Raw genomic sequence first — 57671 nt, forward strand, 5'->3', positions numbered from 1 at the left:
AACCAGGAGCAAGCACCCTTGGTTACTTGGGGTGCTTTTCCAAGTAACTCGCCGAAGGCGAAACAGTCTGCCCCCAGGCAGACGCTCTTGATCTTAAGGATCTTGATCTTGATGTTGATCTCGATCAAAACACCGTTTGGCCTGTAAACTCCCGCCCATTGCTGCCTGGAGTAACCTATGCGCGAAGAGTTGAATCAGGGCCTTATCGATTTCCTGAAGGCCTCCCCCACCCCCTTTCATGCCACCGCAAGCCTCGTCCAACGCCTCGAAGGCGCCGGCTACCAGCGCCTCGACGAACGCGAGCCCTGGTACACCGAAGCGGGCGGCCGCTACTACGTCACCCGCAACGACTCCTCCATCGTCGCCTTCAAACTCGGTCGCCTGTCGCCCCTCACCGGCGGCATTCGCCTCGTCGGCGCGCACACCGACAGCCCGTGCCTGCGCGTCAAACCGCAACCCGAACTGCAGCGCCAGGGCTTCTGGCAACTGGGCGTCGAAGTCTACGGCGGCGCCCTGCTTGCCCCGTGGTTTGACCGCGACCTCTCCCTCGCCGGCCGCGTCACTTTTCGCCGGGACGGCAAAGTCGAAAGCCAGCTGATCGACTTCAAGCTGCCGATCGCGATCATCCCCAACCTCGCGATCCACCTCAATCGCACCGCCAACGAAGGCTGGGCGATCAACCCGCAGACCGAACTGCCGCCGATACTGGCCCAGGTCGCCGGTGACGAACGTCCCGACTTCCGTGCCCTGCTGACTGACCAACTGGCCCGCGAACACGGTCTGAACGCCGACGTCGTCCTCGATTACGAACTCAGCTTCTACGACACCCAAAGCGCCGCCGTCATCGGCCTCAACGGTGACTTCATCGCTGGCGCCCGGCTCGACAACCTGCTGTCCTGCTTCGCCGGGTTGCAAGCGTTGCTCAATGCCGACGGCGACGAAACCTGCCTGCTGATCTGCACCGACCACGAAGAAGTCGGCTCCACGTCCGCCTGCGGTGCAGACGGGCCGATGCTGGAGCAAGTGCTGCAACGTCTACTGCCGGAAGGTGACGATTACGTCCGCACCATTCAGAAATCCCTGCTGATCTCCGCTGACAATTCCCACGGCATACACCCCAACTACGCTGAAAAGCACGACGCCAACCACGGCCCGAAACTCAATGCCGGCCCGGTGATCAAGGTCAACAGCAACCAGCGCTACGCCACCAACAGCGAAACGGCCGGCTTCTTCCGTCATTTGTGCATGGCCGAAGAAGTGCCGGTGCAAAGCTTCGTCGTGCGCAGCGACATGGCCTGCGGCTCGACCATCGGCCCGATCACGGCGGGCCACCTCGGCGTGCGGACCGTCGATATCGGCCTGCCGACCTTCGCCATGCACTCGATCCGCGAACTGGCGGGCAGTCAGGATCTGGCGCATTTGGTGAAGGTGCTGTCGGCGTTCTATGCGAGTGCCGAGTTGCCTTGATCTCAAACAACTCTTGAAAGCAGGCCGATCCATGTCCTTCACGGGTCATGGAAACGGCCTGCACCTCGCGCTGTCCCGGACTTCACAATTCCCCCTCGCCACACCCCCTCTCCCCTCGTAAACTCATCCGCCTCTGCTTGCCCCGGCACGGCTCCCACACCGCGCCACCCCAAGCGTCTGTCTATTCGAGGTTTGTTTCCAGGTGATCGCTCCCACCCGCCTTTCCGTTCTCCCCAGCCTGTTTTTCCTCTGCCTGCTGGCGCTGTTCCCGTTTGCATTGACCCACGCCGCGGGCCTGCCAAGCCTGCTCAGTGGCGGTGACAAAACGCAGCCTCAGGCTCAGGAGCCACTGGGGCAGTCCCTGGATGAGGTGATCACGTCGCTGGAAAACGATCAGCAGCGCAGCAAGTTGCTCGATGACTTGAAGAAACTGCGGGACGCCACCAGGAAAGCGCAGCCGACCGTTGAGCAAGGCGTGCTGGGCCTGATCGGCAGCTCGCTTGCCGAGCTGGAAAAACAATTCACCGGCACCGACAGCCCGCTCAGCCGCTGGGCGGACGAGGCGGGGCTGGCGGAGGACGAGTTGATGGCGCTGATGCTGCCGGCCAACCAGTGGTGGCCGATCATCTGGGGCTTTGCCGTAGTGCTGGCGATCTGGGGGTTGCTGGCGGCGGCGTTGATCTGGCTGAGCCACAAGGTGCGCTTGCGTTTCGGCCTTTCCGCCGAACTTCCGCAGCACCCGCGCCTGTCGGACATGCTGCGCTTCGCGCTGCGCAAGCTGGGGCCGTGGCTGGTGGCGCTGGTCATCACGATCTACCTGAGTTACTCGCTGCCGCCATCGCTCGGCCGGGATCTGGCGATGGTGCTTGCTTACGCGCTGGTGGTCGGCACGCTGTTCTCGGCGGTCTGTGTCATTGCGTTTTCACTGCTGGACGGGCCGCACCGGCATCGGGCGCTGTACATCCTGCGGCATCAGGCGTTTCGGCCGCTGTGGTGGATCGGCAGCTTTGCCGCGTTCGGCGAGGCGTTGAGCGACCCGCGCCTGGTCGCCAGCCTTGGCGTACACCTGGCGCACACCGCCGCAACCCTGGCCAATGTCATGGCCGCGCTGTCCACCGGCCTGTTCATCATTCGCTTCCGGCGCCCGATCGCGCACCTGATCCGCAACCAGGCCCTGGAGCGTCGCCTCAAACGCCGCGCCCTGAGCGACAGCATCGAGGTCCTCGGCACGTTCTGGTACCTGCCAGCGCTGGTGCTGGTGGGCGTTTCCCTGTTCGCCACGTTCTTTTCGGCGGGCGACACCAGTACCGCATTACGTCAGGCCCTGATCTGTACCGTGCTGCTGGTGATGTGCATGGTCATCAACGGCCTGGTGCGGCGTCATTCACTCAAGCCAAGCCACGCTCACAAGCGTCATGCGCTGTATTCGGACCGCCTGAAAAACTTCTTTTATACCGTCGCGCACTTGCTCATCTGGCTGGTGTTCATAGAACTCGGCCTGCGGGTCTGGGGGCTGTCGTTGATTGGTTTCGCCGAAGGTGACGGCCGCGACATCAGTCTCCGATTGATCGGGCTGGCGGCGACGCTGATGTTTGCCTGGCTGATCTGGATTCTCGCGGACACGGCGATTCACCACGCCCTCACCCGCTCGCGCAAAGGCCTGGCCAATACCCGCGCGCAGACCATGATGCCGCTGATTCGCAACGTGCTGTTCGTGACCATTTTCATCATCGCGCTGATCGTCGCCCTGGCGAACATGGGCATGAACGTGACGCCGCTGCTGGCGGGTGCGGGTGTGATCGGTCTGGCCATCGGCTTTGGCGCGCAGTCACTGGTGGCGGACCTGATCACCGGGCTGTTCATCATCATCGAAGACTCGCTGGCCATCGACGATTACGTGGACGTCGGCGGCCACCTGGGCACCGTGGAAGGCCTGACCATCCGCACCGTGCGCCTGCGCGACATCGACGGCATCGTACACACCATTCCGTTCAGCGAGATCAAGAGCATCCAGAACTACTCCCGGGAGTTCGGTTACGCGATTTTCCGCATCGCAATTCCAGCGAACATGAACATCGACGACGCGCTGAAGATGGTCCGTGACGTCGGCCAGAAGATGCGCACCGACCCACTGCAACGGCGCAACATCTGGTCGCCGCTGGAGATTCAGGGGGTGGAGAGTTTCGACTCGGGTAACGCCATTCTGCGCGCGCGCTTCAAGACCGCGCCGATCAAGCAATGGGAAGTGTCCCGGGCGTTCAATCTGTCGCTCAAAAGGTATCTGGACGAGTCCGGCATGGACCTGGCGACCCCGCGTCTGAACGTGCAGGTCAGCACTACTGGCGGGCGTGTGAACAAAGTGCGCGAGAAGAAGGACGATGCTTCGGTATAAGTCGGCCTAGATATCCGCGACCACCGCGCTCACGTGAATTGCGTCATGGCGCCAGTATTCCAGGTCACAATCGATCAGCCGTCCGCGCTGGTCGTGGTTGACCCGGGCAATGCGCAGGCCCGGGCTGCCGATGGAGACTTTCAGCGCACCCGCCGCTTCCACGGGTAACGCCGTGGGCACCATCTCGAAACGCACCTGGCCGTAGCGAATGTCGTAATGGCGGGCGTAGAGCTCGGTCAGCGACTGGTTCAGGTCCAGCTCGAGGATCTGCGGGAAGTACTCAGGGTTGAGGTAATGCTCGACGTACAGCACCAGTCGCTCATCAATGCGGCGGGCGCGGCAGATCTGGATCACGCTCGACAGCGCCGGCAATTGCAGCAAACCGCAAATCACGGCGGAGGCCGGTTGCAGCCGCGCGGAAATCACTTGGGTCGCAGGCACTCGGCCCTGGGCCTGAACCATTGCGTGAAAGTGGCTGCGCCGCATCAGGTCATAGGCCAGTCGCGGAGGTGAAATGAACCAGCCGCGCCGCTCCTCACGGTAGATCAAGCCCCTAGCCTCCAATTGCACCAGCGCCTCGCGCAAGGTGATGCGTGTGGTATCGAAGACCTCGCTCAGCTTGCGCTCAGCCGGCAACTTGCTGCCCGGCGGCAATAGACCGTGTTCAATCTGCTCTTGCAGCGCATTGCAGATGGTCGTCACCGCTCGGGGCATTTCTTCGCGCATTGCGTTACCTATCTGGACTAGACCAGCGCTATTTAAGGGCAGCGTCGCTCGCTGCCTGGCCCGTTTCGGTGCTCCAGAGCCTAGGCAGCGTAGATGACCGTTGCGTGACATTCCAGCAAGCCGCGGCGGCAACATCGGCGCCCAGGAAATCATCAGGGCCTTTCAGATCAGGCGCTTGAGCATGGTCTACGCTCATTTCACAGCGATCGCCGGGGCTCGGACTTGCTTCAGCAAGAGTCGGTCCAGACACGAAAGCGTCATGTTACTGGCCTAACTTGGCTCAGGTATTGCTGACCTAGACCAACCATCCGCAACGACCACTTCTATGAGTCCGTCGAGAAGTGCACAAAGGAGCTTCGAATGAAACACCTTTTGCTGGCATCACTCCTGGGTTCGGCCATCGCGCTGAGCACTTCGGCCATGGCCGCCGACACCGATCTCAAAACCCTCGAAGCCGCCGCCAAGGCCGAAGGCGCGATCAACAGCGTGGGCATGCCCGATGACTGGGCGAACTGGAAAGGCACCTGGACCGACCTGACCGCCAAGTACGGTCTGGTGCACATGGACACCGACATGAGCTCGGCCCAGGAAGTGGCCAAGTTCGATGCGGAAAAAGACAACGCCAGCGCCGACATCGGCGACGTAGGTGCAGCGTTCGGCCCGATCGCTGTCGCGAAGGGCGTCACCCAGCCCTACAAGCCGAGCACCTGGGCGCAAGTGCCAGATTGGGCCAAGGATAAAGACGGTCACTGGGCGCTGGCCTACACCGGCACCATCGCTTTCATCGTCAACAAAAAGCTGCTGCATGGCTCGGACGTACCGACCAAATGGGCTGACCTGAAGAATGGTAAGTACAAGGTCACCATCGGTGATGTCAGCACCGCAGCCCAGGCTGCCAACGGTGTGCTGGCCGCTGCAATCTCCATGAAAGGCGATGAAACCAACCTCGCGCCGGGCCTGCAACTGTTCACCGAACTGGCCAAGCAGAAGCGTCTGGGCATTAACAATCCGTCGATTCAGTCGATGGAAAAAGGCGAAGTGGAAGTGGGCGTGGTCTGGGACTTCAACGGCCTGAGCTACAAGGCCAAGATGACCAATCCTGACGACTACGTCGTGCTGATCCCGTCCGACGGTTCGGTGATCTCGGGTTACACCACGATCATCAACAAATACGCCAAGCACCCGAACGCCGCCAAGCTGGCCCGTGAATACATCTTCAGCGACGCCGGCCAGATCAACCTGGCAAAAGGCAACGCGCGCCCGATCCGCGCCGAACACCTGACGCTGCCGCCAGAGGTGCAAGCCAAGCTGCTGCCTAACGAGCAGTACAAGAACGTGACACCGATCAAAGACGCTGCAGCGTGGGAAAAAACCTCGAAGGCCCTGCCACAACAGTGGAACGAGCAAGTCATCGTCGAGATGCAGTAATAGGCGAACGGCGCTTCAGAAATTGGGCGCCGTTTTCACAGTCACCCCCAGCCTTGCAGGAGTGAGCTTGCTCGCGATTTCGGTGTGTCAGTCAACCTGTCTGTCGCAGGCATACCGCAATCGCGAGCAAGCTCACTCCCACAGTAATGTTTGGCGATCCACCCTCCGGAGAGGCCATGAAACACAACGTCATCCTCATCCTGCTGGACGGCCTGAGTTACAGCGTGGCGCACCATGCGATGGGGCATTTGCTGGCCTACCGAAATGCAGGCCGCGCGGCGTTGTACAAACTCGAATGCGAACTGCCGTCGCTGTCCCGCCCGCTGTATGAATGCATTCTGACCGGCGTTGCGCCCATCGACAGCGGCATCGTGCACAACCAGGTTTCCCGGCTTTCCAACCAGCGCAGCGTGTTCCATTACGCCACCGACGCCGGACTGACCACCGCCGCCGCGGCGTATCACTGGGTCAGCGAGCTGTACAACCGCAGCCCGTTCATTGCCGCACGCGACCGCCACACCGACGACGCCGACTTGCCGATCCAGCACGGCCACTTCTACTACGTCGATCACTACCCCGATTCCCACCTGTTCGACGACGCCGAGCATCTTCGAACGGCCCACGCGCCTAATTTCCTCTTCGTCCACCCGATGAACATCGATGACGCCGGCCACAAGCACGGCCTCGACACCCCGCAGTACCGCAACAGCGCACGCTCCGCCGACATCATCCTGGCCGAGTACCTGCAGCGCTGGCTGGATGCGGGCTACCAAGTGCTGGTGACCGCCGACCACGGCATGAACAACGACCGCTCCCACAATGGCGTGCTGCCGGAAGAACACGAAGTCCCTCTGTTCGTGATCGGTGACGCCTTCAGCCTCGACGCCGATGCGCGACCGAAACAAACCGAGATCTGCGGCACTGTCTGCGAACTGCTCGGTGTGCCCCACGACAAACCTGTGTGCAAAGAGGTGCTCAAGTGAACTCACAAAGCCGCGGCAAATGGCTGGCGCTGTTGTGCCTCGTGCCTTTTGCGGTGTTCTTCATCGCGTTCCAGATCGCGCCGCTGGCCTGGGTGGCGATCAACAGCCTGCAATCGGACGCCGGCTGGGGCATCGACAACTTCATCAAGGCGTTCAACTCGCGGTTCTACCGTCAGGCCATGCAGTACAGCCTGGAGATCAGTTTCTGGTCGAGCCTGATCGGCATCGTCATCGCGATCCTCGGCAGTTATTCCCTGCGTAAAGTGCCGTCGCGCCTGCGGGATTTCGTCAGTGCGTTCGCCAACATGACCAGTAACTTTTCCGGGGTGCCGCTGGCGTTTGCCTTCATCATCCTGCTCGGTTTCAACGGCGCGCTGACGCTGATTCTGAAACAGGCCGGGATCATCGATGACTTCAACCTGTACTCGAAAACCGGCCTGATCATTCTGTACACCTACTTCCAGATCCCCCTGGGCGTGCTGCTGCTCTACCCGGCCTTCGACGCGCTGCGGGAAGACTGGCGCGAGTCGGCGTCACTGCTGGGCGCCAGCGGCTGGGACTTCTGGCGACACATCGGCATTCCGGTGCTGACGCCCGCGCTGCTCGGCACCTTCGTGATCCTGCTGGCCAACGCGCTGGGGGCCTACGCTACGGTGTATGCGCTGACCACCGGCAATTTCAACGTCCTGCCGATCCGCATTGCGGCGATGGTGGCGGGTGACATCACCCTGGACCCGAACATGGCCAGTGCCCTGGCGATGATTCTGGTGGGGATGATGACGCTGGTGACCGTCGTGCATCAGTGGCTGTTGAAGAGGAGCTACCATGTCTCGCGCTGAACGCCGCCCGCCGGGGCTTTACCACCGCGTCGTGGTGTACCTGCTGTTTCTGATTCTGCTGGCGCCGTTGCTGGGCACCTTTGTGTATTCGATCGCCACCAGTTGGTCGGCGACGATTCTGCCCGATGGCCTGACCTACAAATGGTACGTCGCGCTGTGGAGCGATCCGCGTTTTCTGCGCGCGTTCGGTCAGTCGTTACTGGTATGCGTCGGCGCCCTGGCGCTGTCGGTGGTGCTGATTCTGCCGCTGCTGTTTGTCGTGCATTACCACTTTCCCAAGCTCGACGCGCTGATGAACATCCTCATCCTGCTGCCCTTCGCGGTGCCGCCGGTGGTGTCGTCGGTGGGCCTGTTGCAGCTTTACGGCTCGGGGCCGCTGGCGATGGTCGGCACGCCGTGGATTCTGATCGGCTGCTACTTCACTGTGGCACTGCCGTTCATGTACCGGGCGATCACCAACAACCTGCAGGCGATCAATCTGGTCGACCTGATGGACGCAGCGCAGTTGCTCGGCGCCAACACCTTTCAGGCCGCGTTTCTGGTGGTGCTGCCGAACCTGCGCAAGGGCCTGATGATCGCCCTGCTGCTGTCGTTCTCGTTCCTGTTCGGCGAATTCGTGTTCGCCAATCTGCTGGTCGGCACCCGCTACGAGACCCTGCAGGTGTACCTCAACAACATGCGCAACAGCAGCGGTCACTTCAACAGCGCGCTGGTGATTTCCTACTTCTTTTTCGTACTGCTGCTGACGTGGGCGGCCAACCGACTGAACAAGGACAAAGACTGATATGAGCTTCGTCAGTGTCGAAAACCTGCAGAAGAACTACGGCAGCACAGCGGTCTTCAGCGACATCAATTGCGAAATCCACAAGGGCGAATTCGTCACACTGCTCGGCCCGTCCGGCTGCGGCAAGTCCACCCTGCTGCGCTGCATCGCCGGGCTGACGTCGGTAACCAGCGGCAGGATCTTCCTTGATGGCAAAGACCTGGTGCCGGTGTCGCCGCAAAAGCGCGGCATCGGCATGGTGTTCCAGAGCTATGCGCTGTTTCCCAACATGAACGTGGAGCAGAACGTCGCGTTCGGCCTGCGCATGCAGAAAGTCAGTACCGACGAAATGAAGCAGCGGGTGGCCGAGGTGCTCAAGCTGGTGGAGCTGAACGAGTTTGCCTCGCGCTACCCGCATCAGCTCTCGGGCGGGCAATGTCAGCGTGTGGCATTGGCGCGTTCACTGGTGACCCGTCCTCGCCTGCTGCTGCTCGATGAGCCGCTGTCGGCCCTCGATGCGCGCATCCGCAAGCACCTGCGCGAGCAGATCCGCGCCATCCAACAGGAACTGGGCCTGACGACGATTTTCGTGACCCACGATCAGGAAGAAGCGCTGACCATGTCCGACCGGATCTTCCTCATGAATCAGGGCCGGATCGTGCAGAGTGGCGACGCCGAAACCCTGTACACCGCGCCGGTCGACGCCTTCGCCGCCGGCTTCATCGGCAACTACAACCTGCTGGAAGCCGACGCCGCCAGCCGCTTGATGCAACGTCCGATCAACAGCCGCGTGGCGATTCGCCCGGAAGCCATTCAATTGAGCCTGACCGGTTCGCTGGAAGGCGAAGTGCGCAGCCACAGCCTGCTGGGCAACGTGATCCGCTATCGCGTCGAGGCTCGGGGCGTGGAACTGGTGGTCGACGTGCTTAACCGCTCGGCCAGCGACTTGCACCCGAACGGCCAGCGCGTCACCCTGCACATCGAAGCGTCGGCGTTGTGTGAAGTCGCATGAATTCAACGCCAACCCTGTAGGAGCGTGGCTTGTCCCGCGATCGGCGGGGAACCCGTCGTGAAACCTGCGACGAAGGTCAGAATGACACACCGCATTGGCCTGGGTTGCTGCCGGTTCCCGGCAGATCGCGGGACAAGCCACGCTCCTACAGTTGATCTGCGTGTGAATGATTTAAGAGGACAGTTTTAATGGCTTTAGCAATTTTCGATCTGGACGAAACCCTGATCCACGGTGACTGTTCAAGCCTGTGGAGCGAGCAGATGGGGCGGCTGGGCTGGGTCGATCCCGAGTGGTTCATGAAGAAAGACCACGAACTGATGGAAGCCTACGGCAAGGGTGAACTGGCCATGGAAGATTACATGGCATTCAGTCTGGACCCGATGGTCGGGCGCACGCCGGAGGAAGTGGATTTTCTGGTGGGGCCGTGGGTCGAGGATTACATCGAGCCGATCATTTTCAGCGACGCCACCAAGGCCATCGCCGAGCACCGCGCCGCCGGTGACCGCATTCTGATCATCTCGGCATCGGGCGTGCACCTGGTCAAGCCCATTGCCGAGCGCATCGGCGTTGATGAAGTGCTGGCCATTGATCTTGAACTCGCCCATGGCGTGTACACAGGTAAAACCAGCGGCGTGCTCACCTACCGCGAAGGCAAGATCACCCGCCTGATGGCGTGGCTGGATCAGGAAGGCGAGAACCTTGAGGGGGCGAGTTTCTATTCGGATTCGCGCAATGATTTGCCGCTGCTGCAGAAGGTGGACTTCCCCCATGCGGTGAATCCGGATCCGGTATTGCGGGAAGCGGCGGAAAAGGCTGGATGGCCGATTCACCGGTGGAGATGACGCAGAGCCCCTGACTTGAGCCCTCTCCTACGGCAGGTCAACCGATGCCAGTCTTCCCGCATCCGACCAGCGGGCGCCAAACCTGTCAATTGTGACAGTAGCCAGAGAGGTCACCGCAGCGCCAAATGACTCCTGCGCATAAACCGACAGGAGTCAACACCATGGCCATTAAAGCCCGCTCGCAATACTTCCCCATCCCTGCCCATATTTCACAGACCGTCGCCAAACTGGCGGCAGACCCCATCTTCCTCGACAACGCCCGGGCTGCCAGCGCATTACTGATCCCGCCGGAGATCGACGCAGTCAATGGGCCGATTCCAAGCCCTCCGGCATTACCTGACCTTGAAGTATGGGGCGTCAACGAAGGCGCTGCGGTGACCACGCACGAACAGGGGTTGAAGGTGCACGTACCGGCTTGGTCAGATATGAATAAAGGCGACAGCGTAAACCTTCTTCTGGAAGATCTGACAGTGGCTACCGACACGATCAGATCAGACGCCCAGGTCGGTGAACGACTCAGCCTGTTCATCGCGGATGAGCGTCTGGCTGCCGGCTCTCAGGCCGTGTCCTACAAGGTGACGCGCTTCGGTCAGCAACCCGAGGCGTCGGCCGAAATGAACATTTACGTCAAACTCACGCCACCGGGTGGTCCCGATGCAGACGGTACCGACCAAGGCCACTCCGAGCTGGTCCTTACGCTGCCAGAAGAAATAATGCACAACGGTGTCGGCGCCGACGAAGCGGAAGAAGGGGTTATCGTCAAAATCGACCCCTACCCCGAAATGGCCTTGTGGGACCACATCAATTGTCATGGGGCGGCATCTTTGTTGATCATTACGTTACGGAGGAGGAAGTCGGAAGCTCGCTGGAAATCACCGTTGACAAGGACACCATCCTGAAAGCTGGCGACTCGGGGGCGAACAGCCTTGCGGTCGCGTTTATGGTCTACGACGTCGTCCAGAACCCCTCCTCGGACTGGAGCGCTGAAGCGCTCGTCACGGTGGACACCGGAAACGCCCGGTTCGACGCGCCCATCGTCAAAGAGGCCCGCAACAGACAACTGAATCTTGAGACCCTAAACGGCAAAGACGCCACTTTGCAGCTGTGGGTGCCGGGTGGGGGAAAATTCGAGGTCGGAGACAAGATTTGGGCCAAGATGGTCGGCACTACAACAGAAGGAATTGAATTGAGTTGGACCGCCGCAGAGCCCGATGTGGTGGATAATCTGCCCCAAGTCCTTGAAATCTCCGTACCCAATGACCGCATTCGATTACTTGCCAAGACACAGGCGGTGTTCAGCTATGAAGTCGAGCACCAGGGCACCGAAGAAAGGCTGAGATCAAAAGGCGAATTCATCAGCATCATCGGCGAACCGGTAAGGCTTGCCGCGCCGATCGTCGAGGAAGAGCAAGGGGGTGCTCTTGACCCTGAGCTTGCGACCGCACACGTCAAAGTGCCATGGGACGATGCCTTCCAGAAAGGGGACATGGTTGTCCTTCGCTGGATTGGTACTTACCCCGACTACGGTCCCTACGATCCGGTACTGGACGCCCACTTTGTTTCTGCTGGCGACACGACCGACCAAGAGCCCATCATCTTCGCCGTACCAGGCAAGCATCTGAAGGAAATTGAAGGGGGGACTGTTGATCTTTTTTACGTTCTGGCCAAAGACGTGGACGGTGTCACGCTGGAACGTGAATCCGCCCATACCGGGCCACTGAACGTCGGTGAGGAACGCGCCGAACTGAGGGCGCCTATTGTGGAGGGCATTGTAGATAACGCCCTGCCCCCTGATCACTCTGACACAACGCTAAAAGTGGTGCCGTACAGAGGGATGGCTATCCGCGATGAGATCCACATCACATGGGATGGCAGCATCACGGGCAAATATGTCAATTACCTCCCTGTGACCAGTCTCAACCATGACAAAGAGGTTGTCTTTCCCATAAAGGACGATCTGGTTAAAGGCAACGAAGGGGGCAAAGTAGCCGCCTCGTACAAAGTCGTTCGTGCGAATGGCGATACAAGCTACTCGGATGTTCTTGAATTCAGCGTGGGCGAGCCAGTGGCTCTCGACCCACCCGTCTTCACCAGCGTCAAAGATTCCGCAGGCAACGAAATCCCGGAAGGCGGGTCAACCGCGGATAAGACAGTGACCCTCACGGGTACAGCCGCTGCAGATCAAACGCTGCGGATCCTGGATGGGGAGACCGACGTAGCTGAGGTCGGTATAAACGCGGACGGGGAATGGGAAACGACGCTCAACGACTTGGCAGTGGCGTCGCACAGAATCGAAGCGGTGGCCAACTACACCTCCAGTCCGCAGTCAGCGGTTTATAACTTCACCGTGGCCGACACAGCCCGCCCCGTCATCACCCGGGTTACGGACTCCAAGGGCGAGTTGATACCCAATGGGGGCTCCACTTCCGATACCAGCGTGACCTTGTACGGCACCTTTGGTGCCAGTCCCATCTCACCCAGTCCGGCCATCATCAGCGTCAAAGACTCCGCAGGCAACATCATCGCCAACGGCGGATCCACGGCCGCTGACAGCGTGACCTTGAACGGTACCGCCGCAGAAGAATGAAGAGTTGATCGATCAGATGATTCGCGGTGTCGATGGGACAGCGAAGCAATCGAACGCCTGTGAGGCTGACCAGCGCCAGCATGGGTATTGATGTCCGATTAACGTGCCGGCCGGCAATCGGGCTGGCCCCGGGGACGAACAGTGCGGCGGGCAGCGCAGGTGCCGTCCTCCGCCTGTCGCGATGATCAGCCTGTTTGAAAGCCTCCAACCGGTTCTTGAAAAAACCACACGCTACACAGGGATCATTTCAGCAAGGAGCTCGTCATGAGACGCAGACTACGCACACTCTTTCCACCCCTTGACCGGAGCTACAAGGCAGCTGCGCTGCGGCCGCTATTGATCGGCGGGATGATCACGCCGGTAGAAGGCGGAGACGGTGGCATCAACGCCGATATTGGCTGTCAGGACTTTGTCCTGATCGCGATCGACCCTTGGCAGGGAATGCGTGAGAACGACCACCTGGATGTCTACTGGGACACCGATCTTGTCGCGATCTATGACGTACTGCCAGAGGACATAAATGAGCGCATCGTTCTGACGGTCTCGGGCGAATACATCAAGGATGGCTGGGTCGAAAAAGTGTTTTATCGCCTGACCCACGCCGACACTGGCCGATCAGACGATTCGGGTGCCCTGCGGGTCAAGATCAAGCTCGAACCGCCCGGCGGTTTTGACCGTCATCCTGCATTGCCAGGACACTCTGAACTCAAAGCCCCCGTGCTACCCGCTGACATTGTCGAAAACGGCGTGGATGCGGCGTGGGCGCAACGCGGCTTCCCGCTGGTTATCGAGACTTACCCCGATCGCATGGCCCGGGACACTATTAGCCTGGCATGGGGTGACGTCGTCATCGCGCATCTGGTCAGCGAAGGCGAAGCGGCAGGTGACGACCCCATCGAAATTCCTGTCGACCAGGCGACGATTCTGGCGGCCGGTGACAGCGAAAACCTGCTCGTTGACTATGAGGTGTATGACGAGGTCTATAACTTCGCTACGCCTCGTTCAATGCAGACCATCGTTTCGGTAGAAGCCGGCGCCTGGCGGCTGGAAGCGCCGATCATCGGCAATGGTACGCCCACTATCGATCTGGAGGATCTGGGAAGCGACAGCGTGCCTGTTTACATCAAAGTAACCGTGGAGAACTTCGCGCTGGAGGATGTCGTGGAAATGACATGGCGCGACGACAATGCCGCCAACGAGCAACCGGCGTTCACCTACTCGTTCACCATCGACAACCTCTCTCAGATCTATCAAGTTGACGTGCCCAATGCGCACATCCGCGCCCTCCTTGGCGGTAAAGGGCGGGCTACCTACGTGTTGAAAAAAATCAACGGTGCGCCGTGGTTGTCTTCGAAACGAGCGACCGTCAGCATCGTCGGCCATGTACCGCTGCCGGCGCCGAACATTATCGAGCTGATTGGCGACACCCTGGCGCCTGATGAAGAGCGAGCCCATGTCGAGATCCCGAATTACGGGATGGAGATCGGCGACTTCATCGTGTTGAAATGGCTGGGGACCCAATCGAACGGCTCGATCCACCTGCATGAGGACACCCATAACGTTACCGGCAATGAGGCCGGCGGTCTCGAGCGGGTATATTTCCCGGTGATGGGCGAACACATCAGCATCCTCAATAATGGCAGCCTTGATGTCAGCTATACCGTGAGCAACGACAGCTGGCTGAGCGCCGATACACGCCGTTCCGAGCATCTGCTGGTCAAGGTCGGCCAGCACTCTGCGCAGCTCCCGGCCCCCACTGTCGAGGAAGCTCCCGACGGAGTGCTGGACCCGGAACAGTACCCCGAAAGCGCCACCCTTCGCATCGCATATGAAGGAACCCGGGCTGGGGACACTATCACCTGGTATTGGAAAGGCATCTCCGATGAAGGCAGCGGCACGGATTCGTTTCCCATCACGACAGGCACTGCGGGCAAACCGCTGGACTTCCCCATTGCCAGGGCACTGATCGAGCCCAATATCAATAACGAAGTGAAGGCGATGTACACACTCAAGCGCGGCACAACCGGCCTGTTTGAGTACTCGGCAACGCTGAATCTGGTGATCGGCAAGCTCATCGGCGAATTGCTGGCACCCACCGTCGTGGAGGCCAGAGACGGCGTACTTGACCCGATGGACGCGCTTAACGGCGCCACCGTACAAGTACGTTACGACAGCATGGAGGAGGATGAAGACGTCATCACACATCTCTGGCTGGGAAGCCCGGGCGCTGGCACGCCGGCTGATGAGACAAAGCCCGGTGCCGCCAGCGGGCTGGTCGAGTTCTCGGTAACCGCAGCGGTGATCGGGGCGAATATCGGCCGCGAAGTCAGCGTGTCCTATCGCGTCAAACGCTACACCGCCGAGAAGCAGTCCGATCTATTGCGATTGCCCATACTGCCCTTCGGCAATCCTGACAAGGACCTGCCGCACCCGGCCATTACCCAGGCCGACAGCCAGACGTTGACGCTAAACCTGGCGACGTTCACTGGCAACGCCACCACCACGGTCGCCAAATGGCCGTTCAGCGCTTCGGGCCAGCGAGTCTGGCTGCGGATTGAGGGAGAAACCGGCAGCGGCGGTCCGTACGCAATCACGCTACTGGACGGCGCCGTACTCACCAGCGCTCAAGCCTCTGACGGCCTGTCCGTCACCCTGCCGCGCACTGAACTGGAAAAGCTTGGTCAGGACACTCGCCTGACAGTGATCTGCAACGTTGCCTTTGACGGCACCGCCAGTGAAAGCGGCGCAGTGCCTTTTCCACGGGTGGCCTACGCCTTCAAGCTGCACCATGACTGGGTCAAGCCGCAAATCGTCAGTATCAAGGACGGCAAAGGTGAAGTGGCTGATGGAGGGACCACATTCGATACCGACTTAAGCATCAGCGGCACCTCCACCCTCGAAACCGAGCTGGAAATTCTCGACAGCACCACGCGGCTCACGACGGTTAAATCCAACGGCAGCGGCGCCTGGAGCGGGAGCCTGCAAGGGCTGACAGTGAAAAGTTACAGCCTTACAGCCAACGCGCTTGATGGCAGCGGCCTGGTTTCTTCGCCAAGGCGCCTTGAAGTGCTGGCCAACGTGAAGCCTGTTATCAACCAGGTCCTGGACTCTCGAGGACCGGTCAGCGATGGCGGTACGACCGTAGACACCAGCCTCACGATATCGGGCAAGGCAAGCCCTGATCGGCAGGTCGAACTGTTTGACAACGGCGTATCAAAAGGCGTTGCCAACACGAATGGATCGGGCGAATGGTCTCTGACCGTTTCAGCACTGAGCGTGGCGTCGCACGCGTTCAAGGCCAAAGCCCTGTATGGCACGCAGCCTGAGTCTGATATCTGGACGGTGATCATCGCTGCAGCCGTGACGCCGACCATCACTCACATTCGAGACATGCAAGGCGCTGAGATTCCGCCTGATGGTTTCACTGTGGATACCGGTGTGGCTCTGACCGGCACCGCCAGTGCAGGTCTTGAGGTGGAGATATTTGATGGCGCTGCGTCTCGGCAAAAGGTAACGGCCGACGCAGGCGGGCAATGGACACTGACGCTTACAGGCCTGAGCGTGGCGCAGCATGACATGAAAGTCCGGGCCAACTACGGGAGCAATCCGGAATCCGCCGTGCGAAAATTCACCGTGACCGCAGTGGTCACTCCCACCATCACCAGGGTTGAGGATCCACAGGGCAACGCCGTGAGCAACGGTGGCTCGACCTACGCCAATACGGTCACCGCCTCGGGCAAGGCCTCAATCGGTCAATCGGTAGAGGTGTTCGACGGCGCCTCGTCCAAAGGCACTGCCAGCGTGAACGCCAGCGGCGACTGGTTGCGGTCAGTGAGTGGCCTGTCGGTCGGCGCCCATAGCCTGACCACCAGAGCGTTGTACGCGAATAATCCGGTGTCCTCACCGTGGACGTTAAACGTCCAGGCTGCCACGGCGCCCACGCTCAGTGTGCGCGACTCCCGAGGGGAGGTCGGTCAGGGAAGCACCACGACGGAAACCACGGTAACGGCGTCGGGCACGGCAGTGGCCAACGCGCAGGTTGAGGTCTTCGACAAGAACGCGTCCAAAGGCACCACAACGGCGGGGGGTGGCGGCGCCTGGAGCCTGTCTGTGGGAGTGGCCCTCGGTTCCCACAGCATCAAGGCTGTCGGGAAATATGCCGACAACCCTTCATCGGAGACTCGCGACTTCAGGGTGGTATCGCCGATACCGGATTTTGTGCTGGATACGTCGCCTGTGTCGCTGAATGGAGCACTTTGGGGGCTGTCAAGTTATCCAGGCCATGCTCCCTTGAGCTGGCCAGCTGGAACTACTTATCGTAGGAACCCTTCCAGCGGGGCGGCGCCTTACAGTTACACGTCGAGCGACTCTTCAAAAGTGATGGTTGATAGCACCGGGTTCATCAAATCGGTATCAAACGGTACGGCAACGATTAATGTGCAAGACCAGCAAGGCCGTCGAGGCAGTTACACCGTGACGGTTTCGAATGTGACCATGGTGACCGGAATTGGTAAACGTGATTACAAAGATGCGAACAAGCGGGCTGCGGAGCGTGGGTTACATCTGATGAATATGGACCAGCTTCGTAATATCTACAGCCAGTACGGAAACAGGTTTCCCATGGGGGACATGCCGTACTGGTCAACCAATGGAGCGGGATTCCTGCAGAACTACACCAAAAACATGGTCACGGGTGTGGAAGGTACGGGAATCGTCACGTTACCTGGCAGTTACTGCGGCGTTCTGGCCATATGAGGGGAATCGGGAGGGCCTGAAGGGGCTCTCCCGATACTCAGGATCACCAGCTATACCGCAAACCCACATTCGCCCCGAATGGCTGCTCGATATTGTCACCGTTGGAGTAATCGAAATCAGCGTGCAGCTGCAGGCTGTCGGAAAACGCCACGGCAATACCCGCCCCCAACTCGCCTCGCGAGCCGGACAAATCGTTGTTGAACACGTTGTTGTTGACCTGGACTTCGTTGTTTTTCGCGAACTCGTGCACCCCCGCCACCCGCACATACGGCTGAACCACGCTGCCGCTGTCCATCGTGAAATTACGCCCGGCCGTGACACCGACCTTTCCCAGCAATGAACGGGTGCGATCACCTTCGGCACGCATGTCGTTGTTCAGCTCGTAATCCTTGCCCTGAATCACCACGGCGGACAACTGGCTGTACGGTTCGATGAAATAGCCGTCGTTCAGCTTGATGTGTCGACCAAACTCCACCGAGCCGCCTGCGCCTGAGTTGTCGTAATCGCCCTTGGCACGGGTGCCATCGCTGATGCTCACCTTCGAGTCGTTGCGGAAGCGGTTGAACTTCAACACGCCGTCAAAATAGTAGCCGCTGGCCTGGTCCATCCAGGTCGTGTAAATCCCTGCGTAATAGCTGTTGACCGTGCCCGAAGTACCGCGGCTGAGATCAAGGTCGGATTTACTGTGCCCGGCCAGCACACCCACCAGCCACTGCCCGTCGCCGATCGGCAGCGGTGCATCGGCGCCCAGCGAGAAACCTTGCTGTGTCTGCTGATAACCGACACCCGACGCTTCATCGACGTTGTATTTATTGCCGTAGGTGCGGACCCATCCACCGGCTTTCCCACCATTGAATCGCAATTCGCCCATCCGGCTGCGCAGCGAAGTCAGCTCGCCGTACCAGACCGTCGGCGCGGTGTTGAACAGCGCCAGCACCGAGCGCGTGCCAGGACTGATCGTTGCTGTACTCGGATCCAGAAACCAGTCGGTTCCACCTGCGTCGTTGCTCGTCGACGCCAGTTGATAGGAATAGGTCCCCACGTCAACGGCCCGATCGCCTGCCAGGGAAAAGGTCGCGTTACCGCCCCCGGTTTGCACGACAGTCAAGGGCTGCGGTGACGTCGGGTCGACGCCGGAACCTGCGATCAGCAAGGTATGGCTGCCCGTTGCAGAACCGGTGACGTTGAGTAGGTCGTGGTCATTGGTGAGGTAGTCGGCATCCATAACGAACGTCCCGTTGCCGGACAGCGTGCCGACGTTGAGCTGGTAGAACGCGTTGGGCGCACCAAACCTCACCGTGCTGTCATTCACCGCAAGGGAGTTGAGGGTATTGGTGCCCACCATGTCCCAAGTGGAAGACCCTGCGAGGGTGGCGCTATCGACATTGACCAGGTTGCCGGTGAACACCGAGTTGTTGGCCAGCGAGACAACGCCGGCACTGGAGGTGATATCGCCGGACATCGAGCTGGCATCCAGGCTGACATTACCGCTGCTCACATCGCCTTTCAGCGTTGAGCCGCCCAGCAATCTCAGCACACCTGCGCCGCCGGTCGACGTGACATTGCCGACTATAGAGCTGGCATCGAGACTGACGTTGTTACTGATGACGTTACCTTCCAGCACGGAGCCCGCCGCCAGGGACACCACGCCTGCATTGCCGGTCGAGGTGACATTGCCCGTTATCGAGCTGGCGTCGAGACTGACGTTGTTGCTGTTCACATTGCCTCTCACAGCAGAGCGGCGAACCAGTTTGACGGCACCTGCTCCGCTGGCCGAAGTAACATCGCCGGTAATCGAGCTGGCGTCGAGACTGACGTCGTCGCCGATGACCTGACCTTCTACCGTCGAACCTGCGACAAGGGATACGACGCCCCCGTTGCTGGCTGAGGTGATATCACCCTTCATTGAACTGCCGTTGAGGCTGACGTTGTCGCTGCTGATATTGCCTTCCAGCGCCGAACCCTCCACCAGCGATACAACGCCGGCGCTGCTCATTGACCTGATGTCGCCGTTCATCTGACTGTTGCTCAGGCTCACGTTGTCGCTGCTGATGTCACCCTCCAGCAACGAGCCGCCGGCCAAGGTGACGACGCCGGCGCTGCCCATCGAGGTGATGTCGCCCTTCATCTGGCTGGCATTCAGACTGACCGTGTCACTGGTCACATTTCCTTCCAACACTGAGCCGTTAGCCAGCGAAACCACACCGGCGTTGCTGGCCGAGGTCACGTTCCCGGTAATGGAACTCGCATTCAGATTAACCGTATCAATACCGGTGACATCGCCCGTGAGCGCCGAGTTATTGTTCAGCGCCAGGGTGCCGCTGCTGGTGGCATCCGCCGAAACGTTACCGATCAACCGGCCCTGATCGAAGGTCAGGCTGGCAATGCTGCCGTTGGAGATAGCGAAGTTACCGGTCACTTCGCTGTTCTGCAGCAGCACGTTCGCCGTCGCCGCGTTGGTAATTTCCAGCGCGTTGCCGTTGCCACCCATGAGGGTTGTGCCATTGAGCAGATTCAGGTTGGCGACCAGACCGCCGCCCTGGCCATTGACCAGAATCGCGGCACCCGTGGTGCCTTCTATATGTGAGCCTTCGATATTGACCGTACCCTGGCGCACATTAGCCGTATCCACCCGATAGACGAGGCCGTTCAAGCCGCCGGTGACGGTACTGCCGCGCAGGGAAATGTCCGAGCCGAAACCGCGGACCCCGTAGCTGTTTGCGCCGGTGCCGGTGATCACGGCGCCTGTCGCGTCCAGCGTACTGCGGGAGGAAAGCGTCGCGCCCCCCGCCCCACCGCTGATGATGCCCCCATTAATCTGGAACGCGCTGCCAGTGCCGCCCTGAAACTGTGCGCCACTGAGACCGAGGCCGGTCTCGCTGGTAATGGTAGCGTTCGTCAGGACCGCCTGGCTGTCACCGAGCATCAAGGCGGTCGAGTTGCCGGCGGCATTAACGCTGGCACCGTTGACGTTTGCCACGGCGCCCGCCGCGCTGAGATTGATGCCTGTGGTTGAGCTGCCCTCATTGAAATTGACCACGGCGCCTGCGCCACCGCCGAAAATCGTCAGGGCTTGGGCGCCGCTGCTCACCGTCAGCGAGGAACCGGGCGCCAACGTCCAGGCTTCGGGCGTGTCGCCCTGGTTAACCACCGCAGATTCGTCAGGCGACAGTGCGCGCCCTTGGGCGGCCGTGCTTATGCACAGCGCGAGGGAAATAAAGGTTGAGGGGTTGAAATAACGGGAGGGCGTGAAACGCGACGCAGCCATGTCTAGCTCCTTGGGAATATCGCCATTCCCACGGAGTACAAAGAAGCTCCGCAGGACAAAGGCGCGAAGACTACATTCTTCAAATTGGCATTCGTGTAGGAAGTTTCCTAACGTATTGAGCGTAGTTTCTTACAATTCGCATTTACTACCGCTCATCGTAAAAATGCGGCAGTAAGCCTGATAAACGACAAGGCCGTTTAGCGCGGCCTTGTCTTTTATCACCCCAACTAAAGCATCTGTACATTCAATCCCACGTTGAGCTTACTCACTTAACAGCCGCATCCACCCGCCCCAAATGCACGAAGGGTATTAGGCGGACAAGTGCCCGCTGCGTTCTGACCCGATGCTCTGATCAGCGTCTCCCCCTGCATCGGCGGCGTGGTATTAGACACATATGTCACTCTGATCGATCCGTTCAGGCCGGTTGGCAGGACGTACTCATCAAACGGCCCTTGATCGAATGTAAAACCGTCAGCGACCTGCTCCGCCTCGATGTCCTTCGAGAATGTCGACGCGATGCCCGACGGTTGTGTCCCTGCTCTGTCGGTGTAGCACTGCCAAGTGAATTCAAGCGTTTCACCACCCTTCAGGTTAGGATTTGCAGGGATAAACACACGAACCAACTGATTAGGGCCGACGTGCGTACTGCAGTTGAGAATGAGCGTTTGGTCCGGCGCCCGGACCGCGAGGGGAAACTCGGGGTTGGCGAGCTTGATCGGCAGCGCTTCGCTGACATCTACCAGTGTCGGCACGCAAGACTCAACGTTGCCTGGGGGGGTACTACCTCCGGTGTTGATTCGCCCAACGGTATAGAACGCCGGCACTGCCGTGCCGCTGGGCAGATCCTTGATCTGGTCCCACGTCAGAATGAATGCATAGTCCTCACCCGCCGTCCCCACTACAGGGCTGAGCCTGGCGACCTCTCTGGGGAGATCCCCCCAATACAGGACCATCTCCTCGTTCGTGCCGATAGGGTCGTACAGCTTGAGCGCTACCGTAACATCGCCGTCGACATCGGCAGACGTCAGCACGTTATCGACTGTAGAAACCGCGCCCTTTACCGTTACTCTTGGCAGGGCGGAGTTTACCGGATCCGGCCGGTCCGGATTCACGGGCCCAGGAACGAAGAAATCCACATTGATGGTGGCGGTGTCCGAGGCGAACTTTTTGTCGCCACGCTCGACGACGTAGCTCACCGCGGTCGGCAGCACTCCGGTCGCCGCGCCATAGGCAGGCTTCAATATCCTTTCATACTGAACATTGAGCAGGCTCGGGGCCGCTGGGTCCGTGACCCTGTGGGTCGACTTAAGTGCCGCGTTGCCCCAGGTGAGCACGACAAGGTCGTTTTCAAGCGCGTTCGGGTACGGATCAATGACAACCAAGCCGGTGTTTACCAAGTCAATGTCGACAAGTTGCAGAACGCTGTCATCCGCAATGCTGGGCACGCGGGGTGCGGCCAGTGGAAGAGTCGGAAGCGGATTGAGAAAGAGGCCGGCTGTCGCGTTATCAGCAGGAGCGCCTTTGTTACCCACCTTGTCGACCAGTCGATAGGACAAATAGATGAGGCCATCCAGCAAACCGGAGAAGGCAGCGGCCGGTACCTTGATCGTCAGGCTCGAATCAATCACCTTGGTAAACACCGGCGTGGTCGGGCTTGTGCCGACCTCATGAACATAAACCTCCACGCTATCGCCCGGCCGATCGTCTTGATAGCCCGGGATGACCAGCTCCAGACCGTCATTCTTATCGAGGTAATCCTGTGTGATGCCTTCGTTGACGACGGCAGAGTCGACAAACGTCACCGCATCTGGCGCCTGACCATAATTGGGTGCAGTCTTGTCAATGATGAATTGGGTAATGTCCGATGCTGCGGTATTGCCCGCGTCGTTCGTAACGGTATAGCGCAAGTCGAAGGTGCCTTGAGCAGCAAAGTTGGATTTGCTCAATTGCAGCTCCATGGGGAAGTCACCGTCCTGCAACGGACCTGGAATCGTGATCAAGTCCTGGGCACTCTGCCACGTCCCCGAGGTTGACAGTTTCCACTCGAATTGAAGGTAGTCGGATTCACCCTGGCCTGCGCCGTTTTGCCACTTGGGGATATTGATCGGCATGTCCTTTTCCTGCTCATCCCGAGGCACCAGGCCTGCGAAGGCAGCATCGCCGTCCCACCAGACCGGCGCAATCGGAGCCCCGAGGTTCACTCGTGTAGCCAGGCGTTTCTTACTGGCCTGGCACAGCTGGTTGACGACACGCGCCAGTGCACTGGCCAGCACACGGGTCTGTTTGCTTGATAAGTTGCTCATGTCTTTTCTCCTTGAATTGACTCGCGCCTATCCCGCCTGGCGCGTCCTGGGTTTCAGCGTTACTTCCCTCTACCGCCGCGCCCGAGTGTTTGAAGCACGCGGGTGATCAAACGTGTGATTTTGCGACAGACACTGCATCCGCCCGCCGTGAGCGAGCCAGCCTGATTGCCAGGCCCGCAAATCTCGCCACTGGGCAACTTGCGATTGATCTTCACCAGCCCCTCGTAGGACGAGCCCGACTGCCCGCTGACTTTCGTCAATCGGTAAGAGGCCAACGCCGATCCTTCAATGATGGGCTCGATATGGGGAATGAAGGGCTCGACCAGGACGTCCAGATAACCGTCAGTCACGTTCTGCGCGCTGACCGTCCGGGCAAACACGCCTTCGGTACCGGCAATCGGATCCACGCCGTTGAACGTGCGATAGCCCTGCCAGTACAGGGTGATCTGGTCCTGGTACTCGAACAGATTACGGACGAAATCGATGCGAACCACGATCCCGTTCCAGGGCGTGTCGTCGCAATTGATGTAGCCGTAGATGTCTGCCTCCGGGAACTCCGGCTCGGGCAAATCGCCCCCGGGCAATGGCTTGAGTGCGACGGTGGCAGGGGTTTCGCGGGAGAACGAGTCGGTCTCGTTACCGGCCCGGTCCCGCACTTTGTAAGTCGCGTAGAAAATGCCATCCCGATCAGGTCCGCGCACGGCGGTGCCAGGCAGATCGATGCAGACATCTTGAGGGTCGGGGCCGACCTGCCCCTTTGTCACCGTCACACTGTTAACGGCCGCAGCCGTTGGCGGGTTGTTCTGCGACCAGTAAAGGTCGACGACATCGCCGACTTGTGCGTCCAGATACAAGGGGCGGGGCAGGCACAGCTGTACCTTATCGCCATGACTTGCCAAGTACGCTTCGTTGATCACGCCGTCCACCAGATCATCTGGTAACAACAAGGGCATCAATTGCTGGTTATAGCTCGGCGGGCGGGTGTCGAGGGTGACGGTGCGGCGCTCGGAAGGCGCAGTATCATTCGCCTCGGTAGTGACCGTGTACCAGAGCTGGTACTGGCCGTCCGTCTGCAGAAACTTCTTATCCATCCTCAGAGAAAAAGGAAATGTTGTGGTATCGACCGGTCCAGTAAAATCCGCAGTGGCCACAGGTTTATCAGTGATCTCACCACTCCAGAACAGGTCCAGCCGGTCGGTATCTCCCGCCCCGGCCGGACACGGCCAAAGCGGCACCCGCACCTCTAGATCATTGCCTTGGGTTCCAGTGGAAACCAGGCCTTCGGGATCGTTTGGATCAATGATTGCCGGCACTTCAGGCATTGGCAGCAGTGCCTTCGATCCATCTCCTGTCCGTCGTGTTATCGACTGCGCTTTCCGATCCCTGGCCATCCTGTCCTCACCTCGTCCGATGAAGCGCTGTCAGCCGGCACCCGCTGGCTGAGCAACGCAACAAGGCTTTATTGAGAACCGATTTACTCACGCTGGCTACTGTCAGAAATGACAGTTCGGGCCTCCACCGGTCGGTTGACGAAGCACGGCTATACAGAACAGAAACAGGTCAAAAGCAGGATCAGACCAGACTGTCGTTGATCACCAGCACGACCTTGCCCGACACCTGATTGGTCGCCAACTCCGCGTAGGCCGCTTCCGCTTCACTGATCGGAAAGCTGCGCGCCAGTTGTGGCTTCAGGCGGCCTTCGGTGAACAGCGGCATGACGTGTTGGCCCAGGTCGCTGAGCAGGTCAGCCTTGAACTGGTCGTCGCGGCTGCGCAGGGTCGAGCCGAGGATATGGATGCGCTTGCCCAGCACCTTTGCAAAGTCCAGCTCGGACTTGCTTCCGCCCATCAAACCGATCAGCACCAGGCGACCATCAATGCCTAGCACCTTCAGATTCAGCGCGGCGTAGTTGGCGCCCACCGGGTCCAGAATGACGTTGAACGGCGCGAAGTCGTTAAGCGCATCAAGGTTCTCGTTGCGCAGCACGCCGCCCTGGGCACCAAGCGCTTCGCAATACGCCAGCCGCTCCGCCGAGCCCACGGTGACCCATACCGGGTTGCCGAAGGCCTTGCAAAGCTGAATGGCGGCTGAACCAACGCCACTTGCCCCAGCGTGCAGCAACACTTTTTCGCCGGGCTTGAGGCCGGCCAACTGAAACAGATTCAGCCAGGCGGTGGCGTACACCTCGGGAATCCCCGCCGCTTCGTGCAGTGAAATCCCCTCGGGCACCGGTAGCACATGCCGTGCATCGACCACCACTTCTTCAGCCATTGCCCCGCCCGCAACCAGCGCGCACACGCGGTCGCCGACTTCCCAGGCGCAGCCCGTGCCAACTTCCGCAATCACACCGGAACATTCCATCCCGAGGATTTCCGTGACCCCCGGCGGTGGCGGGTAATGCCCCGAGCGTTGCAGCAAATCGGCACGATTGAGTCCGGCCGCTGCGACCTTGATGCGGACTTGTCCTACATCCAGAGTCGGCGATGGTGCTTCAACCCATTCCACACGACCTTCAACGCCTTGCAATGCTTTCACGGTGCCTCCATAGTGAGTCTTGACTGAGCCCGATGTGCCTCACGGCCACCGGGCTTTTTGCATTATGCGACCGTGTTCTGACCGAACCGGCGACCTCCAAAGACGGCCTAATATGCGTTATCAATTGTCCCCGCGTCGAATCAGCATGAAGCATTTTTTACCCAGCACCACCCTTGCATTACTCATTGGCCTGACTGTCCTGCCAATGTCGGCCAGTTCGTTCGCCGCCAATAGCTGGGATAATCTTCAACCTGATCGCGATGAAGTCATCGCCAGTCTGAATGTCGTGGAGCTGCTCAAGCGCCACCATTACAGCAAGCCGCCGCTGGACGACAAGCGTTCGGAAATCATCTATCAGAGCTACCTCAAACTCCTCGATCCTGCGCGCAGCTACTTCCTCGCCAGCGACATCGCCGAGTTCGACAAGTGGCGTTTCCAGTTCGACGACTTCCTCAAGAGCGGCGACCTGGCCCCAGGCTTTACTATCTATAAGCGTTATCTGGACCGCATCAAGTCGCGTCTGGATTTCGCCTTGGCGCAGCTGAGCAAGGGCGTCGACAAGATCGACCTGAACACCCAGGAAACCTTGCTGGTTGATCGCAAGGACGCCCCTTGGGCCAAGAACGAAGCCGAACTCGACGACCTATGGCGCAAGCGCGTCAAGGACGAGGTTCTACGCTTGAAGATCGCCGGCAAAGACCCGGCGAAGATTCAGGAAACCCTGACCAAGCGCTATAAAAACCAACTCGCGCGTCTGGGCCAGACCCGCAGCGAGGACGTGTTCCAGGCGTACCTGAACACCTTCGCGATGTCCTACGATCCGCACACCAACTACCTGTCACCTGACAGCGCGGAAAACTTCGACATCAACATGAGCCTTTCCCTTGAAGGGATCGGCGCTGTCCTGCAGAGCGACAACGACAACGTCAAGATCGTCCGCCTGGTGCCGGCCGGCCCCGCCGCCAAGACCAAGCAAGTGGCGACCGCCGACAAGATCATCGGCGTCGCCCAGGGCGACAAAGAGATGGTCGACGTGATCGGCTGGCGTCTGGATGAAGTGGTCAAACTGATTCGCGGTCCGAAGGGCTCGGTCGTGCGTCTGGAAATCGTCCCGGCCAGCAATGCGCCGAGCGACCAGACCACCAAGATCGTGTCGATCACCCGCGAAGCCGTGAAGCTCGAAGAGCAAGCGGCGAAGAAGTCGATCCTGCACCTGAATCAGGACGGCAAGGATTACAAGCTGGGCGTCATCGAGATCCCTGCTTTCTACCTGGACTTCAAGGCCTACCGCGCCGGCGATCCCGAGTACAAGAGCACGACCCGCGACGTCAAGAAACTGCTGACCGAATTGCAGTCCGAGAAAGTCGACGGCGTGGTCATCGACCTGCGTAACAACGGCGGTGGTTCGCTGCAGGAAGCCACCGAGCTGACCAGTCTGTTCATCGACAAAGGCCCGACCGTTCTGGTGCGTAACGCCGACGGCAAGGTCGATGTACTGGAAGACGAAAACAGCGGTGCGTTCTACAAAGGCCCGATGGCGTTGCTGGTCAACCGCCTCTCGGCCTCGGCTTCGGAGATTTTCGCCGGCGCCATGCAGGACTATCACCGCGCGCTGATCATCGGCGGCCAGACGTTCGGCAAAGGCACCGTGCAGACCATCCAGCCGCTGAACCATGGCGAACTGAAACTGACGCTGGCCAAGTTCTACCGGGTTTCCGGCCAGAGCACCCAGCACCAGGGCGTGCTGCCGGACATTGGTTACCCGTCGATCATCGACACCAAGGAAATCGGCGAAAGCGCGCTGCCTGAGGCGATGACCTACGACACCATCAAGCCGGCGATCAAGCCGGCGGTGGATCCGTTCAAACCGTTCCTCGCCCAGTTGCAATCGCGTCACGACGTGCGTTCAGCCAAGGACGCCGAGTTTGTCTTCATCGAAGAGAAACTCGCGCTGGCGAAGAAGCTGATGAGCGAAAAAACCGTCAGCCTCAACGAAGCCGAGCGCCGCAAGCAACATGCCGACATCGAGAGCCAGCAGCTGGCGATGGAAAACGTGCGTCGCAAAGCCAAAGGCGAAGAACCGCTGAAAGAATTGAAGAAAGAAGACGAAGACGCACTGCCTTCGGACGATGACAAGACCAAGCCAGAAGATGACGCCTACCTGGCCGAAACCGGGCGTATCTTGCTCGACTATCTGGGCTTGAGCGGTTCGGTGGCGAAAAAGTAAAACAGCATGAAGAGTAACGAAATGATGGCAAATCGTCATCAAACAGTCATAAAGCTGTCGTGAAATAGCGGGGCTCGACGCCACAAGCGTCCAGCCCCTTTTTCTTGCCCCGAGATTGCCATGACCGTGACTGAACAGCTGGGCGCTCTGAGTTCGATCCTGACTCACGGCGACTTGCACAGCCTGTTCCAACCGATTGTGTCGCTATCGGATCGGCGCATTCTCGGCTATGAAGCCCTGACTCGCGGTCCTTCCAACAGCGCGCTGCATTCCCCTCTCAGCTTGTTCGCCGTGGCCCGCCAGGCCGGGCGCCTGAGCGAACTGGAACTCGCCTGCCGCGAGTCAGCCTGCCGTCGCTTCAGCCAGCAGAAGCTGGAGGGCAAGCTTTTCCTCAATATCTCGCCCGAGTCCCTGCTGGAAGCCTCGCACCCGCCGGGGCGCACCTTGCAGCTGTTGCAGCGCTACGGGATACCGCCCAGCCGCGTGGTCATCGAGCTGACCGAGCAGACCCCGACCGATGACTTCGGCCTGCTCTACAATGCGCTCTATCACTACCGGGACATGGGCTTTTCCATCGCCCTCGATGACCTGGGCGCAGGGTATTCGAGCCTGCGGCTGTGGTCCGAGTTGCGCCCGGATTACGTAAAGATCGACCGGCATTTCATCGACGGCATTCATCAGGACGCGGTCAAGCGCGAGTTCGTCGGCTCGATGCTGCAAATGGCCAAGGCGTCGCGGGCGCTGGTCATCGCTGAAGGCATCGAGTTGCAGGAAGAGCTGGCCGTCTTGATCGACATGGGCGTCGAGCTGGTTCAGGGCTATTTGCTCTGCCGTCCGCAGGAGTTTCCGCCCCGTGACGCCCGTGCGCTGCTGCCAAAAGTCGACCCGGCCGCCGCGACCTTGACCGAAGAAACCAGCGACCTCAGCCCCCTGCTCAACGAGCTGCCGGCGGTGGTGCAGACCACGCCCACCGCCGCCGTGCTGGAGTCGTTTCGCAAACAGGCCAATCTCAACTCCCTGGCGGTGCTGGATGAGCAGCGTCAGCCGATCGGCATCGTCCACCGCCACTCGCTGTCGGACGTGTTGCTGCAGCCCTTCGCCACCGAACTGTATGCCCGCAAGCCCATTAGTCGTCTGATGAGCGACGACTTTCTGGCCGTCGAGCTGAGCCAGTCGCTTCAGCAGGTCAGCCGGCTGATCACCAGTCGCGCGCGGCAACGCATCGAAGAAGATTTCATCATCATGCAGAACGGCGTCTACCTGGGGTTGGGCCGGGTCATCGATGTGCTGAAGCTGATCACCGAGGTCAAGATCCAGCAGGCGCGATACGCCAACCCGCTGACCCTGCTGCCGGGTAACGTACCGATTCAGCAATGCCTGACCCGGTTGTTGCAGCAGGGACGTGAATCGATGATCTGCTATGTGGACATCGACAGCTTCAAACCCTTCAACGACATCTACGGCTATGGGCGCGGCGACGAGGTGCTGCTGTGTCTGGCGCAGTGCCTGAACGACCGCATCGACCCGAGTCGTGACTTTGTCGGCCATATCGGCGGCGACGATTTCCTGATGGTGCTGGGCTCGGAAGACTGGCGCAAACGCTTGAACATGCTGCTCGAGGATTTTCAGAACCAGTGCCGACGCTTCTACCGCGCCGAGCATCTGGAGGCCGGCTGCTTCGTCGCCCTCAACCGCCAGGGCCAGCGCCAGGAATTTCCGTTGCTGTCGCTGTCCATCGGCGTCGTGCACCTGCACCCGGAAGTCTGCACGACCCTCAACGCCAGCCAGCTCGCCGAACTCGCTTCCCAGGCCAAGCACCATGCCAAAGAGGTGATGGGTGCGAGTTTGCATGTGATCAATACGCTGGAAGCGGAGGTCATGGCGACGTTGAATCAGGCGGTTTTGGGGTGACCGACTGGTTTCGCCAGCAAGCCGACTCCACAGGTTTTGTGCCTGACGCGGAAATCCCGGTCCACGGAAATCCAGTGTAGGAGCGCGCTTGCCCGCGAATGCGGTCTGCCTGTGCCATCCATTTCGACTGACCCACCGCCTTCGCCAGCAAGCCGGCTCCTTGGTTTTGCGTCTGACGCTGAAATCCCGGCCAGGGAAGATCCGGTGTAGGAGTGAGCTTGCTCGCGATCGGCTGCGCAGCAGTCGTGAAACCTGACGCCCCGGTTACCGCTGACACATCGCGTGCACGGGTCTGCTGCCGCTTCGCGCCAGATCGCGAGCAAGCTCACTCCTACAGTTTGATCCCCGGCCGGCGAGGAATGGGCGGCAGATCACATATCACGCAAAGACGTGCACGGATTTGGCGTCATACCCCGACCGGTGTAGGAGCGCGTTTGCCCGCGATCGGCTGCGCAGCAGTCGTGAAACCTGACGCCCCGGTTACCCCTGACACACCGCGTGCACGGGTCTGCTGCCGCTTCGCGCCAGATCGCGGGCAAGCGCGCTCCTACAGTCTGATCCGCGGTGGGCGAGGAATTGGCGGCATCGTTTAACACGGTCCGCATGAGCGTAGGTAAGGTTTGGGTGTGCGCCCGAATTCGGATCTGGCCTGTAAGCCACCCGATCTGCAACTTACTCCGGCTTCACCGGCTGCGCATACTCGAACTCAAAAACACGGGCCACTTCCGAGGCGTGCCAAGAGGCCGCAGCGATCCCGTCAGACGGACCGGAGAAACGGCCGAGGCGTTCGACGCATTCAAAGAACCCGGTGCGTGGCAGGCGGCTGGCGCCCTGGCTGATCACCAACGCGCTGCGCAGCGGCTGTTCGGCGCGTGCGTCGAGGGCGGCCAGGTGTTCAAGGGCCGCGGTGAGGGTTTGCATGGCGGGGGTGGGTAACTGCAAGCGCTCCAGCAACGCGCGATACGTCACCAGATGACGTTGGTGACGGGCCAGGTCCAGTTCGGCGAGCAACCCGTCCCAGTGCTGGCGACTGATGCGCACGCTCATGCCTCACCCCGCCAGCCCGCAACACCCAGTTCCCACGCCAGACTCCGGCGAATGGCCGCGTCCGGCTCACGGTCGCCGCTTTCTATAAGGTCCAGATAAGAGGGGCTGATGCCAACCGCGCGGGCCAGTTGCGCCACTTCAAGGTCCTTGGCCTCGCGCAATGCACCGAGCTGGGATAAAGAAGGAAAATCTGCAGCAGGCGATGACGGTTCATGCTCGGCCTCGGTGTGGATCGCGGCCCCGGACTCCGGACCACGCGAAATACCCGCCGCGCGCAACAGCGCTTGATACTGCGCCCATGGGAGCACGGCATATTCCGGCTCTCCATCGCGCGAAATAACCTGAAGATCCATATCACCCCCCTGTAGGACTAAAACACGCTGTTAAGCAGTCTTTTTCTAAGTATGGGCGGCATCTTAACAGCCGTTGGCTACCACTTGCGTATGGGGAATCAGCGGAGCGCTGGCAGCATCGTTAATGAGCTGCACAAATCCGCCTTCAAATCTTCTTCTCGTGCTCCAGCAAAACAGGCGTCGCCGGCAAACGCTCAACCACCGCGAGCTTTTCCGGGTTCTGCAATTCGCGCCAGGCACGGAAAGCGCTGAGCTCGGCCTCAAGGTGTTTCATCACCCACGCCAGGACCGCGATGTCGTCCAGCATCCCCAGACCCGGAATCCAGTCAGGAATCGCATCCAGAGGGCTAAGGAAATACATCAGGCCCGCCACGATCGACAGAATAGCCTTACCGCTGATGGCGCGATATTCCCCGCGCCAGTAGGCCAGGCACAAGGACTGAAGCAGTTTCAAATCGTCCTTGATCTTGCCCAATCGACCGCCCTCGCTGGCCGTTTTACCTGCGACGGCAAACAGCAATGCGGGCAGGCGACCTGCCGCCATCAGGCGCTTGGCCATGGGCAGATAACGAATGAGATTCCAGGGTGCCTTCATATCCACTCCACGATTACCGATAAAAATCGACATACTGGCTTAATGCGTATGCCGCAATCGCCCACTGACCCGCATGCCGAATGCGCACCCAAAGGTTATCCACACAAATTGTGGATAACCTTGTGAACAGACCCGCTTTTCGCGGCCGGAACGCCCGTTCTACCGGGTCCGGACTTAGATCGCGCGTTTTTTACACACATAAAAACCCGCGAAAACCGTTGACTCATCGGGCCTGTGACGCTAGCCACAACCCAATGAACACCCTGATGGACGCCCGGCAACCTCCGACAAATCCCGGCTTAAAGCACGTTGACTGACCGACATGGGACTCTGCCCGTCCAGACCGGTTCGATCAAAAAGAGGCGGAAATGAAAATGCCCCGTCGAGACGGGGCATTTCTTTCAAGCGATAACCGAACGCAGGAACGATTACTTCTTGGCGGCCGGCTTGGCCGGTTCGGCGGCCGGAGCAGCCTCTTCTTCATCAGCGCCGGCGGCAGCATCATTGGCGCCTGCAGCAGCAGGGTCCTTGATGCCCAGCAGTTCCAGGTCAAAGACCAGAACCGAGTTCGCCGGGATCATTGGGCTAGGGCTCTGTGCGCCGTAGGCCAATTCGCTAGGGATGTAGAGTTTGACCTTCTCGCCGACGTGCATCAGCTGCAGGCCTTCAACCCAACCCGGAATCACACCGCTGACCGGCAGATCAATCGGGCTGCCGCGTTCAACGGAGCTGTCGAACACTTTGCCGTCAGTCAGCTTGCCTTCGTAGTGAACAGTCACGACATCAGTCGGCTTCGGTACTGGACCGTCGGCTTTCTTGATGATTTCGTACTGCAGACCGGAAGCAGTGGTGGTGACTTCCTTACGCTTGCCGTTTTCTTCGAGGAATTTCTTGCCAGCGGCTGCCGACTCTTCGCTCATCTTGGCCATGCGCTCTTCAGCGCGCTTTTGCAGGTCGCCGAATGCTGCAACCAGCTCTTCGTCTTTGAGCTTCTGCTCTTTCTTGCCAACGGCGTCTTCGATACCCAGCGCTACCGCTTTGGAATCCAGATCGTCCATGCCTTCCTGAGCCAGGCTTTTGCCCATGTTCAGGCCGATGCCGTAAGAGGCTTTCTGGGCCGGGGTTTTCAGCTCAACGGTGCTGGCTTGCTTGTCACAGCCCGCGAGTACCAGACCGACCAGGGCAATCGCCGCTGCCAACCGATGCTGTTTCATTCTGTTTCCTTGTTCATGCGCCAATAGGGCAAACGAGTAAAGCCGCGAGCTTATCAGGCTGCCGCGATCAATGGCTACCGGCATGAGAGGGAGAAAAGGCAGATAAGTTCAGGTATCCAAAGGTTTTCTTGTTTGATCGAGAAATTCGTTCAGTTGGGGTTCAGCGGCCTGCCACGGGATGAGCGAACGACGCTAATACACGTCACGCACATAACGCTTCTGCTCGCTCAGACAGCGTAACTGCTCGGCCGCCTTTTCCAGGCTGACCCCGCCCTGTTCGCTGATCACACGACGCAATGCCTGATCGACATCCCGCGCCATCCGCGAGGCATCGCCGCAAATGTAAAGGTGCGCGCCCTCCTCCAGCCAGCGCCAGAGCTCAGCGGCCTGTTCCTGTATGCGCTGTTGAACGTAGATCTTGTCCGCCTGATCCCGGGAAAAGGCCAGACTCAGCCGGGTCAGCAGGCCGTCCTGCTGCATGCCTTGAAGCTCGTCACGGTAGTAAAAGTCGGTCGCCTGATGCTGCTCGCCGAAGAACAGCCAGTTACGGCCCCGATCGCCCCGGGCGCGGCGCTCCTGTAAAAACGCCCGAAACGGCGCCACGCCGGTGCCCGGGCCGATCATGATCATCGGCACGTCGCCATCGAGCGGTGGGCGAAAATGCCGCGTGGGCTGCAGGAAAATCGGCACCTCGCACTCGCCCGCACGATCCGCCAGGAAGGTCGACGACACGCCTTTGCGCGGGCCGTAGCGCACGGCGGAAACCGTCAGATGGACTTCATCGGGATGCGCCTTGGCGCTCGACGCGATGGAATAAAGCCGCGGTTGCAGCGGTTTGAGATGATCTAGCCATTGCTCCGCAGAACAGGTAATGGGGAACTCGCGCAACACGTCGGCCAACTGCCGGCCCCACAGCCAGTCCTTCAGCTCGCTTTTGTAGGGTTCGGTCAGCAGGTTTTTCAGATCGTTGCTGCCGTTACGCTGGGCGATGAACGCCAAGGTGTCTGCGCCAGGTCGCGCGATTTCGAATTGCTCGGCCAACGCCTGACGCAGCGGCACGTCGCCAGCCTTGACGCCGCGCACCGGTTGCTCGGCATTCAGGCCTGTGAGCTTGAGCAACTCATCGACCAGCTCGGGGCAATTGCGCGGCCAGACCCCCAAGGCATCGCCGGCTTCATAGGTCATCCCTGAACCTTCAAGGGTCAGCGCCAGTTGCCGGGTGTCTTTCGCGGCACCGTCCGCATTCAGTCGCCGATTAATCGACAAGCGCGCGTAATAGGGCTCTGCTCGTGAAGGCTGTTTCCCAAAAACCGGGCCGTTGTCGATGATTGAAGGAGTAGGAAGATTCAGCGACAGCGCCTGCTGCAACCCTGTGAACCAGTTGTCTGCGTGGAGCTGGTATTCGCCGTCGCAATCGATTCTGGGGAGCAATGACGAGGCGCCCAGGTGCTGCAGGCGCTGGTCCAGGTTTTTGCCGTGCTGACAGAAGCTGTCATAACTCGAATCACCCAGCGCCAGAACGGCGTAGCGCAAAGATTCCAGACGTTCTTGCCGGGCAGCCAGTGACTGCCAGAACCGTTGCCCGTTATCGGGGGACTCGCCGTCGCCGAAGGTACTGCTGATCAGTGCCACGTTCTGCAGTTGGTCCAGACGCTCCGAGGGAAAACTGTCCATCGCCGCCACCTGAACCGGCACACCGGCAATCTTCAACTGGTCACCGAACTGCCGGGCCAATGCCTCGGCATTGCCGGTTTGTGATGCCCACAGCAGCGTCAACAGCGGCGCCTGTTCGGGTGCTGCCCGCGCCTCGGTCTCTGCTTGGGGCAAGTCGAGAAACCGATGACCGATCAGCTCGACCTTGCGCAGGGCGACCGCACAGCACTTGAATTCGGGCTGCCGGGAGATCGGGTCGACGGCGTCGTTGGTCACCGCGTTGATCGCCAGCTTTTCGCCATACACGTCGTTCCAGTGAAAAGGCGCGAAGCAGTTGCCCGGCAGCACGCGGTTGCTGATCACCGCAGGCAACACCGCCAGCCCCCGCGCAGAATGGATTTCCACGCCATCGCCTTCGCGGATGCCCAGCGAAAGGGCATCCTCGGGGTGCAGCTCGACGAACGGCCGAGCATTAAGCGCGTTCAGTGTTGGCACTTTCCCGGTCTTGGTCAGCGTGTGCCACTGGTGTTGCAGGCGGCCGGTGTTGAGCACCATGGGAAATGCATCGTTGGGCTGTTCAGCCGGCGGCATGTGCGGACGTGGGAAAAATACCGCCTTGCCGTTTGCAGTGGGAAAGACAATCGGCCGCCGTGGCGTTACGGCTTCCTTGACTGGGCTCGCACCGCTCTCGCTGAGGTAACGAATCGGGTTGCGTGTGCGCTCGTCATCAGGCGCGCACGGCCACTGCAAAGACTGCCCCCGCAGCCGCCCATAGCTGGCGCCGCGAATGTCGTAGCCCGTGGCGGGGTTCCAGGCCTGTTTGATTTCTTCGAATACTTCCTCCGCCGAGGCATAGGTGAAAGCCTCGGCGAAGCCCATTTCACAGGCGACCCTGGCGATGATTTGCCAGTCCGGCAACGCCTGGCCCGGCGCATCAATGGCTTTCTGTGTCAGGTTCAGATTGCGTTCGGAGTTGATCATCACCCCTTCCGCTTCGGCCCAGAGCGCGCCCGGCAACAAGATGTCGGCGTAGCGGTTGGTTTCGGTGTCGAGGAAGGCGTCTTGGGTAATGACCAGCTCGGCGGTCTTCAGGGCGTCGATCACCGTGGTGCGGTTGGCGACGCTGGCCACCGGGTTGGTGCAGATGATCCAGCAGGCCTTGATCACGCCGTCACGCATCTGCTCAAACAGGTCGATGGTGCCGCCACCGGGCTGGTGCGGGATGCTGCCCAGGGGGATGTGCCAGAGGTCTTCGATGAAGCGGCGATCGGCGTCCACCAACACCGAGCGCTGTCCGGGAAGTCCTGGGCCCATGTAGCCCATTTCCCTGCCGCCCATGGCATTCGGTTGGCCGGTCAGGGAAAACGGACCGCTGCCGGGCCGGCAAATCGCCCCGGTCGCCAGGTGCAGATTGCATAACGCATTAGTGTTCCAGGTGCCGTGGGTGCTCTGGTTCAGGCCCATGGTCCAGCAACTCATCCACTCCTGCGCCGCGCCGATCATCCGCGCAGCCTGACGGATGTCGGCTTCGGCCAGGCCGGTGATCTGCGCGACGTAAGCGGGCGTGTACGCGGCGAGGAATTCGGGCATGACGTCCCAGCCCTGGGTGAACGAGGCGATGAAATCGGCATCGGTGTCGCCGTTCTCCACCAGCAAGTGCAACAGGCCATTGAGCAGCGCGAGGTCGGTGCCCGGTTTGATTTGCAGGAACAGCCCGGCCTTGTCGGCGGTGGCACTGCGCCGGGGATCGACGACGATCAGCTTCGCCCCGGCCTTGACCCGGTCCATCATGCGCAGGAACAGGATCGGGTGACAGTCGGCCATGTTGGCGCCAATCACGAAAAACAGATCGGCCTTGTCGAAATCATCATAGGACCCCGGCGGGCCGTCGGCGCCTAGCGAGAGCTTGTAGCCGCTGCCCGCGCTGGCCATGCACAGCCGCGAGTTGGACTCGATATTGGCCGTGCGCACAAAACCTTTGGCGAGCTTGTTGGCGAGGTATTGCGCCTCCAGGGACATCTGCCCCGAGACATAGAACGCCAGCGCGCCGGGGCCGTCGCGATCCAGAATCCCACGCAGGCGCCGGGCGGTTTCGCTGATCGCTGCGTCCATGTCAGCGCGCACCGGCTCGTGGCTGCGCTGATGGCGGATGTACGCGGACTCCATCCGTCCCGACCCGGCAATCGCCTGGCCGCAGGTGGTGCCTTTGGTGCACAGTCGGCCGAAATTGCTCGGGTGCGTCTTGTCGCCGACGACCTTGATGACCCGGTTGTCCGCGACCTGCAGGACGATGCCGCAACCGACGCCGCAATAAGGACACACGCTTTTTACGCTGTTGCTCGCCATATTCCGTTTCCTGAAAGCAAAAAAAGACGCCCTGTTCTCATCCGTTGAAAAACGGAGAGCACACGGCGCCTTTGTCGTGAATATGGCAATCGGCGTTGATTGCCTGTGGGGACGATCTTGCAAACGGCAGGCCAGCGCGGGGCAATACCGCGCCTATAGAAACTCGCTCAGTTGCCGATTGGCCCTGGCTGGCCGCATTGCCGACGGCAGCGATCCCGAGTGCGCCACCGCTGCTCGCCAAACGACTTCGGCGCGGGGAATGTTTGAGCTTCACGATGGGGCGGCCCGCGCGAAATCGCACTGTTTGTGTGCCGGCTCAGGCTGACCCAAATCCCGCTTCTGCCCAAAGGGCGTAGGAGCGCGCTTGCCCGCGATCTGGCGCGCAGCGGCAGCAAACACGTCGAATGCGGTCTGTCTGACACAACCAGGGTGTCCGGTTTGGCTGCCGGTTCCCGGCAGATCGCGGGCAAGCGCGCTCCTACGCCCTGCGGGCAGAATCAAGAGCAGAACGCGCCGTACGCGGGCGTGAGTTACTCACCCATACCCGGCTGGCACAGCCATTGCTACGTCCCTGATCAAGTCCAGCCTGAACACGCGGTTGGCAGCCCTGGCCGGTCAACGCGGACCGCCAGCCGTTCGCGGCATCGGGCTCACCAGGTTGGCGTCGACACTGTGGTCGCGCGGCAACCCCTAAAAGAACAGGCAAAGGCGCCTGGAACCGAGAGGTTCCGGGCGCCTTTTTTTTGCTTTTGAAAAACCTGATTGGCCTTGGCCGGGACTCGATATGACCACCACAGTCGCCCCACTCAACGACGTCCAAACCCTGATCGTCATCGGCAACGGCATGGTGGGTCACCACTGTGTCGAACAGTTGATCGCCGCCGGCGCCCTTGAGCGCTATCGCATTCATGTCTTCGGCGAGGAAGGCCAACGCGCCTACGACCGCGTGCACCTGTCCGAATACTTTGGCGGCCGCGACGCCGAGTCACTGGCGATGAGCGCTGCTTCTTTATATGAGCAGACCGGGCTTGCGCTGCACCTGGGCGTGCCGGTGCTGGAAATCGACCGGGCGCGGCGCGAAGTGATCACCGCCAAGGGCAGCTTTGGTTACGACAAGCTGGTGCTGGCGACCGGTTCGTATCCTTTCGTGCCGCCCATCGAAGGCGCTGAAGGCAACTCGCGGCTGGTCTACCGCACCTTGGACGACCTCGACACCATCCGCGCCGCCGCCCGCCAGGCGAAACGCGGCGTGGTGGTCGGCGGCGGGCTGTTGGGACTGGAAGCGGCCAACGCGCTGAAGTCCCTGGGCCTGGAAGCCCACGTGGTGGAATTCGCGCCGCGCCTGATGCCAGTGCAACTCGATGACCACGGCGGCGCTGCCCTGAAGGCGCGCATCGAAGCGCTGGGCGTTGGCGTGCATCTGTCTCGCGCGACCCAATCCATCAGCGCGGGGGAGGAATACCGCTACCGGATGAATTTCGCCGGCGATGAGTTCCTCGAAACTGACCTGATCGTTTTCTCCGCCGGCATCCGCCCCCAGGACGCCCTCGCCCGTCAGTGTGAACTGGCGTTGGGTCCGCGCGGCGGCATCGCCATCGACGAGCACTGCCGCACCAGCGACGCTGACATTTTTGCCATCGGTGAGTGCGCCGCCTGGAACGGTAGCGTCTTCGGCCTCGTCGCGCCGGGTTATCAAATGGCGCGCAATGTCGCCGCGCAGTTGTGCGACCTGGCCGCCGAGCCGTTCTTCGGCGCGGATATGTCGACCAAACTGAAACTGCTCGGCGTCGACGTCGGCTCCATCGGTGATGCCCATGGCGCGTTGACGGGCGCGCGCAGTTACCGGTTTATTGACGAGGCCACCGGCAGTTATCGCCGTTTGGTGGTGTCCGCCGATGGCAAAAAAGTGCTCGGCGCCGTGCTGGTGGGCGACAACAGTTATTACGACACCTTGCTGCAATACGCACAGAACGGCATCAAGCTGCCCGCCGATCCATCGAGCCTGATCCTGCCCCACAGCGACGGCGCGCCAACCCTTGGCGCCGATGCCCTGCCCGCCACGGCAACCATTTGCTCGTGCCACAACGTCAGCAAGGCCTCGATCTGCTCGGCCATCGACGGCGGTTGCACGGACCTGGCCGGGCTCAAGGCCTGTACCAAGGCCGCCACCGGTTGTGGCGGTTGCGCGGCGCTGCTGAAGAGCGTGTTCGAGCACGAGCTGATCGCCCGCGGCGTCACCGTTGATAAAAGCCTGTGCGAGCACTTCGCTTTCACGCGTCAAGAGCTGTACGCCTTCGCCCGCGTGGAGAACATTGAAAGCTTCGACGAGATGCTGGCCCGCCACGGCAAAGGCCATCTGGGTTGCGACATCTGCAAGCCTACCGTCGGCTCGATCCTCGCCTCGTGCTGGAATCGGCCGATCATGGACCCGTCGCTGGTGCCGTTGCAGGACACCAACGACACCTTCATGGCCAACATGCAGAAGAACGGCACGTATTCAGTGGTGCCGCGCATTCCTGCGGGGGAAATCACTGCGGACGGTTTGATCGCCATCGGCGCGGTCGCAAAGAAATACGACCTGTACACCAAGATCACCGGCGGCCAGCGCATCGACCTGTTTGGCGCGCAGTTGCACGAGCTACCGGACATCTGGGCCGAGCTGATTGCCGCCGGCTTCGAGACCGGTCATGCCTACGGTAAATCGACGCGAACGGTGAAGTCCTGCGTCGGCAGCACCTGGTGCCGTTACGGCGTTCAGGACAGCTTGCAAATGGCGCTGAACATCGAGGATCGCTACAAAGGCCTGCGCTCGCCGCACAAGCTGAAGTTCGCGGTGTCCGGTTGCACCCGTGAATGCGCTGAAGCCCAGAGCAAGGACATCGGCGTGATCGCCACGGAGAACGGCTGGAATCTCTACGTATGCGGCAACGGCGGCATGCGCCCGCGCCACGCCGAGCTGTTCGCCACCGATCTGGACGACGAGACGCTGATTCGCTATATCGACCGCGTGCTGATGTTTTACATCCGCACCGCTGACAAGTTGCAGCGGACGTCGGTGTGGCGCGAGTCCCTTGAAGGCGGGCTGGATTTTCTGAAGGCCGTGGTGATCGATGACAGCCTGGGGCTGGCCGCTGAACTGGAGGCGCAGATGCAGTTGGTGGTAGACCGTTATGAATGCGAGTGGGCAAACGCGCTGAAGAGCCCGGAGAAACTCAAGCGCTTCCGCACCTTCGTCAACGACAAGGGCGCTGACCCTGACATTCATTTCGTCAAGGAGCGCAGCCAGCGTCGTCCGGCTCGCGCGGAAGAGTTGAATCTGATTGCCGCTGTGGAGGTTGCACGATGAGCCAGGCGAATGCGGCAGTGATGGAGATGCCGAAGACTCAGGTGTGGCGCGCGGTCTGTGCCCGTGAGGATCTGGTCCTTAATTCCGGCGTGGTGGCGCTGGTGGGCAATGCGCAGGTGGCGCTGTTTTATGTGGCGTCCGTTGGTGGCGCGCCGCAGTTGTTTGCGGTGGACAATCGCGATCCGGTCACTGGGGTGAATGTGATTGGCCGGGGATTGATTGGCAGTTTGGGTGGCGACCTTGTGATTGCTTCGCCTTTGTATAAGCAGCATTACCGGCTGGAGGATGGCACGTGTCTGGAGGATGCGGCGCTGCGGCTGCGGACTTGGCCGGTTCGGCTGGTGGGGGATGTTGTGGAGGTTGATGTGGGGTAAGGCGTTCAGGCGTTCAGGCGTTCAGGCGTTCAGAATCAAGAGCGTCGGCCTAACGGCCTCGGGTTTCGCCTTCGGCGAGTTACTTGATAAAGCCCCAAGTAACCAAGGGCTTGTGCTCCTGGTTGGGCTCCTCCTTCGTCGGAGTACCCTCACTCCGGTCTCGCTCCGTGGGCCCGCGCCGAACGGACATCCATGTCCTGACGGCGCTCTCGCGGCATCCATGCCGCTCGGCCCACTGCGCGAAACCTGCGTTCAGCCTGCACCCAAGTCGCGATTGGCGGTGACTGAGCCTTTTGTGTAGGAAGATCAAAAGCGCTTTCAAGCAGATCAAAGGCTTCCCGGCTGAAGCCGGTCCCACAGTCGGGGACGACGCCACTTCTGCTGGATGCACGCGCCGCTTTTAGTGGGACCGGCTTTAGCCGGGAAGAGGTCGATGTGGGCGATGCCAGATTCTTGGGGGTGAACCTGATCGTTCCCACGCTCCGCGTGGTAACGCAGCCCCGGACGCTCTGCGTCCTGCAGGCGACGCGGACTCATGTCTGGGCGATGGGACGCGGAGCGTCGTGGACGGTGTTACCACGCGGAGCGTGGAACAATCATGAGCACCCAACATCTGCCCACTACAGGGTGGAGAACAGTAGGAGCGTGGCTTGTCCCGCGATCTGGCGCGAAGCGGCAGCAAGACGGGTAAACGCGGTGTGCCAAGTGAAACACAGCCGTCAGATTCCACGGCTGCTGCGCAGCCGATCGCGGGACAAGCCACGCTCCTACGGCCTATGGCCAGGATCAACAGCAGATTGCGCTGCCCATTCCCAAATCCCGGGCACAAAAAAAGCGACCCTAAGGTCGCTCTCTTTGTCGTTACGAAGAGTTCAAGGGCTTCGTAACTCAATATGGCGCAGCGGACGGGACTCGAACCCGCGACCCCCGGCGTGACAGGCCGGTATTCTAACCGACTGAACTACCGCTGCGCGTAACACTTGAAACGAATGGTGGGTGATGACGGGATCGAACCGCCGACATTCTGCTTGTAAGGCAGACGCTCTCCCAGCTGAGCTAATCACCCTTCGCTTCGGTGTGGCGCGCATTCTACGGAGCGATCAAAAAGCTGGCAAGCACTTTTTGAAATAAATTTTATAATCCTTCCAAAGGCTTACATCAGGGTTGGCCGCAGGGTCGCAGCAGCGAATAATGCCCCCCTTTGTATAAAGGAGAGATGTACCCCATGTGGTTCAAAAACCTGCTTGTGTATCGCCTGACCCAGGACCTGCCATTTGACGCCGAGGCGCTGGAAACCGCATTGGCGACCAAGCCTGCACGTGCCTGTGCCAGCCAGGAGTTGACCACTTACGGTTTCATCGCCCCGTTCGGCAAGGGCGAAGACGCGCCACTGGTGCACGTCAGCAGTGACTTCATGCTGATTTCGGCGCGCAAGGAAGAACGCATCCTGCCCGGCAGCGTGGTCAACGATGCATTGAAAGAGAAAGTCGAAGAGATCGAGACCGAGCAGATGCGCAAGGTCTACAAGAAGGAACGCGATCAGCTCAAGGATGAAATCATCCAGGCGTTCTTGCCTCGCGCCTTTATCCGCCGCTCGGCCACCTTCGCCGCCATCGCTCCCAAGCAAGGCGTGATTCTGGTCAACGCTTCCAGCCCGAAGCGCGCCGAAGACCTGCTGTCGACCCTGCGTGAAGTGGTCGGCTCGCTGCCCGTCCGTCCCGTGACCGTAAAGACCGCGCCAACCGCCGTCATGACCGAATGGGTCAAGACCAGCCAGACCGCCGAGCACTTCTTCGTGCTGGACGAGTGCGAACTGCGCGACACCCACGAAGACGGCGGCATTGTGAAATGCAAACGTCAAGACCTGACCAGCGACGAAATCCAGCTGCACCTGAGCACCGGCAAAGTCGTCACTCAACTGTCGCTGGCGTGGCAGGACAAGCTGTCGTTCGTGCTGGACGACAAACTCGGCATCAAACGCCTGAAGTTCGAAGACCTGCTGCAGGATGAAGCCGAGCAGAACGGCGGCGACGATGCGCTGGGCCAGCAGGACGCCAGCTTCACCCTTATGATGCTGACGTTCGGCGAGTTCCTGCCGCAATTGATGGAAGCGCTGGGCGGCGAAGAGATTCCTCAGGGGATCTGATTTCACCTCTCTCTGCAGGTGCCGGCTTGCTGGCGAACGCATCACGTCAGCTCACTTAAATGTTGCTGATACGCCGCGTTCGCCAGCAAGCCGGCGCTTACAGGTTCCACGTCCACTTCATACCAATAAAAAGGAGCAGGCCATGCGTGCCCTGGCTGCGTTGAGTCGTTTTGTCGGTAATACCTTCGCGTACTGGGTGCTGCTGTTTGCCGTGCTGGCGTTCCTGTTCCCGTCCTGGTTCATCGGCCTCAAGTCGTACATCGTGCCTTTGCTGGGGCTGGTGATGTTCGGCATGGGCCTGACCCTCAAGCTCGATGATTTTTCTGAGGTCGTGCGTCATCCCTGGCGCGTGGCTCTGGGGGTGGTCGCGCATTTCGTGATCATGCCCGGCGTGGCCTGGCTGCTTTGCCAGCTGTTTCACCTGCCCCCGGAAATCGCCGTCGGTGTGATTCTGGTCGGCTGCTGCCCGAGCGGCACATCGTCCAATGTCATGACCTGGCTGGCGAAGGGTGACCTGGCACTATCGGTGGCCATCGCCGCCGTCACCACCCTCCTCGCCCCGCTGCTGACCCCGGCGCTGATCTGGCTGCTGGCCTCGGCGTGGTTGCCGGTGTCTTTCATGGAAATGTTCTGGTCGATCCTGCAACTGGTGATGCTGCCGATCGTGCTGGGCGTCATCGCTCAACGCCTGCTGGGCGCCAAGGTAAGTTTTGCCGTCGACGTGCTGCCGCTGGTGTCGGTGGTGAGTATCGTGATGATCGTCTGCGCGGTGGTGGCAGCGAGTCAGGCGAAGATTGCCGAATCAGGCCTGCTGATCATGGCGGTGGTGATCCTGCACAACAGCTTCGGTTTTCTGCTGGGTTACTTCACCGGCAAGCTGTTCAAGCTGCCGCTGGCCCAGCGCAAATCGCTGTCTCTGGAAGTCGGCATGCAGAACTCCGGCCTCGGCGCCGCCCTGGCCGCCGCGCACTTTTCGCCACTGGCGGCGGTGCCGAGCGCGCTGTTCAGCGTCTGGCACAACATTTCGGGCGCGTTGCTTTCGACGTACTTCCGCAAGATGACGCCGGATGTGGTGGTGGAGGAAGAGAAGCCAGTGGTGGGTTGATCAGCCGCGAAGCTGGCTTGCTCTCTGTAGGAGTGAGCTTGCTCGCGAAGACGGTATTCCTGCCGCTGAAAATTTAGCGGATGTACCCACCTCTTCGTGAGCAAGCTCACTCCCACAGGTCCGTCTTTCGCAGGTGATCTGTCGCAGGTCAACCAGCAGTCTCCCGCAGGCTATTCAGCAGTCTGAAATATCGGATCCCTGATCAACACACCGCCCCTCTGACTAACGCACCGTCCCCCGCAACTCCGCCACCCGCTCACGCACCAGCGCCGGTTGCGACTCCTCACCCGTCAACGCCGGACCGGCCACAAGGGTCACTCGCGACCACAGCCTGCGAAACACGCCCTTGTTCGGGTCGCGGCTGAAGAAACTGCCCCACAACCCCTGCAGCGCCAGCGGAATCACCGGCACGTCGGTTTCCTGCAAGATCCGGGTCATGCCGCTTTTAAAGGTGTCGATCTCGCCGTCGGTGGTCAGCTTGCCCTCCGGGAAGATGCACACCAGCTCGCCTTCATTGAGGTAATGGGCGATGCGTTCGAACGCTTTGTCGAACACCGCCTTGTCCTCCTTGATCCCGGCAATCGGGATCGCGCCCGCGGTGCGGAACACGAAATTCAGCACCGGCAGGTTGAAGATCTTGTAGTACATGACGAAGCGGATCGGCCGGCGCACCGAGCCGGCAATCAACAGCGCATCGACGAACGACACATGGTTGCAGACCAGCAATGCCGCGCCCTCATCCGGGATCTGGTCGAGGTCGCGATGCTCCACGCGGTACATGGAATGGCTGAGCAGCCAGATCATGAAGCGCATGGTGAACTCGGGCACGATTTTGAAGATGTAGGCATTGACCGCGATGTTCATCAGCGAGACGACGAGGAACAACTGCGGAATCGACAGTTTCGCCACGCTCAGCAAGATGATCGAAACGATCGCCGAGACCACCATGAACAGCGCGTTGAGGATGTTGTTGGACGCAATGACCCGCGAGCGCTCTTTCTCCGGCGTGCGCGACTGGATCAGCGCGTACAGCGGCACGATGTAAAACCCGCCGAAGACGCCGATGCCGAGGATGTCCAGCAATACCCACCACGCCTGCCCGTAATCCAGAATCGCCAGCCAGTTGTTAGCCTGTACGTTCTGCGGGAAACCACCGGAATGCCACCAGAGCAACAAGCCGAACACGGTCAGGCCCATGGAGCCGAACGGCACCAGACCGATCTCCACTTTGCGCCCGGACAGTCGTTCGCAGAGCATGGAGCCGGCGGCAATGCCGATGGAGAACACGGTCAGAATCAGGGTGACGACGGTTTCATCGCCGTACAGAAACTCCTTGGCGTAGGCCGGGATCTGCGTCAGATAAATCGCTCCGACGAACCAGAACCACGAGTTGCCGACGATGGAGCGGGACACCGCTTTGGTCTGGCCCAGGCCGAGTTTCAGGGTGGCCCAGGATTCGCTGAAGATGTTCCAGTTCAGGCGCATGTCCGGCGACGCGGCCGCTGCCGGCGGAATGCCCCGGCTGGCGAGATAACCCAGGCACGCCACCGAGACCATCGCTGCCGCCACGATGGGCGCGTAATGGGTCGCCGACATCATCACGCCGGCGCCGATGGTGCCGGCGAGGATCGCCAGAAACGTGCCCATTTCCACCAGGCCGTTGCCGCCCACCAGTTCGTTCTCATGCAGGTGCTGGGGCAGGATCGAGTACTTCACCGGCCCGAACAGCGCCGAGTGAGTACCCATCGCGAACAGTGCGGCCAGCATCAGCGACAGGTGATTGAAGAGAAAGCCCGTTGCCCCCACGACCATGATCACGATCTCCAGGACCTTGATCATGCGGATCAGCTTGTCCTTGGGGTATTTCTCGCCGAACTGCCCGGCCAGCGCCGAGAACAGAAAGAACGGCAGGATGAACAGCAAGGCGCAGAGGTTGACGTAGATGGACCGGTCACCGTCGATGCTCAGCTTGTAGAGAATGGCGAGGATCAGCGACTGCTTGAAGATATTGTCGTTGAACGCCCCGAGGGACTGGGTCACGAAAAACGGCAGAAAGCGCCGCTTACCCAACAAACTGAACTGCGACTGACTCATCTTCCCTGGTCCTGAGTGGCGCCGGTGTCGGCTTTCTTATGGGAACGCCGAACGGCGGTTCCGGGCCACATTGAAGACGACACCGGCGGCAAAGTCGAGCATGCGCTCCAACGGATAGTCCGTTAGAGCGTGGGAGCGGTATCTAGCGTAAGCCAGCGATGCACGGCGAAACGAACAGCTCGCCTTTATAGGCCCCGCTCACGGTGCGCTTCATGATCACCAGCCACAGGACACTCAGCGCGGCGACCAGCGAGGTGCCGAGAACCGCAAAGAACCCGAGATGAAGCACCGCACCCAGCTTCAGGGTAGTCAGCGCGAACACGCCCAGTGGAAAGGTAAAACCCCACCAGCCCAGGTTGAACGGGATGCCGTTGCGCAGATAACGCGCGGTGATCAGCAGCGCCATCAGGCACCACCACACGCCGACACCCCATAAAATCACGCCGCCGATCAGGCCAAGGCCCGACGCGATTTCGCCGACGCCGGGCAAGCCGTTGGCGTTGAAGATCAGCGGCGAATCGGCGCCCAGCACAATCAGGCCGAACGCGCCGGTGCTGATCGGCCCCAAGGCCAGCCAGCTCGACGCAGCCATGCTTTCGTGGGGCAGTTTGTGCAAGGCCATACGCAGCAACAGGATGGTCAGGATGCTGAACGCCACCGGCACCGACATCGCCCACAGCACGTAACTGGTGATGAGCACGCTGAACTGTCCGTGAGGATCGGACAGGTGAGGCGCCAACAGCCCGCCGCTGACCGCCGCTACTTCACAGGCCACGAGCGGCAGAAGCCAGACGGCGGTCATCTGATCGATACGGTGTTCCTGGCGAGTGAACATCAAAAACGGGATGACCACGCCGCAGGCCAGAGACATCCCCACGTCCAGCCACCACAACAGCTCGGCGAACGGCAGCACGGCATCGCCCCAACGTGGCAGGCCGAAAGTCAGCAGTCCGTTAATCAGTGTCGCCAGGCCCATGGGAATCGTGCCGAAAAACATCGACACCGTGGAATGCCCGAACACCCGCCGTGCCTCGTCGAAAAACATCACCCAGCGGGCGATGTATAGGGCGCTAAAGGTCAGGAACAGCACGATGTTCAGCATCCACAAGGCTTCGGCCAGTTGGAACACACCGGGGATGGTCACCGGAAGCTGCACCAGCACAGCCGAAAGAATGCCGGTGCCCATGGTCGCGGCGAACCAGTTGGGGGTGAATTGGCGGATGACTTCCCGGGGATGGCTCAGTTGGCTGAAGGGTCTTTGCGGGATGAAGATGGCGTGGGTCATGGCTCGCTCCTGTCCTCGTGTGAGGTGGTCCCCATAGTAGGGCGGCAGCTGATATCGACTAAGCGGGTAATTTAGCTATGCCTCATAGATTTCCCCGATATATGCCGATCACAGGATTCGCCGCGCTCCTGCGACACCGCGCCGTTCAGACCTTGGTCGTAACAGACGAACCCGACGCGGCGTGCGAGACTGTCCGGCCGGCGAGGGATCGCCACCGAAACCGCTAGCCGTTTGTCTCTGGAGTTCCTATGTCGCTGTCCAGCGGGCTGATCGCTGCCGTCGCCCTGGCCTATATGGCCATCATGTTCGCCATCGCCTTCTACGGTGACCGTCGCAGCACCCCGCTGCCGCCGCGCCTTCGCGCCTGGGTGTACAGCCTGTCGCTGGCGGTTTACTGCACCAGCTGGACGTTTTTCGGCTCGGTCGGCCAGGCAGCCGAACAACTGTGGTCGTTTCTGCCGATCTACCTGGGCCCGATTTTGCTGTTGCTGCTGGCGCCCTGGGTGCTGCAGAAAATGGTGCTGATCAGCAAACAGGAAAACATCACCTCAATCGCCGACTTCATCGCCGCCCGCTACGGCAAGTCGCAAACTTTGGCCGTCGTCGTCGCGCTGATCTGCCTGATCGGCGTGTTGCCCTACATCGCGCTGCAGCTCAAGGGCATCGTGCTGGGGGTGAACATTCTCATTGGTGCCGGCGCCGACGCCACCGGCACGCGCGCCCAGGACACCGCGCTGATCGTGTCGCTGGTGCTGGCGCTGTTCACCATCGTCTTCGGCACACGCAACCTTGACGCCACCGAACACCACCGCGGCATGGTCCTGGCGATTGCCTTCGAGTCGCTGGTCAAGCTGTTCGCTTTCATGGCCGTCGGCGCGTTCGTGACCTTCGGGCTGTACGACGGCGTGGATGACCTGTTCAACCAGGCCATGCTCGCGCCGCGCCTGGAGGAGTACTGGAAAGAAACGGTCAACTGGCCATCGATGGTGGTGCAGACCGGCGTCGCCATGATGGCGATCATCTGCCTGCCCCGGCAGTTTCACGTCACCGTGGTGGAGAACATCGAGCCCGAGGATTTGCGCCTGGCCAAGTGGGTGTTCCCGGCGTACCTGCTGCTGGCAGCCGTATTCGTGGTGCCGATTGCGCTGGCCGGACAGATGCTGTTGCCCGCCTCGGTGCTGCCGGACTCGTTCGTGATCAGCGTGCCGTTGGCCCACGCCCACCCGGCGCTGGCGATGCTTGCATTCATCGGCGGCGCGTCGGCCGCCACCGGCATGGTGATCGTTGCCAGCGTCGCGCTGTCGACCATGGTCTCCAACGACATGCTGCTGCCGTGGCTGCTGCGGCGCAAAACCGCCGAGCGCCCGTTTGAAGTCTTCCGCCACTGGATGCTCTCGGTGCGCCGGGTCAGCATCGTCGTCATCCTGTTGCTCGCCTACGTCAGCTATCGGTTGCTCGGCTCCACCGCGAGCCTGGCGACCATCGGCCAGATCGCCTTCGCCGCCATCACCCAGCTGATGCCGGCGATGATCGGCGCGCTGTACTGGAAACCGGCCAATCGTCGCGGCGTGTTCGCCGGGCTCGCTGCCGGGGTGTTCATCTGGTTTTACACGCTTGTGCTGCCAATCACTGCCCACAGCATGGGCTGGTCGCTAAGCACTTTCCCGCTGCTGGCGTGGCTGCACAGCAACCCGCTCAATCTGCCGATCAGCCCGCTGACCCAAGGCGTGGTCCTGTCGATGCTCGGCAACCTCGCGTTGTTTGTGTGGGTCTCGCTGCTGTCGCGAACACGCGTGTCCGAACACTGGCAGGCGGGGCGTTTCATCGGTCAGGAATTGCAGGCGCGGCCCAACAATCGCTCGCTGCTGGCGGTGCAGATCGAGGACTTGCTTAAACTCTCGGCGCGTTTCGTGGGCGAAGAGCGGGCGCAACAAAGCTTCATCCGCTTCGCCTACCGCCAGGGCAAAGGCTTCAACCCTAACCAGAACGCCACCGGCGACTGGATCGCCCACACCGAACGTTTGCTGGCGGGGGTGCTGGGCACGTCGTCGACACGGGCCGTGGTCAAAGCGGCGATTGAAGGCCGCGACATGCAGCTCGAGGATGTGGTGCGCATCGCCGACGAAGCCTCCGAAGTGTTGCAGTTCAACCGAGCCCTGCTGCAGGGCGCCATCGAAAATATTACCCAGGGCATCAGCGTGGTGGATCAATCCCTGCGACTGGTGGCCTGGAACGCGCGCTATCTGGAGCTGTTCAATTACCCGGAAGGGCTGATCAGCGTGGGACGGCCCATCGCCGACATCATCCGCTACAACGCCGAGCGCGGTTTGCTCGGACCCGGCGAGGCCGAGGTGCACGTCGCCCGGCGGCTGCACTGGATGCGCCAGGGCCGCGCGCATACGTCCGAGCGGTTGTTTCCCAACGGGCAGGTGATCGAGCTGATCGGCAACCCGATGCCCGGCGGCGGCTTCGTCATGAGCTTCACTGACATCACCGCATTCCGCGAGGCCGAGCATGCGCTCAAGGGCGCCAACGAAAGTCTTGAGCAGCGCGTTGCTGAACGCACGCGGGAGCTGTCGCAGCTGAACACGGCACTGAGCGAAGCCAAGGCCCATGCGGAAGCCGCCAATCAGTCGAAAACGCGCTTTCTCGCCGCCGTCAGCCATGACCTGATGCAGCCGATGAACGCTGCGCGTTTGTTCTCTGCGGCGCTGCTGCACAACGACGACAATGTGCCCGCGGAGGCGAAACAGCTGATCCAGCATCTGGACAGCTCGCTGCGTTCGGCCGAAGACCTGATCAGCGACCTGCTGGATATTTCGCGTCTGGAGAACGGCAAGTTCACGCCGACCATCACGCCGTTCGCCTTGAATAATCTGTTTGAAACCCTCGGCGCCGAATTCAAGGCGCTGGCCCAGGAGCAGGGTCTGGATTTCCGCGTGCGCGGCAGCACGTTGCGCGTGGCCAGCGATGCCAAGCTGCTGCGGCGGGTGCTGCAGAACTTCCTGACCAATGCGTTTCGTTACGCCAAGGGGCCGATTCTGCTGGGCGTGCGGCGGCGCAACGGGCAGCTGAGCCTGGAGGTCTGGGACCGGGGGCCGGGCATTCCGGAAGACAAGCGGCAGGTGATTTTCGAGGAGTTCAAGCGTCTGGACAGCCATCAGACCCGCGCCGAGAAAGGCCTGGGGCTGGGACTGGCGATTGCCGACGGCTTGTGCCGCGTGCTTGGTCATTCCCTGGAAGTGCGTTCATGGCCAGGCCAAGGCAGCGTGTTCACCGTTACGGTGCCGCTGGCGCCCGCCTTGCCGACGCCGGTCGCTGCGCCGACCGAACCTGTACGCGCCGCGCTGAACGGCACGCAGATTCTGTGCGTCGACAACGAAGACAGCATCCTGATGGGCATGAACAGCCTGCTGAGCCGCTGGGGATGCCAGGTCTGGACCGCGCGCAATCGCGAGGAATGCCAGGCCCTGCTCAACGATGGCATTCGTCCGCATCTGGCGTTGGTGGACTACCACCTGGACCACGGTGAAATCGGCACCGAACTGATGGGCTGGCTGCGTACGCAGCTGGGCGAGCCGGTCCCTGGCGTGGTCATCAGCGCCGACGGCCGCCCGGAGCTGATCGCCCAGGTACACGCCGCCGGCCTCGAATACCTGGCCAAACCGGTGAAGCCCGCAGCGCTGCGGGCATTGTTGAGTCGGCATGTGCGGTTGGGTTGAGCGTCAGGTTGGTGGACACCAACATAATGCGAACGCCGATCCACTGTAGGAGCGTGGCTTGTCCCGCGATCGGCTGCGCAGCAGTCGTAAACCAGACGCTCAGTAATGCCTGACACACCGCATGCACCGGTTTACTGCCGCTTCGCGCCAGATCGCGAGCAAGCTCACTCCTACAGGTTCATCCGCAGCGTCCGAAGAATTCGCCCCAGACCACGATCCTTGCATCACGGTGGGCACATTCCGCCAAACCACGATCGGCGCATGGATGCTGCGGCAGAAGACGATCATTGTAGGAGTGAGCTTGCTCGCGATCGGCTGCGCAGCAGTCGTAAACCTGACGCCTCGGTTACGCCTGACACACCGCATGCACCGGTTTACTGCCGCTTCGCGCCAGATCGCGAGCAGGCTCACTCCTACAGTTTTTGCAGTGCCCGATGAAATCAGCGCAGACCACAAATCGTGCCTGCCCTTGCGCAGATTCCGCGCAAGACCACGATTCATGTAGGAGTGAGCTTGCTCGCGATCGGCTGCGCAGCAGTCGTAAATCCTGACGCCCCGGCAATGCCTGACACACCGCGTGCACCGGTTTACTGCCGCTGCGCGCCAGATCGCGGGACAAGCCTCGCTCCTACAGTTTTTGCAGCGTCCGAAGAATTCGTCCAGACCACGAACCGTACCTGACCGTGCCCAAATTCCGCGCCAAACCACGATTCATGTAGGAGCGTGGCTTGTCCCGCGATCGGCTGCGTAGCAGTCGTAAACCTGACGCCTTGGTTACGCCTGACACACCGCATGCACCGGTGTGCTGCCGCTGCGCGCCAGATCGCGAGCAAGCTCACTCCTACAGGTTCATCCGCAGCGTCCGAAAAATTCGCCTCAGACCACGATCCTTGCATCACGGTGGGCACATTCCGCCAAACCACGATCGGCGCATGGATGCTGCGGCAGAAGACGATCATTGTAGGAGTGAGCTTGCTCGCGATCGGCTGCGTAGCAGTCGTAAACCTGACGCCTCGGTTACCCCTGACACAACGCATGCACCGGTTTACTGCCGCTTCGCGCCAGATCGCGAGCAAGCTCACTCCTACAGGTTCATCCGCAGCGTCCGACGAGTTCGCCGGACGCTCGGCAGGTTCTACTCAACCTTCCTGAACACAAACACCAACCCCACCACGATCAGTACCATCCCCAGCATACTCATCAGCGCCAGGCGGTTGCCGTAGATCAGGTAGTCCATCATCGCGGTGACGCCGGGCACCAGGTAGAACAGGCTGGTGACGTTGACAAGATTGCCCTGGGCGATGAGCCGGTAGAGCAGGAACGTCGCCAGCACCGACACCACCAGCCCCATGTACAGCACCGGCACGTAAAAGCCGATGCTGTGCTCGAAATGAAAGGGCTGAAAGGGTACGAACACCGCGCAGACCACCGTCCCCGCAAGGTATTGCACCGGCAACGTGCCGAGGGGGTTGTCGGTGATGCGCTTCTGCATGATCGAGCCGCCGGTCATGCTCAACATGCCAAGCACGCCGAAAGCCATGCCGGCGAGCGATCCGCCGTCGCCGATGCCTTGCCAGACCACCAGCACCAGACCCGCCAGCCCCAGACTCAGGCCGAACATGCGTGACCCCGAGCGGCTGCGCTCGACCAGCACGGCCGTCAGAATCGGTTGCACGCCCATGATCGTGGCCATCACGCCAGGCGCGACTTTCATGTCCAGCGCCAGCAGGTAGCAGATCTGATAAGCGCCCAGCAGCACAGCGCCCGTCATCAGGGCGAAGCCCATCGAGGCTCGTGTGGCGGGAAGCTTGTACCCCAAGGCCGGGATCAGAATCGCCAGCGCCCCCAGCGCCAGCAGAAAACGGAACAGCAAAAACGCAAAAGGAGAAGCGTGGGTCAGGCCCCACTTGGAAACAATTGCGCCGCTGCTCCAGAGCAGGACGAAAAGGGTCGTCGTGGCCATCGAGGCCAAGGCTTTATGAGCGAACATGAGTCACCTGTGATTCAGACAAAATCGGACCCGGCACGAACCGGATTCACGGATGTTTTGCGAACGTTTGCAGGCTTCGGTCGACAGCGTTGAGGCAGTCGATCAGCCGAGCGCAACGACGCCTGGCGGTGCAACGGCGCACACGACAGGGCTATTCACAGGTGGGGGTGGCGGGTAGCGCGTGATGAAAGCGATTTGCATGCAGCCGCACGGTTCCGCAACAGCGCGAGCCGTGGCGGAGAAAGCGAACCGGGTGCGGGATGCGGGCATCGTGTTCATCTTCTGAAGGAGTGACTCAGTGTTGCCAGGTGTTACAGCAACGAGGCCGACTATAAACAGCCGACGAGGTCTCGCGCAACAGCGTTTTGCACGTCGGCCAATTTGACCGGACGACTCAGTCCAGCAGGTTCAGCGGATACTGCACCACGATATACAAGCGGTCGATATCGTCGCCCCCCTCAGCGTCGTTACCCCGGTGCGAAACATGGGACACGTCGAACGACAGGTTTTTGGCCGGTCCCGACTGAACGACGTATTTCAGGTCGATGTCGCGCTCCCAGTGACGTCCGTCCTTGCCCTGAATCGGCTGATAACGTCCGGTGACGTCATCTAACGGCTGATACACCGCGCCCCGTGGCGCATGGGTGCCATCAATGCCGCTGCCGCGCACATAGCGGGTCATGAACGTGAGACCGGGAATGCCAACGGCGGCGAACGAAAGGTCGTAGCGCGCCTGCCACGACTGCTCATGCGCGCCGTTGAAGTCGGCGTATTTGATCGAGTTGGCCAGATAGATCGAGTCGCCCCCCACAAAGTCGAATGGCGTGTCGCCGTCGATCTTCTGCCAACCAAGGGAGAATCCCTGGGAGCCAACGCTGTATTTCGCCAGCAGGCTGTAAGCGGTGTTACTCAGTGCGCCTGCCTTTGCGTCGCCCTGATCCAGGGTGCGGTAGAGATTGCCGTCCAGCAAAAACGAACTGTTGTCCGACAGCACGCTCAAGTGATGCAGATTGGTGTAGTACTGCCGCCAGGTGTCAGTGAGCTGTGAGGCGTACACCGAGCCGCCGAATGGAGAATCGCCAGTGGTCTCGACACCCATCAGACTCAGCGACGAACCGCGGGTGCTGGCACCGTAGCCATCGAAATCGCCCTTGGCTGTCGAAGCGTTTTGGTTCTTGAAGGCGGTAAAGTGCCCGGCCACCAGCTTCAGTCCATCGACGTCGCCGCTGTCAAGATAAAAGCCCGTGGCGTACTCCGGTTGCAGGCGCTTGTCGCCGGTATCCAGCACGGGGGTTTCCACTTCCATTTCGCCAAACTTCAGCGTGGTCTTCGAAATCCTCAGTTTGAGCGCGCCGCCCGCATCGGAATAATCGTCGGCAGCTCGCCCGTCATCGCCCAGCGGCAACAGACCGGTTCCGGCTCGCCCCTTTCCGCTGTCGAGTTTCAGGCCGTAGAACGCATGCGCATCGACGCCGAACCCGACAGTGCCTTGGGTGAACCCTGATTGCAGATTGGCGATAAACCCCTGCGCCCACTCCTGGCGGTAACTCTGCCCGGCGTGCCCTGTGCGGTAGTCGTTATCCAGAAAGAAGTTGCGTGCCAGCACATTCAGCGAGGTATCGGCGAGAAAACCATGTTCCTCATCGGCAGTGGCCGCCATCAGGTTGCTGGAGCATGAGAGTAACGCGAGAGACAACAGGGATATTCGGCTTGCCATGGATCTGCCTTCTTCAAAATGTTCCTGGCAAAAAGGCGTGATGACGACAACCAGGAGCACTCAATGGTCGGCGCAGGGTGGTTAGCGGGATTGAATGGGCGTGCTATTAGCCATGAATGGCCGTCCGCCAGAAACAAAAAAGCGCCGCTGCACAGTCTGCAACGGCGCTCGATAGACCCGTTTGTTCAGCCGAACAACCAGTAGCCCAGCAGCGTCAGCACGATCACCGCCAGCACCGGACGCAGGATGCGATAGGCCTTGGGGTTGGCGCGTTTGAACTGCTTGACCTTGCCGCTGAAGCTGTTGCTGAAGCGCTTGCTGAACGCATAGGCCTGATTGATCCCGCCGACGCGTTCGTCATCGGTGTTCTGCGGCGCGGTGGCACGGCCCAGAAATGCGCTGACGCGGCGGTTGACGGCGATCATGAAGCGATTGCTCAACGGTCGCTCGATGTCGCAGAACAGGATCACGCGGGTGACGTCGGTTTCGTTCTTGACCCAGTGCACGTAGGTTTCATCGAACATAACGTCATCACCGTCGCGCCAGGCGTAGACCTGACCGTCGACGAAGATCCGGCAATCGTCGGAGTTCGGCGTCGACAGGCCCAGGTGATATCGCAGCGAACCGGCGAACGGGTCGCGGTGCGGGTTCAAATGGCTGCCGCCGGGCAACAGAGCGAACATCGCGCCTTTGACGTTGGGAATGCGGCTGACCAGTTCCACCGTCTTGGGGCACAACGCCTCGGCGGATGGCAGCGGTTTGTCGTACCACTTGAGGTAAAAACGCTTCCAGCCCTTTTTGAAGAACGAACCGAAACCCGCGTCGTTGTCCTTGGCAGCGGCACGGATATAGCCTTCGTCGAACAGGTGCATGGCTTCGTCGCGGATGGTTTCCCAGTTGTCGCGCAGCACATCGAGCTCGGGAAACTTGCTGCGGTCCAGGTACGGCTTGGACGGCACGCTGGAGAACAGGTACATCAAAGCGTTATACGGGGCGAACAGTGCGGAGTGATTCACGAACTGGCGCAATACCGGCAAACGCGCCTTGCCGCGCAAATGCACGTACAGCGTGCTGCCGACAAACAGCAGCAGAATCGCCGCTTTGACAGCAAAAGAAAGGGTCATGAAACTCTCCTTGGAACAGGCAAAAATCTGGCGGCACGATAAAAACGATTGTGGGAGCGTGGCTTGTCCCGCGATCTGCCGGAAACCGGCAGCAAACCCTAGCGATGCGTTGCAATTGACACACCGTGTTAGCAGAAATCACGACGACTGCGTCGCCGATCGCGGGACAAGCCACGCTCCTACATGAATCAACAGCACGCGGCGTGCGGATTCTAGTGCAACACAAAACCCGACGGATGAGCTGGGACAATCACACGGCGGGTTTCGAATGGCGGTCATCATAAGCTTTAGTCCGCCGCGTAAAAAGCCGAAGCGGATGCGGACACGACTATTGGGTCAGCTCGCGTTCAGTAAACAGGTCGCTGAAGAGCATGCTCGACAAGTAGCGCTCACCCGAGTCCGGCAGTACCACCACGATCGTCTTGCCCTGCATTTCCGGCTTCTCGGCCAGACGCACCGCTGCGTGCATGGCCGCGCCGCAGGAGATACCGCAAAGAATCCCCTCCTCCTGCATCAGCCGCAGGGCCATGGCCTTGGCTTCTTCATCACTGACCAGTTCGACGCGATCAACAATCGACAGGTCGAGGTTTTTCGGGATAAAACCTGCGCCGATGCCCTGAATCTTGTGCGGGTTAGGCTTGATCTCTTCACCGGCCATCGCCTGGGTGATGATCGGCGAGCCCATGGGTTCGACAGCCACCGAGATAATCGGCTTGCCCATGGCGTGCTTGATGTAGCGCGAAACGCCGGTGATGGTGCCGCCGGTGCCGACGCCCGCCACCAGCACGTCGATGGCGCCGTCAGTGTCGTTCCAGATTTCCGGGCCGGTGGTCTTCTCGTGAATGGCCGGGTTGGCCGGGTTTTCGAACTGCGCCGGCATGAAGTACGTGGCGGGATCACTGGCGAGCAGCTCCTCGGCCTTCGCGATGGAGCCTTTCATGCCCTGCGCCGGCTCGGTCAATACCAGTTCCGCGCCCAAGGCCTTGAGCACCTTGCGCCGCTCTATACTCATCGAGGCCGGCATGGTCAGGGTCAGCTTGTAGCCACGGGCTGCGGCGACAAACGCAAGGCCGATGCCGGTATTGCCGGAGGTGGGTTCGACGATGGTCATGCCGGGCTTGAGTTTGCCGCTGCTTTCGGCGTCCCAGATCATGTTCGCGCCGATCCGGCACTTGACGGAATACCCCGGATTACGCCCCTCGATCTTGGCCAGGATGGTGACCCCGCGTGGCGCGATGCGGTTGATCTGCACCAGTGGCGTGTTGCCGATGGAATGGGCGTTATCTGCGTAAATACGGCTCATGACCGGGTCCTTGTGCAGGTTTGGAAAAGCTCAAAGCCTATGCCTTGAGCCGGTGCAACGTCCAGTCGAAGCGAACCGATCACCTCGCCAGCAGTCAACAAAACTACGTTACTAGAGGGTGGAGACATGAAACGTCGTTACAGCTGGCCGTTATGGACAATTGTTGGCTTGGGGGTGTTGCTGATCGCCGTCCATATCGCGCTGCCCTATGTAGTGCGC

Annotated in this window: 35 protein-coding genes and 2 tRNA genes (1 of these 37 running past the window's edge); 19 read left to right on the plus strand and 18 right to left on the minus strand. The window is 60.6% G+C overall.

The genetic code is table 11. The features are described 5' to 3' along the window. Positions 1-177 precede the first annotated feature (177 nt). The gene (locus BMY98_RS15255; RefSeq protein WP_074890571.1) at positions 178-1467 is read left to right on the plus strand and encodes a M18 family aminopeptidase; all 1290 of its coding nucleotides are present in this window, start codon (positions 178-180) and stop codon (positions 1465-1467) included. A gap of 202 nt (positions 1468-1669) precedes the next feature. Further along, positions 1670-3859 (plus strand): mechanosensitive ion channel domain-containing protein, encoded by a 2190-nt coding sequence (locus BMY98_RS15260; RefSeq protein ID WP_245760072.1) that lies wholly within the window; start codon positions 1670-1672, stop codon positions 3857-3859. A 6-nt stretch (positions 3860-3865) separates the two neighbouring features. Here the strand turns inward: BMY98_RS15260 and BMY98_RS15265 are convergent, their stop codons facing one another. Beyond that, a complete protein-coding gene (locus BMY98_RS15265) occupies positions 3866-4585 on the minus strand; it encodes a UTRA domain-containing protein (protein WP_074890572.1) in 720 nt (239 codons plus the stop codon). A gap of 360 nt (positions 4586-4945) precedes the next feature. On the opposite strand from BMY98_RS15265, the gene BMY98_RS15270 reads away from it, so the two are divergent. From BMY98_RS15270 to BMY98_RS15310, 9 genes are all read left to right on the plus strand, one after another. Then, positions 4946-6013 (plus strand): ABC transporter substrate-binding protein, encoded by a 1068-nt coding sequence (locus BMY98_RS15270; RefSeq protein ID WP_074890574.1) that lies wholly within the window; start codon positions 4946-4948, stop codon positions 6011-6013. A gap of 176 nt (positions 6014-6189) precedes the next feature. Next, the gene (locus tag BMY98_RS15275) at positions 6190-6996 is read left to right on the plus strand and encodes an alkaline phosphatase family protein (protein WP_074890576.1); all 807 of its coding nucleotides are present in this window, start codon (positions 6190-6192) and stop codon (positions 6994-6996) included. Beyond that, on the plus strand, positions 6993-7835 hold the full coding sequence (locus tag BMY98_RS15280; RefSeq protein WP_074890578.1) for an ABC transporter permease: 843 nt from the start codon (positions 6993-6995) through the stop codon (positions 7833-7835). Before BMY98_RS15275 ends, BMY98_RS15280 begins: the two co-directional genes overlap by 4 nt. Further along, positions 7822-8619, plus strand: a complete 798-nt coding sequence (locus tag BMY98_RS15285; RefSeq protein ID WP_065986852.1) for an ABC transporter permease — start codon at positions 7822-7824, stop codon at positions 8617-8619. The genes BMY98_RS15280 and BMY98_RS15285 overlap by 14 nt, the downstream gene beginning before the upstream one ends. A 1-nt stretch (position 8620) precedes the next feature. Further along, positions 8621-9610, plus strand: coding sequence for an ABC transporter ATP-binding protein (locus BMY98_RS15290; protein WP_074890579.1), 990 nt, complete (start codon positions 8621-8623; stop codon positions 9608-9610). Positions 9611-9798: 188 nt separating this feature from the next. Continuing rightward, on the plus strand, positions 9799-10452 hold the full coding sequence (locus BMY98_RS15295; protein ID WP_074890581.1) for an HAD family hydrolase: 654 nt from the start codon (positions 9799-9801) through the stop codon (positions 10450-10452). 161 nt (positions 10453-10613) lie between these two features. Next, complete coding sequence (locus BMY98_RS15300; RefSeq protein ID WP_074890583.1) at positions 10614-11351, plus strand: hypothetical protein; 738 nt, start codon at positions 10614-10616, stop codon at positions 11349-11351. Continuing rightward, positions 11258-13039, plus strand: coding sequence for a hypothetical protein (locus tag BMY98_RS15305; RefSeq protein WP_139214506.1), 1782 nt, complete (start codon positions 11258-11260; stop codon positions 13037-13039). Before BMY98_RS15300 ends, BMY98_RS15305 begins: the two co-directional genes overlap by 94 nt. A gap of 348 nt (positions 13040-13387) precedes the next feature. Further along, the gene (locus BMY98_RS15310) at positions 13388-17794 is read left to right on the plus strand and encodes an Ig-like domain repeat protein (protein WP_074890586.1); all 4407 of its coding nucleotides are present in this window, start codon (positions 13388-13390) and stop codon (positions 17792-17794) included. Between the two features lie 43 nt (positions 17795-17837). Here BMY98_RS15310 and BMY98_RS27655 read toward each other — a convergent pair whose 3' ends face one another. The 4 genes from BMY98_RS27655 to BMY98_RS15330 form a co-directional block, all read right to left on the minus strand. Further along, positions 17838-21062 (minus strand): autotransporter outer membrane beta-barrel domain-containing protein, encoded by a 3225-nt coding sequence (locus BMY98_RS27655; RefSeq protein ID WP_245760073.1) that lies wholly within the window; start codon positions 21060-21062, stop codon positions 17838-17840. A 269-nt stretch (positions 21063-21331) separates the two neighbouring features. Next, positions 21332-23365 (minus strand): hypothetical protein, encoded by a 2034-nt coding sequence (locus tag BMY98_RS15320; protein ID WP_074890588.1) that lies wholly within the window; start codon positions 23363-23365, stop codon positions 21332-21334. Between the two features lie 59 nt (positions 23366-23424). Further along, the gene (locus BMY98_RS27320; RefSeq protein WP_074890590.1) at positions 23425-24687 is read right to left on the minus strand and encodes a hypothetical protein; all 1263 of its coding nucleotides are present in this window, start codon (positions 24685-24687) and stop codon (positions 23425-23427) included. A gap of 250 nt (positions 24688-24937) precedes the next feature. Continuing rightward, positions 24938-25900 (minus strand): NAD(P)H-quinone oxidoreductase, encoded by a 963-nt coding sequence (locus BMY98_RS15330; protein ID WP_074890592.1) that lies wholly within the window; start codon positions 25898-25900, stop codon positions 24938-24940. A 145-nt stretch (positions 25901-26045) separates the two neighbouring features. Here BMY98_RS15330 and BMY98_RS15335 point away from each other — a divergent pair, with 145 nt between their 5' ends. Together BMY98_RS15335 and BMY98_RS15340 are read left to right on the plus strand one after the other, a co-directional pair. Then, entirely contained in the window at positions 26046-28127 is a 2082-nt protein-coding gene (locus BMY98_RS15335) for a carboxy terminal-processing peptidase (RefSeq protein ID WP_175514174.1), read from the plus strand. A 120-nt stretch (positions 28128-28247) separates the two neighbouring features. Then, the gene (locus tag BMY98_RS15340) at positions 28248-30038 is read left to right on the plus strand and encodes a bifunctional diguanylate cyclase/phosphodiesterase (RefSeq protein WP_074890595.1); all 1791 of its coding nucleotides are present in this window, start codon (positions 28248-28250) and stop codon (positions 30036-30038) included. A gap of 672 nt (positions 30039-30710) precedes the next feature. On the opposite strand, the gene BMY98_RS15345 is transcribed toward BMY98_RS15340, so the two are convergent. From BMY98_RS15345 to BMY98_RS15365, 5 genes are all read right to left on the minus strand, one after another. Next, positions 30711-31085, minus strand: coding sequence for a hypothetical protein (locus BMY98_RS15345; RefSeq protein WP_074890597.1), 375 nt, complete (start codon positions 31083-31085; stop codon positions 30711-30713). Next, positions 31082-31438 carry a helix-turn-helix domain-containing protein gene (locus BMY98_RS15350; protein ID WP_074890599.1) on the minus strand — a complete coding sequence of 119 codons (357 nt, stop codon included), beginning with the start codon at positions 31436-31438 and terminating at the stop codon, positions 31082-31084. Before BMY98_RS15350 ends, BMY98_RS15345 begins: the two co-directional genes overlap by 4 nt. A gap of 145 nt (positions 31439-31583) precedes the next feature. After that, the gene (locus tag BMY98_RS15355) at positions 31584-32033 is read right to left on the minus strand and encodes a YkvA family protein (RefSeq protein ID WP_074890601.1); all 450 of its coding nucleotides are present in this window, start codon (positions 32031-32033) and stop codon (positions 31584-31586) included. 428 nt (positions 32034-32461) lie between these two features. Next, the gene (gene bamJ, locus BMY98_RS15360) at positions 32462-33247 is read right to left on the minus strand and encodes a BamJ family beta-barrel-assembly machinery protein (RefSeq protein WP_074890603.1); all 786 of its coding nucleotides are present in this window, start codon (positions 33245-33247) and stop codon (positions 32462-32464) included. 192 nt (positions 33248-33439) lie between these two features. Then, positions 33440-37246: a bifunctional nitrate reductase/sulfite reductase flavoprotein subunit alpha gene (locus tag BMY98_RS15365; RefSeq protein ID WP_074890605.1), complete on the minus strand. Its 3807-nt coding sequence runs from the start codon at positions 37244-37246 to the stop codon at positions 33440-33442. A gap of 784 nt (positions 37247-38030) precedes the next feature. Here BMY98_RS15365 and nirB point away from each other — a divergent pair. Next, positions 38031-40592, plus strand: a complete 2562-nt coding sequence (nirB, locus tag BMY98_RS15370; RefSeq protein WP_074890607.1) for a nitrite reductase large subunit NirB — start codon at positions 38031-38033, stop codon at positions 40590-40592. Next, positions 40589-40966: a nitrite reductase small subunit NirD gene (gene nirD / locus BMY98_RS15375; protein ID WP_074890609.1), complete on the plus strand. Its 378-nt coding sequence runs from the start codon at positions 40589-40591 to the stop codon at positions 40964-40966. Before nirB ends, nirD begins: the two co-directional genes overlap by 4 nt. Positions 40967-41860: 894 nt before the next feature. On the opposite strand, the gene BMY98_RS15385 is transcribed toward nirD, so the two are convergent. Both BMY98_RS15385 and BMY98_RS15390 read right to left on the minus strand, forming a co-directional pair. After that, positions 41861-41937 (minus strand) — tRNA-Asp (locus BMY98_RS15385). A gap of 19 nt (positions 41938-41956) precedes the next feature. Then, a tRNA-Val gene (locus tag BMY98_RS15390) sits at positions 41957-42032 on the minus strand. A gap of 159 nt (positions 42033-42191) precedes the next feature. Here BMY98_RS15390 and rdgC point away from each other — a divergent pair. Then, on the plus strand, positions 42192-43112 hold the full coding sequence (rdgC, locus tag BMY98_RS15395; RefSeq protein ID WP_074890612.1) for a recombination-associated protein RdgC: 921 nt from the start codon (positions 42192-42194) through the stop codon (positions 43110-43112). A gap of 142 nt (positions 43113-43254) precedes the next feature. Next, a complete protein-coding gene (locus tag BMY98_RS15400) occupies positions 43255-44217 on the plus strand; it encodes a bile acid:sodium symporter family protein (protein ID WP_074890614.1) in 963 nt (320 codons plus the stop codon). Between the two features lie 222 nt (positions 44218-44439). Here the strand turns inward: BMY98_RS15400 and BMY98_RS15405 are convergent, their stop codons facing one another. Both BMY98_RS15405 and BMY98_RS15410 read right to left on the minus strand, forming a co-directional pair. Then, on the minus strand, positions 44440-46311 hold the full coding sequence (locus BMY98_RS15405; RefSeq protein WP_074890616.1) for an MFS transporter: 1872 nt from the start codon (positions 46309-46311) through the stop codon (positions 44440-44442). 142 nt (positions 46312-46453) lie between these two features. Beyond that, positions 46454-47596 carry a TDT family transporter gene (locus BMY98_RS15410; RefSeq protein ID WP_074890618.1) on the minus strand — a complete coding sequence of 381 codons (1143 nt, stop codon included), beginning with the start codon at positions 47594-47596 and terminating at the stop codon, positions 46454-46456. 248 nt (positions 47597-47844) lie between these two features. Between BMY98_RS15410 and BMY98_RS15415 the strand changes: the two genes are divergently transcribed. After that, a complete protein-coding gene (locus BMY98_RS15415) occupies positions 47845-51318 on the plus strand; it encodes a hybrid sensor histidine kinase/response regulator (protein ID WP_074890620.1) in 3474 nt (1157 codons plus the stop codon). A gap of 1135 nt (positions 51319-52453) precedes the next feature. On the opposite strand, the gene BMY98_RS15420 is transcribed toward BMY98_RS15415, so the two are convergent. The 4 genes from BMY98_RS15420 to cysK all read right to left on the minus strand — a co-directional run bounded on the left by BMY98_RS15420 (position 52454) and on the right by cysK (position 57452). Next, on the minus strand, positions 52454-53308 hold the full coding sequence (locus BMY98_RS15420) for a DMT family transporter (RefSeq protein ID WP_074890621.1): 855 nt from the start codon (positions 53306-53308) through the stop codon (positions 52454-52456). Between the two features lie 394 nt (positions 53309-53702). Continuing rightward, positions 53703-55025, minus strand: coding sequence for an OprD family porin (locus BMY98_RS15425; RefSeq protein WP_074890624.1), 1323 nt, complete (start codon positions 55023-55025; stop codon positions 53703-53705). Between the two features lie 185 nt (positions 55026-55210). Next, the gene (locus BMY98_RS15430; protein ID WP_074890626.1) at positions 55211-56149 is read right to left on the minus strand and encodes an aspartyl/asparaginyl beta-hydroxylase domain-containing protein; all 939 of its coding nucleotides are present in this window, start codon (positions 56147-56149) and stop codon (positions 55211-55213) included. Positions 56150-56477: 328 nt separating this feature from the next. Continuing rightward, positions 56478-57452 carry a cysteine synthase A gene (gene cysK / locus BMY98_RS15435; protein ID WP_074890628.1) on the minus strand — a complete coding sequence of 325 codons (975 nt, stop codon included), beginning with the start codon at positions 57450-57452 and terminating at the stop codon, positions 56478-56480. A 126-nt stretch (positions 57453-57578) separates the two neighbouring features. Between cysK and BMY98_RS15440 the strand changes: the two genes are divergently transcribed. Further along, positions 57579-57671: the beginning of an AsmA family protein gene (locus BMY98_RS15440; RefSeq protein WP_074890630.1), read on the plus strand. Its footprint extends 981 nt past the window's final position; 93 of the gene's 1074 nt are visible here — the first part of the coding sequence; its start codon is at positions 57579-57581; its stop codon lies beyond the right edge, outside the window.

Source organism: Pseudomonas graminis (assembly GCF_900111735.1).
In the GTDB taxonomy this organism is placed as follows: Bacteria; Pseudomonadota; Gammaproteobacteria; order Pseudomonadales; family Pseudomonadaceae; genus Aquipseudomonas; species Aquipseudomonas graminis.

Bases quoted from the DNA above. Each gene is read 5' to 3' on its own strand.
- BMY98_RS15255 (WP_074890571.1), top strand. From the start codon at position 178: ATGCGCGAAGAGTTGAATCAGGGCCTTATCGATTTCCTGAAGGCCTCC.
- BMY98_RS15265 (WP_074890572.1), bottom strand. From the start codon at position 4,585: ATGCGCGAAGAAATGCCCCGAGCGGTGACGACCATCTGCAATGCGCTG.
- BMY98_RS15270 (WP_074890574.1), top strand. From the start codon at position 4,946: ATGAAACACCTTTTGCTGGCATCACTCCTGGGTTCGGCCATCGCGCTG.
- BMY98_RS15275 (WP_074890576.1), top strand. From the start codon at position 6,190: ATGAAACACAACGTCATCCTCATCCTGCTGGACGGCCTGAGTTACAGC.
- BMY98_RS15285 (WP_065986852.1), top strand. From the start codon at position 7,822: ATGTCTCGCGCTGAACGCCGCCCGCCGGGGCTTTACCACCGCGTCGTG.
- BMY98_RS15290 (WP_074890579.1), top strand. From the start codon at position 8,621: ATGAGCTTCGTCAGTGTCGAAAACCTGCAGAAGAACTACGGCAGCACA.
- BMY98_RS15295 (WP_074890581.1), top strand. From the start codon at position 9,799: ATGGCTTTAGCAATTTTCGATCTGGACGAAACCCTGATCCACGGTGAC.
- BMY98_RS15300 (WP_074890583.1), top strand. From the start codon at position 10,614: ATGGCCATTAAAGCCCGCTCGCAATACTTCCCCATCCCTGCCCATATT.
- BMY98_RS15310 (WP_074890586.1), top strand. From the start codon at position 13,388: ATGATCACGCCGGTAGAAGGCGGAGACGGTGGCATCAACGCCGATATT.
- BMY98_RS27655 (WP_245760073.1), bottom strand. From the start codon at position 21,062: ATGGCTGCGTCGCGTTTCACGCCCTCCCGTTATTTCAACCCCTCAACC.
- BMY98_RS15320 (WP_074890588.1), bottom strand. From the start codon at position 23,365: ATGAGCAACTTATCAAGCAAACAGACCCGTGTGCTGGCCAGTGCACTG.
- BMY98_RS27320 (WP_074890590.1), bottom strand. From the start codon at position 24,687: ATGCCTGAAGTGCCGGCAATCATTGATCCAAACGATCCCGAAGGCCTG.
- BMY98_RS15335 (WP_175514174.1), top strand. From the start codon at position 26,046: ATGAAGCATTTTTTACCCAGCACCACCCTTGCATTACTCATTGGCCTG.
- BMY98_RS15340 (WP_074890595.1), top strand. From the start codon at position 28,248: ATGACCGTGACTGAACAGCTGGGCGCTCTGAGTTCGATCCTGACTCAC.
- BMY98_RS15345 (WP_074890597.1), bottom strand. From the start codon at position 31,085: ATGAGCGTGCGCATCAGTCGCCAGCACTGGGACGGGTTGCTCGCCGAA.
- BMY98_RS15350 (WP_074890599.1), bottom strand. From the start codon at position 31,438: ATGGATCTTCAGGTTATTTCGCGCGATGGAGAGCCGGAATATGCCGTG.
- BMY98_RS15355 (WP_074890601.1), bottom strand. From the start codon at position 32,033: ATGAAGGCACCCTGGAATCTCATTCGTTATCTGCCCATGGCCAAGCGC.
- bamJ (WP_074890603.1), bottom strand. From the start codon at position 33,247: ATGAAACAGCATCGGTTGGCAGCGGCGATTGCCCTGGTCGGTCTGGTA.
- BMY98_RS15365 (WP_074890605.1), bottom strand. From the start codon at position 37,246: ATGGCGAGCAACAGCGTAAAAAGCGTGTGTCCTTATTGCGGCGTCGGT.
- nirB (WP_074890607.1), top strand. From the start codon at position 38,031: ATGACCACCACAGTCGCCCCACTCAACGACGTCCAAACCCTGATCGTC.
- nirD (WP_074890609.1), top strand. From the start codon at position 40,589: ATGAGCCAGGCGAATGCGGCAGTGATGGAGATGCCGAAGACTCAGGTG.
- rdgC (WP_074890612.1), top strand. From the start codon at position 42,192: ATGTGGTTCAAAAACCTGCTTGTGTATCGCCTGACCCAGGACCTGCCA.
- BMY98_RS15400 (WP_074890614.1), top strand. From the start codon at position 43,255: ATGCGTGCCCTGGCTGCGTTGAGTCGTTTTGTCGGTAATACCTTCGCG.
- BMY98_RS15405 (WP_074890616.1), bottom strand. From the start codon at position 46,311: ATGAGTCAGTCGCAGTTCAGTTTGTTGGGTAAGCGGCGCTTTCTGCCG.
- BMY98_RS15410 (WP_074890618.1), bottom strand. From the start codon at position 47,596: ATGACCCACGCCATCTTCATCCCGCAAAGACCCTTCAGCCAACTGAGC.
- BMY98_RS15415 (WP_074890620.1), top strand. From the start codon at position 47,845: ATGTCGCTGTCCAGCGGGCTGATCGCTGCCGTCGCCCTGGCCTATATG.
- BMY98_RS15420 (WP_074890621.1), bottom strand. From the start codon at position 53,308: ATGTTCGCTCATAAAGCCTTGGCCTCGATGGCCACGACGACCCTTTTC.
- BMY98_RS15425 (WP_074890624.1), bottom strand. From the start codon at position 55,025: ATGGCAAGCCGAATATCCCTGTTGTCTCTCGCGTTACTCTCATGCTCC.
- BMY98_RS15430 (WP_074890626.1), bottom strand. From the start codon at position 56,149: ATGACCCTTTCTTTTGCTGTCAAAGCGGCGATTCTGCTGCTGTTTGTC.
- cysK (WP_074890628.1), bottom strand. From the start codon at position 57,452: ATGAGCCGTATTTACGCAGATAACGCCCATTCCATCGGCAACACGCCA.